Genomic DNA, 57,671 nt, shown 5'->3' with positions numbered 1-57,671 from the left:
CGTCCGCCGAAGGTCTCGATCCGTTCGCGCATGTTGCGGAATCCCAGGCCTCCAGTCCTGGGCAGCGGGCGCGGCAAGCCGACGCCGTTGTCTTCCACCGACAGGACAAGGCTGTGCAGGCCAACCTTCAGGCTGATGGTGACTTCGGACGCGCCCGCATGGCGGGCGACATTGGTCAGGCATTCCTGGACCACCCGGTAAAGCGCGGTTTTGGCCCCCTCGGACAGGCGGGTCTGACACTGGTCGGCTGTCACGTTGACGACGATGCCAGACTGGTTCTGGAATTCCTTGCCGAGACTTCCGAGCGCGGCAGAGAGCCCCATGTCGTCGAGCACGCTGGGGCGCAGATCGCGGGAGATGCGCCGGACCTCGGCGATGGTGCCGTCAAGGGTCGTCAGGCATTTGGCCGCCTGTGTCTGCAGTTCAGGGGCACCGCCGGCCTCGCTGTGGATCATCTCGACCCCATAGCGCACGGAGACAAGCAACTGGGAAATGCTGTCGTGGAGTTCGGTCGATACGCGTTTGCGCTCCTGTTCCTGGACCTGAAAGATCCGGTTGGTCAGTTCCTTCAGCCTGCTGTCGGCGAAGCGCTGCTCGGAGAAACGCACACCGGCGATCAGCAAACCGGCGATGACGATCGCCGCGAGCGTGATCATGAAGGTCACGAGCAGGGTCTGCCGGATGCTGTGGGCAATGTCGGCATGGATCGCGGCGACCTCGCGGGCAATGTCGTCTGTGTAAAGGCCGGTCCCCAGCATCCAGCCCCATTTGTCCAGCAGGATGGCGTAGCCGAGTTTTTCCTCGACGGTGCCCGTGGAGGGCTTGTGCCAGACATACTGATGGAAACCGCCCCCGGCCTGAGCCGCCAGGATCAGGTTACGGATCACGTGGTCTCCGTTGTCGTCCTGCAGGTCCCACCAGTTGCCGCCGACCAGGTGCGGCAGCTTCGGATGGACGATGTTGGTGCCGTCGAGCGTATAGACGAAGAAATAGCCGTCATAGTCGAAGGTGAGATGCTGCAGGATATCCTTGACCCGCGCCTGGGCCGCCTCGCGCCCTCCGGGCTCGTCGCGGTAGATCTGTTCGATGGAGGTCAGGGCAAGACTGACATAGTTGCGGATCTCCTGCCGCTTGGCGGACAGGATGCGCTGCTCCACCGCCTGGGTCTGGGCGTTGATGAGTTCGCGTGACTGATAGTAGGTCGTGCCGCCGATCAGAAAGGACACAGCGATCAGGGGCAGGATCGTGATGAGCAGCAATTTGGTCTTGAACGTCACTGAATTCGCCCTTTCATTGCGCGTGTCCCCAATGCCTCGTATTTCTATTGCGCGCATTCGGTAGTATTACTGAATAACTGCGCAGAACCACGAATAGCATACTGGCCATCCGGTCAACTAGACATACGGCGAGATCGGTGCAAGTGTGTGCGCCGGTCCGATATCGGGTCCGTTTAGGGAGGAAACTAATGGATCGTCGTTCATTTATCAAAAAGGCTGGCCTTGGCGCTGGCGGTGTAGCTGCCGGCTCCGTACTGGCTGCTCCGGCAATCGCCCAGGGCACCAAGGAAATGGTCATCGTGTCCACCTGGCCACGTGACTTTCCGGGTCTCGGCGTTCCGGCGCAGCGCCTGGCAGCCCGTATTGCCGAGCTGACCCAGGGTCGTCTCAACGTTCAGTATTTCGCCGCCGGCGAGCGTGTCGGCGCGTTCGACTCCTTCGACGAAGTCGCATCCGGCAATGCTCAGGCCTACATCGGCGCTGACTATTACTGGAAAGGCAAACACCCTGGCTGGGCCGCTTTCACGGCCGTTCCGTTCGGTTTGACCTACACGGAAATGGATGCCTGGATCAAATACGGTGGCGGTCAGGAACTCTGGGATGAGCTGGCCGGCGAGTTTGGTCTGAAGAACCTCGCCATGGGCAACACCGGCGTCCAGATGGGCGGCTGGTTCAACAAGGAAATCGAGACCGCTGACGACCTGAAGGGTCTGAAGATGCGTATTCCGGGCCAGGGCGGCGACGTCATGGCGAAACTGGGTGCGTCTCCGGTGTCTCTGCCGGGCGGCCAGATCTACGAAAACCTCGTTTCCGGCGCAATCGACGCAACCGAGTGGGTTGGCCCGTTCAACGACTACTTCATGAAGTTCTACGAAGCGGCCAAATACTACTACTACCCGGGCATGCACGAGCCGGGCGCAATGCTGGCACTCGGCATGAACAAGGCCTTCTGGGAAGGTCTCGACGCGGTCGATCAGCAGATCATCGTTGCGGCCTGTGCGGAGGAAAACTCCAACACCATGGCGGAAACCAACGCCAACAACGGTGCCTACCTCAAGCGTCTTATCGATGAGCATGGTGTCGAGTTGCGTCAGTTCTCCGACGAGATCTACGACAGCTTCGGTGAAGCCGCGCAGGAAGTTCTGGAAGAAGCGATGGATCACTCCCCGCTTTCCAAGAAGATCTTCGAAAGCGTGATCAATGCGCGCCAGGAAATCGGCAGCTACATGGCGATCTCCGACGTTGCCTACAGCAACAAGCGCAACCGTTATCTCGGTATTCCGGAATAAGCGGACTTGAACAAAAGGGACGGGAGAAATCCCGTCCCTCTTTACATTGGACAAAGATAAAAAGGCTCAGCCACGATGACGGCCTTGGACATGGTTCAAGACGGCTCGCCTGTTATGAAATCCGGTGAAACGCACTCGCCGGAAAGCGCCCGCATCTCTCGCCTGTTCGGCTGGATCGTATTGGCCCTCATGACGGCGTATTTGCTCAACAACTATCTGACATACTGGCAGGATCTTCCCGGTGTCGCGCCGATTTACGGCGGGGCGGCCAACGGGTCGCTGCCGATCCTCTGGTCGTGGCTGCAGCTTGCCCTCTATGCGGCGCTGGTACTCGGCGCTGTCGCCTATGTGCTGAAAAGCAGCTGGACCCTGCGCGAGGACAGTCGCAGGATCAGCAACATCAACGCCTTCCTGATACGGGCCGCGTTTTTTGCCGTGCTCATCGTCGGTTTCACCGACAGCGTGATCTCCTTTCTGCGCATCGAGGATCTGCTGTCCGGTGTTGTCGGCCAGGAGCTGGCGGACGATCTTGGCCGCGCCCGGTTCCGCGGCCCTTATCTTCACATGCCGCTTATCGCCCTTTCGGTTGTCATTGCTGCCTTCACCCGCACGCTCGGCTTCACCTGGCTGGCGCTTCTGGTGGTTGTCGCCGAACTCCTGATCGTGATCGGGCGTTTCGTGTTTTCCTACGAGCAGGCGTTCCTGGCCGATCTGGTTCGCTTCTGGTATGCGGCGCTGTTCCTGTTCGCCAGCGCCTATACGCTGCTGGAGGAAGGGCACGTGAGGGTGGATGTCTTCTACGCCGGCCTGTCCACCAGGACGAAGGGCTATGTGAACGCCATCGGATCGGTTGCCCTCGGCATGAGCCTGTGCACCGTGATCCTGGTCATCGGCATGGGCGGCAAGCAGAACATCATCAACAGTCCTATCCTGACCTACGAGACGACACAGGCGGGCTTCGGCCTGTTCGTGAAATATCTGATGGCAGGCTTCCTTGGCGTGTTTGCCGTTTCCATGATGATCCAGTTCGTGGCTTATTTCATGGATGCGGTTGCCGATATTCGCGGTGAACCGGGCGGCCGGGATCACGACAGCCATTCTGTTCAATAGCGCCGACGAGACCGCTCGATATGGAACTTTTCTTCCTTCTTCTCCTAGTTCTCCTGATGGCGTTCGCGCTCGGCTCCGGTTTTCCGGTCGCCTTCGCCCTGCCTGGGTCCGCCATCCTGACCATCGGCATCGCGGCCGGAACGGGGTACCTGTTCGCAGACGATACCGGGGCCTATTTCTCTCACGGCGGTCCGGGTCAGTGGCTAAGCGCCGGGGTGACCAACTTCCGCGGCATCTACTGGGAGGCCGAGCGGGATACGCTGATTGCCATCCCGCTCTTCGTCTTCATGGGGATCATGCTGCAGCGCTCCAAGATCGCCGAAGACCTGCTGGTGACGATGGCGCGGCTGTTCGGGCCGGTTCCGGGCGGTCTCGGCATTTCGGTGGTGTTCGTCGGCGCACTTCTGGCGGCGACCACAGGCATCGTCGGCGCGACCGTGGTGGCCATGGGTCTGATCTCCCTTCCGGCCATGCTGCGCAACAAATATTCGGTGCCGCTGGCAACGGGCACCATCGCCGCTTCAGGCACGCTCGGCCAGATCATCCCGCCTTCCATCGTGCTCATCATCCTGGCCGACCAGCTTGCCAGCGCCGTCGATCAGGCCGGCTCGCTGCGCCAGACGCTCTACAAGTCGAGCACCGGCGAACTTTCGATGCCGTCCGACTTTTCCGTCGTTTCGACGAGTGCCGGGGAAATGTTCCTTGGAGCGTTCCTGCCCGGGTTGGTTCTCGTCGGGCTTTACATGCTTTTCATCCTCGGGTTCGCACTGCTGAACCCGAAATCGGCGCCGGCCGTCCATGAAGAGGGTACCTTCACGCGCCAGTTCGCGGTCAAGGTCGTCCTCACTCTGGTGCCGCCGCTGGCGCTGATCTTCCTTGTGCTCGGCTCGATCGTCGCCGGTGTTGCTACCGTCAACCAGGCTGGCGCCATCGGTGCCGTCGGCGCCATGGTCATGGCCGGATACCGGCTCCGGGACGGCAAACGCGGGGCTTATTCTCCGGCGATCATCGCCATCCTGGCCCTGCTCGGTCTCGCCGTGATTGTCGGTTTCTTCGGCGCGGTCAACATCAAGCTGATCCAGACCAGCGACGATCTGCTGGCGTTGATTCTGGCGATCATCGCCGTCTCGCTGCTGCTGATCGCGATCTTCTGGTCCGGCTGGCGTACGCTGAAACTGGAAAACACGTTGCGCGGCGTCATGGTGGAAACCGCCAAGACCACGTCGCTGGTGTTCATCATCCTGCTTGGCGCCGCCATGCTGACGTCCGCCTTCCGGGCATTCGGGGGCGAGGACCTTGTGAAGGACTTCCTTCAGGGCCTGCCGGGCGGTTTCTGGGCGCAGTTCCTGATCGTGATGCTGGTGATCTTCGTCCTCGGCTTCTTCCTCGACTTCATCGAAATCGCCGTTGTGGTGGTGCCGATCGTAGCGCCGATCCTGCTGGCGGACCCGGAAGCCAACGTCACGGCCGTGTGGCTGGGCGTGATGATCGGCCTGAACATCCAGACGTCCTTCCTGACGCCGCCCTTCGGTTTTGCGCTGTTTTATCTGCGCGGTGTCGCGCCGGCGGTGGTCAAGACCCTGGACATGTACAAGGGCGTGATCGCTTTTATCTGCCTGCAGCTCGTTGCCCTGGGAATCGTCGGACTTTATCCGCAGCTGGTGAACTACCTGCCGAACCGGTCTACGCTCCTGTCAGAGACAGCGCCTCCGCCGAAAAATCCGCGTCTGCAATACTGCATGGAATCCCTCGTTCACGAGAAATTCCAGCAGAACGGCGCCGGCATTCTGGCGGCGATACAGTCCGCGGAAGCCATCGATATGAGCTACCTGCCGGAAGACCTGCGCGAGGATCTGCAGGAAGGCTTTGAAAAGGCCCGCGAAGCGATACCGCTGATGCAGGCGATCAAGGATGCCGAAGTAAAGGTCGCGGAAGCAGCCGTCGCCTACAAACCGGTTCACGTCGAGGTTCGCGCGCTTGAACGCGATGCCCTCAGGATCGAGGAGCGGATCGAAGAGCTTGAAGTGATCGTCACCCGGTCCGGTGGCACCGGTGTCTTCACGGAAGCGCAGGGTGAACGCGCCCGCGAACGCATCGAGGTCCTCCAGGCCGAGCATGATGCTCTGCTGGCGAGAATTCCGTCTGACTGGAAGGAAGTCTACGCGACCTTCTCGAAAATTCAGAAAGAGGAAAACACGGCACGCCTGACCTACCGGCGGACCGTGGATCAGGCCTATGAGCCCGTCCTCGAGCTGAAGGCGATCCTTGCCGATACGGATCTGGTGGCGAGTTTCCGGCCCGAGCTGGAAGCGCTGAAGGCTGAAGTGCCCGGTCTTGATCCGGAAGCTGCAGAAGAAGCGATTTCAGAGATGCGGTCCCGGATCGGCGACGCGGAAGGCACGAGTGACATCCGCAGCGGATTGAGCGAGGCCCGCAAGATCATGCGCAGCCGGCAGCCGAACGCGGAAGAAGCAGTGGCCGAAATCGACAAGTCGATCGCCGCGCTCGATGCCGATCTGGCATGGCGGCAGAAGGCCGCCACGGAGATCCTGCCGCAGCTTACCGCATACAATGCGGCGGTTGTTGACACGATCGGACTGCGCCAGCAGGACCGCCTGCCGACGGACATGGCCCTCGACGTCGCCGCCTGCCTCTCCAGTCATCGGGATGTCTCGCTGAGCTTCTAGATTGATCCCTGCAGCCCCGGCCTTGTGCCGGGGCCGTTCTCCACGCCAGAAAAGTCCCGGATCAGGTCCGGGACGACGCGGGAGAAGTTGCGTGTCCTGAAGGGATTACCCCCACTTCACATCGCAGGCGAGCATGTAGCCGGAACCGTAGATAGTGCGGATGTGGGCCGGTTCGTTGTTGCGGGTGAGCTTCTTGCGGATGCGCGAGATGCGCACGTCGATCGACCGATCGAGGCTTTCGTCGCGGCCGCCGTGTTCCAGCAGGTAGTCCCGTGTCAGAACCCGTTTCGGCGCCCGCAGCAGCGCTTCCAGCAATGTTGCTTCGCCGGTGGACAGAAATGTCTCCTCTCCCTCCGGCGAGATCAGGCTGTGCGAGGAAGGCTGGTAGATCCAGCCCTCGAAGCGTGCCTGTTCCGCACCGCGCACCGGCTGTTCGCGTCCCGAGGCGCGGCGTAGAATGGAGCGGATGCGGGCGACAACCTCGCGCGGGTCGAACGGCTTGACCACATAATCGTCCGCACCGAGTTCCAGGCCCATGACGCGGTCGCTGGAGTGACCGCGCGCGGAGAGTACGATGATCGGCACGGAGGATTGCCGGCGGATTTCGTTTATAAGGGCCATGCCTTCCATGTCGGGCAGGCCAAGATCGACGATGCAGGCATCCGGCTTGTCGTATTTCAGCGCATCGAGCATCTGTGCCGCGGTTGAAAGCACCTGACCCTGTATGTTGAACTGGGACATGGCATCCAGCAGCAGATTGCCGATTTCCGGTTCATCATCGACGATGAAGACCTTGGGTTTGGCCAACGGTTCAGTATGTGTCTGCAAGGCTCGGTCCCTGGTCATCTATGAAACCGCGACTGGTGGCGTGGCAAGGATAGTGCGGAGAGTGTCTGCAAGCTGATCTTCCGCGAAGGGTTTTGCCAGAACCGGAAATTCGCAGCGGGTGTCTTGACCCGCAAGGGCCGACCAGTCAGCGTAGCCGGACATGAGCGCTATGGCGAGGTCGTTGCGCTTCTGATGAATTTCGCGGGCCAGCGCCAGGCCGTTTATCTGCCCGGGCATGATGATGTCGGTAAGAACGGCGCGCAGTTCCGGAACGTCCAGCGCGAGACTGCGCGCATCTTCCGCGCTTTCCGCGCGCAGGACCGAATAGCCGAGATTCTGCAATTGCTCGGTCACCGTGTTGGCGACATCGGGATCGTCCTCGACCAGCAACAGAAGTTCGCCCTGGCCGCGCGGTGGCCGGGCGCCTTGGGTCTCGGACGGAGACCCGCCGTCACAGGCTTCCAGCCGTTTCAGCGGCAGGTAGAGCGTCAGATAGGTACCGATGCCGAGGGCGCTGCTGACCTGGATGGCGCCTCCGGACTGGCGGATGAAGCCATAGACCATCGACAGACCTAGGCCGCTGCCGGTGCCGAAGGTCTTGGTGGTGAAAAACGGCTCGAAGACCTGCAACTGGGTTTGCGCGTCCATGCCGCTGCCGGTGTCTTCCACGATAATCTGCGCATAAGCTCCCGGCGCGACGCCAAGCTCATCGGCTTCCCGCCGTTCAAGCTGTGTTTCGGTGAGCGCGATGCGCAGGGTTCCGCCTTCCGGCATGGCGTCGCGCGCGTTGAAGGCAAGGTTGATCAGCGCCGTTTCCATCTGGGTGGGGTCGATACGCGCGGCGATGTCCCGGTTCTCGATTTCCGTTTCAAGGACGATGGCCGAGGGCAAGGAGCCTTCCAGAAGTCGGCCGGCGCTGGCGATAACCCGGGCGAGCGAGACCGTTTGCGGGTCGATCTCCTTGCCGCGGCTGAAGAGGAGCAGGCGCTGGATCAGGTCGGATCCGCGTTTGGTGGCCTCCAGCATCGGCGACAGCTTGGTGTCGAGCGTTTCCTTCGCGATCGGAGTGTCCATCCGGCCGAGGCTGAGAAGATTGCCCATCAGGATGGCCAGAAGATTGTTGAAATCATGGGCGAGGCCGCCGGTCAGCTTGCCGACCGCGTCCATACGCTGCGATTGCACCAGCGCGGCTTCGGCCTGTTTCTGGTCGGTTGCATCCAGCGACAGTACGAAGATCCCAAGCGTCCGGCCGTCCTGGGTCATGTCGGGTATCAGGGTCGAACGCATATAGGCGCTGGAACCGTCGGGGCGTTCGCGCTGGTATTCGTAGCTGACCGCGTTGCCTTCGAAGGCCCGGTTGATATGCGGCTCCAGAATCTTGAAGAGCTCCGGGCCAACGACTTCCGGTGCGGGGCGGCCAGCGATCGAAGCGACCGACTGGCCGAACCAGTCAGCATAGCGGCGATTGGCGAAGCGGAACACCGGACCGGGGGCGAGATAGGCGATCAGGGCCGGAATGTTGTCGGTCACCAGCCGCAGCCAATCCTCCGACTGCCGCAGCGCCCGGGTGCGTTCTTCCACCGTGCGCTCCAGCTTTTCCTGGCGGCGCCGGTCCTTGGTCACGTCCCAATAGGTGGTGACGAAACCGCCTCGTGGCAGCGGCGTCCCGGAGACCGCGATGATCTGGCCGTTGGGGCGGATGCGCTCGAAATAATGCGGCTCGAACAGTTCGGCGCGTTTCAGTCTCCGCCGGATCTTGCCTTCGATGTCGCCGGGCCCGTATTCGCCGCGCTCGGCGTTCACCCGCAGGAATTCCTCAAGGTGGGTCCCGCGCCGCGCCAATCCTTGCGGAAAATCAAGCATCTCCCAAAGGCCGCGGTTCCAGGCGACCAGCCGCAGATCCGCATCGAAGACCGAAAAGCCCTGATTGATGTGATCGAGCGCGGCCTGCATCAGATCAAGCTGCGTTTTGAGCTGCTGAGTCTCATCCATGAGGGCACATTAGTGCAAAAGCCAAGCCGACTGAAAGGCCTTGGATAGGTCCCTGGCCTAGTCCGATGGGTGAATGGGGCGGCGGGCCACTATGACCGATATAGCGCGACAGTGTCTCCGCCGCCATGTCTTCTTGTTCAACGTCGCCCACCGGATGCGCTTGCGCGCGGATCACGATGGCGATGATCAAGTAGGCGGCGCCCGCCGGTGCGCCCAACCGCTTCGCTTAGCGCTGTACTGGTGATCTGAACCAGATGGTCGGGGCGATTGCGGCGTCCCTGCCGGAGGCTGGGAGTGCGCCCGTTGGCATTGTGTAAACCGATATGGTCTATGCTCGCGGCTAGGCATTTCGGACCAAATTGCGGAGCGGGGGAAGAACCGGCAGATGACGGACGGTATTGAGCAACCGAGCGAGGGCCGGGCTGGCCGGCTGACGGCAAACTGGGTCTATGGCGCGCTGCCGCTTGCCCTGTTCCTGATCGGGTTCGCTCCCTTCGTGGACGGGATCCTGCTGCCGGTTTACCTGGCCCTGCCCGTCTACATGCTGCACCAGTACGAAGAGCACGATGCCGACCGTTTCCGGAAGAGCATCAACCTCATGCTCGGACCGCAGGCTCGGGGGCTGGGCAACGGCGCCGTCTGGATCATCAACGTGGTCTTCGTGTGGTTTCTTCTGCTTGCCGTCTTCTTCGCCGCGCGCGTCGCGCCTGGCTGGGGTGTCGTTGCCGCCTATCTGATGGCCATCAATGCCCTGGTTCACATTGCTGCCGCGATCCGCACGCGGCAGGGGAATCCCGGTCTTGTTACCGCCATCGTCCTGTTCCTGCCGCTGTCCGCCTGGATCCTTGCCGCCCAGCCGGCGAGCCTTGTCCAGCACCTGACCGGCGCGGCGCTAATCCTCGCCCTGCACGGTGCCATCGCGGCCTGGGCGACCCGTCCGGTCGCCTAAGGTAGGGCGCAGCGAGGTCCGCCAGCCCTGTCAGTCCGGTTTCACTGCCGTGATTGCGTAGCGATGCTGGGCGGCCCGCTCAAGGCCCTTCAGGAACGGGAAGTCCCGGGCCTGCGCCTTTTTGACGGCGCGCAGGTTCCTGTCGATTCTGATGTTGGAAAACCCTGTTTCCTCCAGCAGTTGTGCCACCGCTTCCGCCCGCGCACCGTCGTGGAAATACACCCGCGACAGGATGCTGCGATGCATGTCCCTCATGTCTGGCGAGCTTCCGGCCGTTTGGACCGGACTTGAAGACGAAAATTTTTCCAGGACCCGGGACAGCCCGGCCATGAGCCTTGAGACCAGCCCGGCATTGACGAAGTCCCCGTCGACGACCAGCAGTCTGCCCCCCGGTTTGAGTACCCGGTGCCACTCGCGAAACGCGGCATGAGGGTCGACCAGCGTCCAGACAAGGTGCCTGCAGGCGACAACGTCATACCGGTCCGCAGGCTCCAGGGTGCGTTCGGCATCGCCCATCAGAAACCGGATCTGGCGTTGCCGTGCCTTGGCCTTGGCTCGGGCCCGCTCCAGCATCGGCTCGGCCCAGTCCATGCCTGTCACCGTGAATTCGAGATCGTCGAGGAGGTGGGAGATGACGCCAGTGCCGCAGGCAAGATCCAGAGCCGTGCGCCCGCCTCCTGATCCCAGGTGCCGTTGAAACAGACCGTGCCAGGCTTCTCTCTCCTCTTCGGAGAAGATTTCATGGCCGGGCTGCGTGTCGAAGGTTTCCGCCCGTTTGCCCCAGTATTCCTTGATTTCTTCGCGCAGATCGTAGTTCGACAGCGTTTCCGTGCCGCTCATGTTTGCCGGAGCCTCGTGTGAGTTGGAATCGTTCCAGAAGATAGAACTTGACTCATATACTCAGGAAAAATAGGAGAAAACAAGAGTATAAAACTCATGTTAAATTCCAGATTTGAGGCAGATGTGAGATACGAAAACGTTTTTGCGGCTTCCGCAATGTTTGCAGCGGTTCTTTTCCCGGCGGGCCTGATGGCCGCGGAAACCGTTACGGTGACCGACATTGCCGGGCGGACCGTCGAAGTTGAGGCTCCGGTGGAAAAGGTCATTCTCGGCGAAGGCCGCCAGATCTATTTCACCGCAGCGCTGGATGGCGACGAGCCCTTCAAACGTGTGGTTGGCTGGCGGGACGATTTCGAGAAGGCCGACAATGACGGCTATCACCAGTACCTGGAAAAGTTTCCGCAGATGGCCGACCTGCCGACTTTCGGCGGCATGAAGAACGGCACGTTCGACATCGAACAGGCGGTTGCCCTCGAGCCGGATGTCATCATCCTGAACATTGACGCCAAGGAAGCGACGGAAGACGGCGGTTATATCGAGAAGCTGGCGAAGGTCGGTATTCCGGTCGTTTATGTCGACTTCCGTGACAAGCCGATGGAAAATACCGAGCCGTCCATGCGCCTGATCGGCAAGATCTTCGGCGAGGAACAGAAGGCCGAGGATTTCATCGCGTTCCGTGCCGCCGAGATCGAAAAGGTCACCAGCAATCTGGCGCAACAAGCCGACCTGCAGCGCCCGGTCGTTTTCGTGGAACGGGCCGGCGGCTATTCCGATGACTGCTGCATGTCCTTCGGCAACGAGAACTTCGGCAAGATGGTGGAAATCGCCGGTGGCGTGAACATGGCCGGAGACATCATTCCCGGCACGTTCGGCACCGTGAACCCGGAGCAGATCATCGCGGCCAACCCGGACCACGTCATCGTCACCGGCGCCAACTGGGAACTGTACGTACCCGGCGGCAACTGGGTGGGTGTCGGCAGTGGTGCGGATCCGGAAGTCTCGTCCGAAAAGCTGGCGGGCCTGATGGAGCGTCCCGGCTTTACCGGCGTCAAGGCGGTCCAGGACAACAATGTTCACGCCATCTGGCACCAGTTCTACAACAGCCCCTACCAGTTCGTTGCGATCCAGCAGATCGCCAAGTGGTTGCATCCGGAACTGTTCGCCGATCTTGATCCGAGCGGGACCTTCGGCGAACTGCACGAGCGCTTCCTGCCGGTCGACTACCGGCCCGGCTACTTCGTGTCTCTGAAATCGGATGGCTGACATGCCAGTGGCTGAAACGGGTGCAGCCGGGACAGGGCGCGGTCTTTACCGCGCCCTTGCCTTTCGGCGCGTCCTGATGATCTGCGGATTGCTGAGCGCACTGGCTGCCACCTTCTGCGTCGACCTGGCGCTTGGTCCGGCGCGCTATCCGCTGGACGAAGTGCTGGCGGCGGTGTTCTTCCCGTCCGAGGCCGCGCTTCAGACGCGCGTGGTGATCTGGGATATCCGCATGCCGATCGCTCTGATGGCGATCTCCGTCGGTGGCTGTCTGTCGCTGGCCGGTGCACAGATGCAGACGATCCTGGCGAACCCTCTTGCGAGCCCGTTCACGCTCGGCATTTCCGCCGCAGCCGGTTTTGGCGCGGCGCTGGGACTGGTGGCGGGCGTGGCGATCTTTCCGGCCGCCGTGCAGTATATGGTGCCGCTCAACGCCTTCATCATGGCGATGGCCGCCTCGCTGTTCATCTATGCCTTTTCCACCTTCCGGGGTGTGAGCGTGCAGACCATCGTGCTCCTCGGTATTGCCCTGGTGTTCACGTTCAACGCGCTGCTTTCTCTGCTGGAATATCTGGCCTCCGAACAGGCGCTGGCGGCGGTGGTCTTCTGGACCATGGGGTCGCTTACCAAGGCGACCTGGGGCAAGGTCTACGCCACCTTCGCCGTGCTGATCGTCTGCGTACCGTTCTTTGCCCGCAATTCCTGGGCGCTGACCGCGCTCCGGCTCGGTGAGGTCAAGGCGGCGAGTTTCGGCGTCAACATCCGTTCGCTGCGGCTCAAGACGCTGCTCGGCGTCAGCCTGCTGGCGGCCATTCCGGTCTCCTTCGTCGGCACCATCGGCTTCGTCGGCCTGGTGGGGCCGCATGTCGCCCGCATGCTGGTCGGCGAGGACCAGCGCTTCTTTCTTCCTGCGGCGATCCTGTGCGGCTCCCTGATGCTGTCGGCGACCTCCGTGGTTTCCAAGATGCTCATTCCCGGCGCCGTGCTGCCCATCGGGGTCATCACCGCTCTGGTCGGTGTACCGTTCTTCTTTGCGCTGATTTTCGCCGACAGGAGGAACTCATGGTAGCGCTCCGCCTTGAAGATGTCGGCGCGCGATACGGTTCCGGCCTTGCCGTCGAAGGCGTCACGACACCGGACCTTGCCGGTGGGGAACTGACCGCGTTGATCGGTCCCAATGCCGCGGGCAAGTCGACCCTGTTCAAACGCATCGCCGGTCTCCTGAAAGGCCCCGGCACCGTGCATCTTGAAGGCGCCAGCGCGCCGGAGGCAACCGCGGTCCGCTACATGCCGCAGGACACCGGCGCCAACGCGGTGCTGACAGTCTATGAATCCATCCTGCTGGCAGCCAAGCAGGGGGAGGGATGGCGGGTGCGCGATCACGAACTGACCGCCATCGACCACCTGCTGCAGTCCCTTCAGATCACCGATATCGCTTTCCGTAATCTGGGAGAATTGTCCGGCGGACAGCGTCAGCTCGTCTCCATCGCGCAGGCGCTGGTGCGCAACCCGGAAGTCCTGCTGATGGATGAGCCGACTTCGGCGCTGGATCTCTACCGGCAGGTCGAGGTGCTGAGTTATATGCGCGGCCTGGCGCGGCAGAAGAACATGCTTGTGCTGATCGCCCTGCACGACCTCAACCACGCCCTGCGCTACTGCACCAGCACGCTGGTGATCGCCGGCGGCAAGCTGGTTGCGGCAGGCCCGAGCAGAGACGTGATCACACCTGAATTGATGCGTGACATCTACAAGGTCGAGGCGCGCATCGAGACCTGCTCGCGCGGCGAAGCGCATATCATCATCGACCGTCCGGCGGCGTGAGGCGGCAAGCGCGACCGTATCCGGTTCGGACCCGGCTCTTGCCGACAGGAAGGAAACGCACGTCAATGGTTTCATGGTTCCTACAAATATTCCATCGCGAACGTTCCGCAGCGGCCGTACCGCTGATCTGCCTGGTGCTGTTGCCGATGCCGGCGGCGGCGGAACCCGTGCAAATCCCCGGTCCGCAGGGACATTTCGAGGCGGAGATGATCGCTGTCGAGGGGGCGAACCATGCCCTTGTCATCATCCCCGGATCCGGTCCGACGGACCGGGACGGAAATTCGCCGTCGATGGGGCTGATGTCCGACAGCTACAAGATGCTTGCCGAGGACCTCGCCCGCCTGGGCGTGGCATCACTGCGTATCGACAAGCGCGGCTTCTTCGGCAGCGCTTCCGCCCTGTCCGATCCGAACGACGTGACCATCAAGGCTTATGCTGAGGATGCCCGGCGCTGGGTCGAAAAGGCGTCCGAACTTGCTCCGTGCGTATGGCTTGCCGGCCACTCTGAGGGCGGCCTCGTTGCGCTTGTGGCGGCCATGGAACCTCCGGAGGCTCTGTGCGGGCTTGTCCTCATGGCGGCACCGGGACGTCCCATTGGGCAACTGATGATCGAGCAGTTCGAAGCCAGCCCCGGGGCCGCACCGCTTCTTCCCCAGCTCCGGTCCGTCGTCGCGGATCTGGAAGCCGGCCGTCACCGGGATCCGGAACAGTTGACGCCGAACCTGCGGCCGCTTTTTTCCACCGGATTGCAACGTTACATGATCGACCTGTTTTCCCATGATCCGGCAGACATCGCCGGGAACTGGGAGGGGCCCGCGCTGATCGTTCAGGGCGATGCGGACATTCAGGTTCGCATGGTGGATGCCGACCTGCTTCAAACCGCGCTGCCACAGGCGCAGCAACTGGTCCTTTCAGGTGCAACCCATATGCTCAAGGCCGATGTGGCGGGGCAGCCTGCCGCGACCTACACAGACCCTACACTTCCCCTGCATGAAGACCTCGTTCCGGGCATCGTCCGATTTCTGGACGGCGTTGCCAAACCATAACGTCTGCGTCCTGCGCTCAAGAGCCTTGATGAAGGTGGTATCGGCACTGTCTTATGCACGTGTTGGACGATAGTGTTTCCGGTTATATCTGCAATGGAGGATCGAATGGCAGGAAACCTGTGCTTGTGTGGCTGTGGTCAACTCACAAAAGGGGGGCGTTACCGGCCCGGGCACGATCAGAAACTGCGGGCGGCCCTAGAAAAGGAAGCTGGCGGGCTTGAAAGCCTGCGGATGATTGTTGAGAAACATCTGGGCAAGACTATTGCCGCGGATACGAACCAATAGGCGGCCCGGCCGGTCTTCCTTTCCGCCGGCCCTTGTATTGGCCGCTCCGGATGAATAGCTCCGGGGCAAGGAGCTTTTCATGAAAAATTTCTCACTGCTCGATCTGTCGCCGGTGCCGGAAGGCAAGACTGCCGCCGATGCCCTCGCCAATACGGTCGATCTGGCCCGCGCGGCGGAGAAGGCCAGCTATCATCGCTACTGGCTGGCCGAACATCACAACATGCCCGGCATCGCCAGCGCGGCCACGGCCGTGGTGATTGGCCATGTCGCGGCGGCCACGAGCACCATGCGTGTCGGTGCCGGCGGGATCATGCTGCCCAACCACGCGCCGCTGGTGGTAGCCGAACAGTTCGGCACGCTGGCAACGCTCTATCCCGGCCGGATCGACCTCGGCCTGGGCCGCGCACCGGGCACCGACATGGCAACCGCCCGTGCGCTGCGCCGCCACATGGCGCAGGAGGACAGTTTCCCGCAGGACGTGGCGGAACTCATCGGTTATTTCGGCGACGCGGAGGAAGGTTCTTCCGTGCGGGCCATCCCGGGGGAGGGCACCCATGTGCCGGTCTGGATCCTCGGCTCCAGCCTTTACGGCGCGCAGCTTGCCGCCTATCTGGGTCTGCCCTATGCCTTTGCTTCGCATTTCGCACCGGACATGCTGGCGGAAGCGCTCTCGATCTACCGGTCCTCGTTCCAGCCCTCGGAAACGTTGTCGGAACCCTATGCGATGATGGCGGCGGGTGTGTGCGCGGCAGAGACCGACGAAGAGGCCACCTATCTGCGTTCCTCGCAGATCCTTGCCTTCGCCCGCCTGCGCACCGGCCGCCCCGGCAAGTTGCCCCTGCCGACGGATGATCTCTCGGCCGAGATCCCCGCGCCGGTGATGGCGCAGGTCAACCATGCCCTGTCCTGTTCCGCGACCGGCTCCCGCGCCACCATCCGGGACCGGCTGCAGAACCTGATCGAAACCCACCGGCCCGACGAGCTGATGGTAACCGGCATGATCCACGACCCCGCCGCGCGGGTGCGCTCGTTCGAGATCGCGGCCGAGGTGCTGGCGGACTTGCGGGAGGTGTCAAGGGTGGCGTGACGCTGTGTTTGAAGGGCAATTCTAAACCCATTTCAGACATGTTTCGGACCCGGCGGCTTCCGCAGGGGCTGCGTCTTTCAGCAAGCTGAAGTCCGCCTCTCCTGCGTCTACCGCGCCGATCCGGACTCTCAGGCTTCTTCCAGAACCCCCGTCGTCTCGTCATGCCTGGCCAACGGGCGGTTGCCCGCCAGACGCCGTGTGAGGACGTAGAAGACCGGCGTCATGAAGATGCCGAAGAAGGTGACGCCGATCATGCCCGAGAAGACGGCGATACCCATGGCAACGCGCATTTCCGCGCCGGCGCCGGTGGACAGGACCAGCGGCAGGACGCCGAGGATGAAGGCGATGGAAGTCATCAGGATCGGCCGCAGGCGCAACCGGCTCGCCTCCATTGCCGCCTGAAGCGGGCTGCGGCCTTCCAGTTCGAGTTCGCGGGCGAACTCGACAATCAGGATGGCGTTCTTCACCGACAGGCCGATCAGCACCACCAGGCCGATCTGGGTGAAGATGTTGTTGTCGCCGCCCGTCAACCAGATGCCCGTCAGGGCGGCGAGGACGCCCATCGGTACGATCAGGATGATCGCGACCGGCAGGGTGACGCTTTCGTACTGAGCGGCGAGCACAAGGAAGACCAGCAACAGGATGAGCGGAAAGACGAAGACTTCCGAATTGCCGGCGAGGATCTGCTGGTAGGTCAGGTCGGTCCACTCGTAACCTACACCCTTCGGCAGCGTCTCCTGCGCGAGCCGTTCCACCGCGTCCTGGGCCTGACCGGAGGAAAAGCCGGGCGCGGGGCCGCCATTGATGTCGGCGGCCAGATAGCCGTTATAGCGCGTCACCCTGTCCGGACCCGTGGCGGGGTCCACCTTGAGCAGGGCCGAGAGCGGGATCATCCGGCCGTTCGCGGAGCGCACTTCCAGCTTGCCGATGTCCTCCGCGTGGGCCCGGAACTTGGCATCGGCCTGGACGCGGACGGAATAGGTCCTGCCGAAGGCGTTGAAATCGTTCACGTAGAGCGAACCCAGATAGATCTGCAGTGTGTCGAAGACATCGGTCACCGAAACGCCAAGCTGTTCGGCCCGGGTCCGGTCGAGATCCGCGTAGAGTTGCGGAACGTTGATCTGGAAGCTGGAGAACAGGCCCGCCAGTTCAGGTGTCTGGTAGGCTTTGGCGAGAAAGGCCTTGTTGGCGGCGTCGAGAGTCTCGAAGCCCAGGCCGGCGCGGTCCTCGATCTGCAGTTTGAAACCGCCGGTGGTGCCGAGGCCCTGTACTGGCGGCGGCGAGAATATGGCGATGAAGGCGTCCTGGATCGCGCCGAATTTGCGGTTCAGCTGCATGGCGATGGCATCTCCGGAAAGTTCCGGCGACCGGCGTTCCTCGAAATCCGTCAGGGTGGCGAAGACGATGCCGGCGTTGGAAGCGTTGGTGAATCCGTTGATCGACAGGCCTGGAAAGGCAACCGCATGCTCGACGCCGGGCTGTTCCATGGCAATCTCGCTCATGCGGCGGATGACGTCCTCGGTCCGGTCGAGCGTCGCCGCGTCGGGAAGTTGCGCGAAGCCGATGAGATACTGCTTGTCCTGCGCGGGCACGAAGCCGCCGGGTATACTGGTGAAGAGGCCGTAAGTGGTCGCAGCGAGCGCGGCATAGACGACCATGACGAGGCTCTTGCGCGACAGAAGCCCTCCGACGCCCTTGCCATAGGCGCGCGAGCCCGCCCCGAACACCTTGTTGAAGCCGCGGAAGAACCAGCCGAACAGACGCTCCATGACGCGCGTCAGCAGGTCTTTGGGCGCGTCGTGTTCCTTCAGCAGGAGCGCGGCCAGCGCGGGGGAGAGGGTCAACGAGTTTATGGCCGAGATGACCGTTGAAATGGCGATGGTCAGGGCGAACTGCCGGTAGAACTGGCCCGACAGACCGGTTATGGTGGCCAACGGAACGAAGACGGCGACCAGAACCAGCGCGATTGCGATGATCGGGCCGGAGACTTCCTTCATGGCCTTGTAGGTCGCCTGGCGCGGGGCGAGACCGTTCTCGATGTTGCGCTCGACATTTTCCACCACCACGATGGCGTCGTCGACCACTATGCCGATGGCCAGCACGAGGCCGAAGAGGCTGAGCGCGTTGATGGAAAAGCCGAACACATACATCACGCCGAAGGTGCCGATGATCGACACCGGCACGGCGATCAGCGGAATGATCGAGGCGCGCCAGGTCTGCAGGAACACGATGACGACGAGAACCACCAGCAGGACTGCCTCCAGCAGCGTGTCGACGACCTTTTCGATGGAGGCGCGGACGAACTTCGTGGTGTCGTAGACGATCTCGTATTCAACACCCTCGGGCATCGCCACCTGAAGCGCGTTCATGGTTTCCACCACCGAGTCTGAAATGGCGATGGCGTTGGAGCCCGGTGACTGGAAGATCGGCATCGCCACGGCGGACTTGCCGTCAAGCAGCGAGCGCAGGGAATAGTCCGCCGCACCGAGCTCGATGCGGGCAACGTCACGCAGGCGGGTGACCTCGCCGTGCTCGCCTGTCCGGACGATGATGTTGCCAAACTCCTCGGGCGTTTCCAGACGGCCCTGGGCGTTGACACTGAGCTGCAGGTCGACGCCGTCGACATTCGGCGAAGCGCCGATGATGCCGGCCGCGGCCTGGACGTTCTGGGCGCGGATGGCTGTGGTGATGTCGCTGGCGGCGAGGTTGTTCTCGGCTGCCCGTTGCGGATCGACCCAGACTCGCATGGAATAGTCGCCGGAGCCGAAGACCTGAACCTGACCGACGCCGTCGATGCGCGCCAGCCTGTCCTTGATGTTGAGCACCGCGTAATTGCGCAGATAGGTGATGTCGTAGCGCTCGTTCGGCGAGATCAGGTGCACCACCATCATCAGGTCGGGCGAACTCTTGACCGTGGTTACGCCGAGGCTCCTGACTTCGGCCGGCAGGCGCGGCTCGGCTTGCGAAACGCGGTTCTGCACAAGCTGCTGCGCCTTGTCGGGATCGGTGCCCAGTTCGAAGGTCACCGTCAGCGTCATGACGCCGTCGGAGGTCGCCTGGCTGGACATGTATAGCATGCCCTCCACACCGTTGATCTGCTCTTCCAGGGGTGTTGCGACTGTCTCGGCTATGACCGTTGGGTTGGCGCCCGGATAGGTCGCCCGTACGACGACGGACGGCGGCACCACCTCCGGATATTCCGAAATCGGCAGGAAGGGGACACTGATCAGGCCGGCCAGCAGGATCAGGAACGATAGCACCCCGGCAAAGACCGGGCGGTCGACGAAAAATCTCGAGATATTCATTTTCCATGTCCTTCCGGGGTGGGGAGGAAACAAAGCTTCTCTGTCCGGCGGCCTGTGCCACCGGCGACAATCGGAATTCGGAGCAGGGGCCGGCGGGGCTTCAGGCGGCTCCGCCGGGAGCGGTTATTTCACCGCTGCAACGTCTTTCTGCATCTGGGGATCGACAGATACTCCGGAGCGGATGCGTTGAAGACCGTTGACAACGATCCGTTCGCCGGGCGTCAAGCCGTGCTCGACGATGCGCTTGCCCTCGGCGCTGCGGCCAAGTTCGACCGCCCGGTAGCTTGCCTTGTTGTCGTCGCCGACCACAAAGACGAACTTCTTGTCCTGATCGGTGCCGATCGCCCGTTCGCTGACGAGGATCTTTGTCTCCGGCGAAGGTTCACCGAGGCGGACACGCACGAACTGGCCCGGGAGCAGCCTTCCGTCCGGATTGTCGAAGACGGCGCGTACGGCGATGGTGCCGCTGGCGGCATCGACCTCGTTGCCGATGAGCTGCATCCTGCCCCTGATCGGAGTGCCGTCGCCGCCGATGGTTTCGATTTCGACAGGAACCAGGTCCAGCGGCGGCAGGGCCGCACCGGTCTGCGGCAACTCGGCCAGAATTCTGGCTACCACGTCTTCACCGGCGTTGAAGCTGGCGTAGATCGGATCGACCGAGACCAGGGTGGTCAGCGCCGGAGAGGCGGAGCCCGCGGCCACCAGATTGCCCACGGTTATCTCGATCCTGCCGACACGGCCGGCGACCGGTGCCAGGACGCGGGTATATCCAAGCTCCAGCCTTGCAGCCTGCAGAGCCGCCTTCGCGGTGCGCAGGTTCGCCTGCGCCTCGGCAAAGGCGTTCTGCCGCTGGTCCAGGACGCTTTGGGAGATGGTCTTGTTCGTGATCAGTTTGCGGCCGCGATCAAGTTCCAGCCGGGCCAGATTAAGCTGGGCTTCTGCAAGGGCAACCTGCCCCTGGCGCTCGGTAACCGCGGTTTCGAAAGGTTCCGGGTCGATGGTGAAGAGCGGATCGCCCGCCTTGACCAGCGATCCTTCCCGGAAGTCGACCGACTGGATGGCCCCGCTCACGCGGGAGCGGATCTGAACCCGGTCGACCGCTTCCAGGCGGCCGGAGAATTCTTCCCACATCGTGATTTGCCTGCTGGCCACTTCGGCCACCGTCACGGGAACGGCGGGAGCTTCAGTAGTGTCGCCCGCGGCTGTCGCGGGATTGGTGGCGGGCAGGTTCACAAAGAGAGCCGCGGCTGAAACGGACACGGCAACTGCCAGGCTGGCGCCCGTGAGCGTCCAGAGATTGCTTTTCGATGTCATTGGTCTCTCCTTAGGACCTTCGACCGGCCGTCTTGGGATACGGCAGGTTCGAAGGCTGTTCATTGCAACTTCACTGGATGCCGATTGCATGGACGAAATCGGCAAATTGTCTTGCGGCGCATGCCTGCCACGACGCGATGTCATTGCTTTTTGCACCATAGATCGATGGCCAGCCTGTTCCGGCAGGAAGAACATGCTGGTGAACATCGACGCCGGAAGCCTTGAGCGCTGCCGCATAACCGAAGGTCTCGTCGCGCAGCGGATCGTCTTCCGAAGTCAGGACGAGAGCGGGCGCCACACCGGAAAGCCGGGAGCAGGTGCAGGGGGCGGCATAGGGATGGCACATGCCACCGCTCAGGTAATGGCTCCAGCCTTCGCTCCAGCGCTCGCGCATGCCAAGCGCGTCCGCCTCGCGCATGGAGGCGGAGGCCATGTAGGGATCGAGGAGCGGCGACAGCAGGATCTGGCCGTCCAGCTCGTCGGCGAAATGGTCCCGCGCCTTCAGCGCAACCGCCGCCGCGACATTGGCGCCGGCCTCCACTCCGCCGACGAACAGCTTCGATTTGCGGTTGCCGAGCCCGGCCCGCTTCTGTGCCAGGCACGAAAAGATCGAAAAGCCGGTTTCCAGGGGCTTGGGAAAGATGCCGCCGAGCGGGGCGTTGTAGTCGGGCAGCACCACGGTCGCGCCGGCCTGGGCTGCGGTCTCGGCGAAGAGGCTGCGTTTCGGCAGGGTACCTGTGAACGCGCCTCCGTGGAAAAACAAAAGAACGGGCGCATCCGCCGTGTTTGCGGCCCCCTCGTAGACACGCACAGCGACAGGGCCTGTGGCCACCTTTTCCAGCGTCAATTCCTTCATCAGGATCGTCATTGCCTGGTGTCGCTTCTTCCAAAGGGGGAATGGACGCCTGTCGGGGTCCGGGTTTCTACAGAACCAAGATAGGTTTGTTCGTGGAAATGAATAAGCGTGGGTTTATTGTTTTCTCTGTTCGAAATTTCGAATAATATTGCGGCACACAAATTTCAGAGAGATCTTGCCATGGATCAGCTTTCCGCCATGCGCGCCTTCGTGAAGGTCGTGGAAACCGGCAACTTCACGCGCGCGGCGGAAACGCTGCGGATGCCGAAGGCGACCCTTACCAATCTCATCCAGCGTCTTGAAAAGCATCTGCAGACCCGGCTTCTCAACCGGACCACACGGCGTGTGGTCGTCACGACGGACGGCGCTCTTTATTATGAAAGGGCGGTGACCATCATCGCCGATATCGACGAGCTCGACGGCAGGCTGTCCCAAGCGCAGACCGAGCCGAGCGGCCGGCTGCGGGTGGAGATGTCAGGGGCGTTCGCGGACTGGTTCGTGATCCCGTTTCTGTGCGAATTCTACCAGAAATATCCCGATATCCAGCTTGATATCGGTATCGGCGACAGGACCGTCGACTACCTGAAGGAGAATGTCGATTGCGCCCTGCGGGGCGGCGAGCCGGCGGACCAGTCGCTGATCGCCCGGCGGGTTTCCGAGATAGGCCTGATCACCTGCGCGGCGCCGAAATACCTGGACAAGTTCGGCACGCCGGAAAGGCCCGAAAACCTGGAAGCCGGCCATTCCTTCGTCAATTACTTTGTCGCCCAGACGGGCCAGGTGCGGCCATTCGTTTTTCGCAAGGATGGCAGGGAAATCTCCGTTGCCGGCCGGCACTGGATCGCCGTGAACGACGCCCGCAGCTATGTTCTGTCCGCCGTCGCGGGACATGGTATCGGCCAGTTGCCGGACTTCATGGTGAGCGAGGAACTGGAAAAGGGAACCCTGGTGCAGGTGCTGGACGACTGGACCACCGATACAATCCCCCTTTACATCGTCTACCCGCCGAACCGGCATCTCAGCAACAAGGTCAGGGTCTTCGTCGACTGGCTCATCCGCCTACTGGCGGGGATCCAGCCCGCCGGTCAGAGGTAGGGAGGTGGTCCGGAGCCCGAAAAGTGGCAGCCTCGAAAGACTGGTTCACGAAACCCCATGTTGAACCGCGAAGGGGTCTGACGCTGGATCTTCGGTCCAGCTGTATTCCGCACACCTGGCGACGTGTCTGGCTGTCTCTTGATCGAGAATGTGGGATATCACCGCCAGGCTCATGTCCATGCCTGCCGACACGCCGGAGGACGTGAAGAATTTTCCGTCCTCGACCCAGCGGGCCTTGCCGACCCAGTCCACCTTCGGACCAAACTGAATTGCCCAGTTGAATCTCATCTTGTTGGTTGTCGCTTTACGGCCATCGAGAACGCCGGTGCTCGCCAGAAGGGCACTGCCCGTGCAAACGCTCATGACGATGCCGGCCTTCCCGGACACCGCCCTGATCCAGTCATTGATTGCTTCGTTGACCGGTTCCACGGGTGTCCCCGGTCCGCCTGGCACGAGCAGCAGATCATAGTCAGTGCTGTCGCCGAGCAAGCGATCGACCACGATCCGTTGACCGCTCCTGCAGGTGACGTGGCCGGATTTTTCGCCGACCGTGGTGATGCTGAATTCTTCAGGCAGCCAGCCGAAGAATTCGAGTGGCCCGAACAGATCCAGCGTCTCGAAGCCGGGAAAAACCAGCGCGCCAATGGATTTCATGCTGTGGTCCTTTTCAGGTCTGAAGATGCGCGCATTCCGGATGCGCTTTCAGGAATCGATCCGTAGACGCCGGGTTCTTGACGAGATGCTCCACGGGACGGATCGGGCGACGCAACAGCTCTCCTCCACAGTTCGGACAGAGATTGTGAAAGGCGTCTTCCGCGCAATCCTTGCAGAAGGTGCATTCGAACGAGCATGTCCTTGCATCGAGGCTGTCCGGCGGCAAATCGGCATCGCAGCATTCGCAGTTGGGTTTCAGCTTTAACATTCTCCGCTCCTTTGGCTAAGGCAACGTGAGTAGACTAGCAGCCTGCGCTCTGGCATAAATGACAAGATGCCCTCAATTGCTGCCAAATCACCATGAAGACCTCCGCGCCCCGCACAGTCCTGTTTGTGGTGTTCCCGCAGATGAAACTGCTTGATCTTGCTGGTCCGCTACAGGTTTTTGCAGATGCGGTCGACGAGAACGGAGGTGCCGTTTACAGAACCGAGGTCGTCTCGACAGACGGTCGGCATGTGAAGACCGATACTCCGGTCTCCATCGCCACGCATGCGATGGGATCTTGGGAAAACGAGCGCATCGACACTCTCATCGTGGCTGGCGGCAAGGGGTCTCGCGCTGCGGCCCTGAACCCCGTTTTTGTCGACGGGGTGATGACGCTTGCAAACAGAGCGGAGCGCGCCGCATCGGTCTGCACGGGAGCGTTCGTGCTGGCGGCCTGCGGTCTGCTCGACGGGCGCCGGGCCGTGACACACTGGCAATCATGCGCTGAGCTTTCGCGAAAGCATTCTTCCGTGAAGGTCGAAACGGACCCGATCTACATTAAAGACGGAAACATCTGGACTTCGGCGGGTGTGACCGCAGGCATCGATATGGCCCTTGCCATGGTCGCGGAAGATATCGGCCGCACAGCTTCACTCTCGTTGGCGCGCGAACTGGTGTCCTACGTGGTCCGCCCGGGAGGCCAATCGCAATTCAGCTCAACCCTCGACAGACAGATCCTGGATGAAACCGGCCGGTTCGAGAGCCTTCATGAATGGATCGCAGACAATATCGACAAGGACCTGCGCGTCGATGTTCTTGCCGAAAGAGCAAACATGAGCCCCCGGAATTTCGCGCGGTTGTACACACAGCAAATCGGGACAACGCCGGCCAAGGCTGTTGAGAGCTTGCGAATCGATGCTGCGCGCCGGTCGCTCGAAGAAAGTGAACTGCCGGTGAGTGAGGTTGCGCGCCGGTGCGGATTCGGGGATGACGAACGGATGCGCCGCAGCTTCATACGCGTGCTCCATGTGTCGCCCAGCGATTATCGCCAGCGGTTTGCTACTGGTCAGATGACAGGCTCCGACGCCCTTCCCGGAGCGGCCTGACGCGGCACGCGGACTATCTTGCCGATCCCTTCAAGGCCCGGTCCCGATCAACCGGTTCATCCGCCTGCTCGCGGGGAACAGCCCGTTTTTCAGCCTTTGCCTGGGCTCGCTTTCAGGCTAGCCATTTGTCGGTAGAAAGACAGAGGATAATCAATGGCTGAAACCCTGGGACTGAACCATCTTGGTCTGGCGGTTGCCGACCTGAACAAGACCACGGCGTTTTTCGTCGATGTGCTGGGCTGGCGCGAGACCGCAAGGGACGAGAGCTATCCGCGCACCACGATCACCGACGACCGGATGCGGCTGACCCTTTGGCAGGTCGATACGGCCGGTCCAGTCAACGGCTTCGACCGCCGCCGGAACGTCGGCCTGCATCACCTGGCGCTGGAAGTCGCCAGCGAGGCCTATCTCCTGCGGCTCGCCGACAAGCTGGCCGCCTATCCGGATGTCCAGGTCGAGTTCCTGCCGGAATTCATGGGCACGGGCCCGAGAAAACACATGATGTTCTCGGAGCCCGGCGGCATCCGGATGGAACTGGTCTGGATGGGGAATTGAGAAAAGGGGCAGGGCTATCGCATTTGCCGGTCCCCCTCCGGGTCACTCCGGGCGAGTGGAGCGAGACCCGGGGCCTACTCGCCTTGCCGCTTGCTGAAGCCGCTGGGTTGAGCACGATGCGGGCCTGCTCCGGGACGGATCATGCCGCAAGCCATCCGTCGAGCCTGGCGGCATCCGGCAGGCCGCCCGCATGGACGAGCTTGCCGTCAATAGAAATTCCCGGCGTGGACATGACGCCGGCCATGGCGATGGATTTGGTATCCGTGACCTTTTCCACCTGGATATCGACGCCGAGCTTTTCGGCGGCGGCCTTCACCATGGCTTCGGTTTGCGCGCAACGCTTGCAGCCGGGACCGTAGATCCTGACGGTTTTCATGGGGTGGGTCCTTTCACGAGATGGTTCGGGCCGGGACGGCCGTGCGAATGGGAGGAGGGCAAGAGGTCCTTGGGTGGTCACATGAGAAAATTGAAGAGATAGCCGGTGGCCAGGATGCCCGCCGACACGACGCCGGCGAAGATCGCGATCAGCCGGAGCTTCAGCACCTGCTTGAGGATGATCATTTCCGGCAGGGACAGGGCAATTACCGACATCATGAAGGCCAGCGTGGTTCCGAGCGCAGCGCCTTTGCCGAGGAAGGCCTCGACGATGGGAATGACGCCGGCGGCGTTGGTATACATGGGCACGCCGATGACCACCGCCGAGGGGACCGACCACCAGGCGTCGCCGCCCATGACCTTCAGCATGATGGCTTCGGGAACATAGCCGTGGATCGCCGCGCCGATGCCGATGCCGGCAAGCACCCAGATCCACACCTTGCCGACGATCTCGCGCACCTGCTCGACGCCGACCTTCAGCCGGTCCACCATGGTCAGGCTTTCCTCGGGCAGATCGCCCGCCGGGCCCGCTGTCAGCTCGCGCACCCAGTCCTGCAGGTAGCGTTCCAGCTTCATCCGGCCCAGCACATAGCCCGCGAGGGTGGCGATGGTGAAACCGAACACCAGATAGACCGTGGCGATCTTCCAGCCGACCAGACCGTAGAGCAACCCGAGGCCGACCGGGCCAACCATCGGCCCGGCGATCAGGAAGGAGAAGGTGACGCCCAGGGGAATGCCGGCGGAGACGAAGCCGATGAACAGCGGCACCGAGGAACAGGAACAGAAGGGCGTCAGCACGCCCAGGAGGGCGGCCAGCGGATAGCCCCAGATCTGGCGTTTTCCGGCCAGGATGGCGCGGGTCTTTTCCGGGCTGAACCAGCTGCGCAGCACGCCGGTAACAAAGACGATGCCGGTCAGCAGCAGCAGCACCTTGGGCACGTCGTAGACGAAAAAGGCGATGGCCTCGCCGGTGTGGCTGTCGCGGGCGACCGGAAACAGCGAGGTCACCCATTCGGAGACCGGGATCAACTGGCCGTATGCCAGCAACCAAAGGACGGCCGCTGCGGCCACGCCCGCGTACCAGACCCAGTCAGGCGTACCGCGCCGATGGGCGCTGTCATGAATATCCGTGGTCATGCCATTTCCTGTTCGAGCAGTTTTTCGGCTTTCAGAACGGCGGTGACCACCGCCCTGAATTCCGGTTCAAGATCCGGGTTGCGGCGGAAGCGTACCCATTGCGCATCGCGCCGGGCGATAACGAGACCGGCCTCGCGCAGCACCTTCATGTGCCTGGACACCCGGCTCTGGCTGGCCTCGAGGCGTACCATCAGCTCACAGACACAATGCTCGCCCCCGTCCCAGACGATGGCCAGAGCGGTGCGGCGGGTGGGGTCACAAAGAGCGGTCAGAATGTCCTGCATGCTGACATTTTATGCGCCCTGGCGCATATGCGGATTGATGCATGTCAATGGGGGAAGGATTGGACCCATAAACAATGCGGGTGCGTGCAACCGGGGACGCGCAGCGGCTACCGCCTTGACAGGTTGAACGCGTGACAAGTGTCGCGTTACGCTTGTTCAATCAACGAAGACGGCGCATTGATCGACATGGATCTTGAGGATTACCATGGCTCTTGGGATGCATCCCGCTCTCGCAGTTCACGCCGGGGACTGGTTGAAGACGGAGATTGTCGAGCCGGCCGGTGTCAGCGTTACCGAGCTGGCGACCCATCTCGGTGTCTCGCGGCAAGCCTTCGGCATGTTGCTCAACGGCAAGGCCGGACTGTCCGCGGACATGGCGATCCGGTTTGAAAAGGCGTTCGGGGTCAGGGCGGACACGCTGCTGCGCATGCAGACGGCCTATGGCCTGGCGCAGACCTCGGTTAAAAAACGATAGAACTTTACCGGACCGGCAGTGAACCATCTAAGGGTGGCAATCTTTGCTTTGCATCGTTCGGCAAACTGAAGACGCACGAACGTCTCAGCCTTCGCTAATGGTTCCCAACCAATCCAGGAAAACTCCCAACCGGCGTAGCCCTGAGACGCGGGTGAGGTAGAGCGCGGAGATATCCAGCGGTTCCACATCAAGCTGACCAGGGAACAATTCGACCAGGCGTCCCGTGCGCAGGTCTTTGGCGATCATGAAATCGGAGAAACGTGCAATGCCCAGACCGTTCAGCACCAATTGACGCACGGCTTCGCCATTGCCAGCGGTTAAAGCCGGGGAAACGCGCACTGGGGCTTTATGGTTGGCAAAGCGCAAAGTATTTATGTGCTCGGGTATGGCGAACCGCACTTGCTCCAGCTGCGCGAGATCGGCTGGTGTCTCCGGCCAACCGTGGCGATCAAGATACGCTGGGGCGGCCACCAATTTCCAAGCTGTGCGCCCCAACGGACGATGCAACATTTCGCTATCGGGCAACTGACCCAGCCGAATTGCAACATCCGCGTGACTGCCAATCAGATCCACCAGCGTGTCAGTCATGTCGATCGATAACTGGATGTCGGGGTATTTCGCGCGAAACTCTCGCAGACGAGGGGCGAGGACATGCAGAACATAAGGCACAGGCGCGTTTACACGCAGAGGTCCAGCGGGGGCTTGTCCACTCGTTGCTATCTCTTGAAGGCTTTCGCTGCGGTCCAGAATTTCGCGCGCCTCAGCCAGAACGGCGGCGCCTTCGGGAGTGATTTCGCTGGATCGCGTGGTGCGCCTTAGCAATGTGACTTTCAGTTGCTCTTCCAGCCGGGTGACCGAGCGGCTGAGCGTTGACGCCGAAACGCCCCTGCGCCGCGCGGATTCAGCGAAGCCGCCATCATCGACGATCCCGACAAAAGCAGCGAGGTCCCCCATGCGCAGTAATTCGTGCATTTTATGCAATGGTCCATTCCAGACGTGTCTATTCTCGCAATAGATAGCGACAGGCATATACGGCGTCGACATCAAATTTATGGAGAGAACCGATGCCACTTGCCTTATGGGCGCTGACCATCAGCGCTTTTGCCGTCGGAACGACCGAGTTCGTTATCGTCGGCTTGCTTCCCACCATTGCCGCCGATCTTGGCGTCTCAATCCCTTCCGCTGGCCTGCTCGTCAGCCTTTATGCACTGGGCGTCACCATTGGTGCACCGGTGCTGACCGCACTGGCCGATCGGGTGCCGCGCAAGACACTCTTGCTGCTCTTGCTGGCGTTGTTCACGCTCGGCAATGCTTACGCCGCTTTCGCGCCGGATTATGGCAGCCTTGTCGCTGCGCGCTTTATCACCGGTCTCGCCCACGGCGTGTTCTTTGCCATCGCCTCGACCATCGCCACTGACCTGGTGGAACCTGAAAAGGAAAGTTCTGCCATTGCGTTGGTGTTCCTCGGCCTGACAGTCGCTTTGGTGACGGGTGTGCCTTTGGGGACGTTCATTGGTCAAAACTTCGGCTGGCAGTCGACCTTCCTTGGCGTGGTCGCTCTTGGCTTGATCGGCTTTATCGCCTCTGCCGTCCTGGTGCCGGCCAATCTGGCCCGTACCGCGTCAGCCGGGATCAAGGCGCAGTTCCAGGTGCTGACGTCTCCGCGGTTGCTGCTGGTCTATCTAATCACGGCAGTCGGCTATGGAGGCAACTTCATCGCCTTTACCTTCCTTGCGCCCATGCTGAATGAAGTCACCGGTCTGTCCGCAGGAGCCATCAGTCTTGTGATGCTGCTCTACGGAGCCTCTGTCGCTGTGGGGAACATCGCAGGCGGTAAGTTGTCGGACCGCATCGGTGCCGTGCCCGCGCTGACCTTGATCTTTGCAGGTCTGGCTGTGGCGCTGATTGCGCTTGGGTCAACCCTGACCAGCCCGATTGCAGCCATCGCGGTTGCGGCCTTTTGGGGCGGCTTTGCCTTCGCCAACGTGCCGCCGCTGCAATCCTATGTCGTGCAAATCGCACGTCAGGTCTCACCCGGCGCGGTTGATGTGGCTTCCGGACTGAATATCGGTGCGTTCAACCTTGGTATTGCCGGTGGGGCATGGGCCGGCGGGCTTGTTGTTGAAGGCATTGGACTGGCCGCTACGCCTTACATCGCCGCTGGTGTTGTGGTTGTCGGGATCATGCTGGTGCGCCTCTCAGGCCGCTTGAGCGTCGCCACGCCTCAGATCGTCGCCGCTGAATAGGATCGTCTTGCCCTGCCGTAACAATCTTGCGGTGGGGCGAGACACCCAATTGGAGCCACATATCATATTGCCTTGCACATGCAACGAGCGGCTTGCCGCCGTCTTTGGATATTCACTCGAAGGGGGGTCGAACGACAGCTTTACAGATCGGATCAAATCCCACCGAACGACCGACCTGGAAGCGCGATGCGGAGGTCGCGCAAACTTATGGTTGATGTCCACCCCGGACCTGCAACAGCCGTGGACCTGATCCTCAGGAAAGACCCCCGCGTCAGGCCCATGCAAAGGGAAACGGTGTCTTTGCCGCCCCGGACTTGATCCGGGGCCGGAGGGAAGGTCCCGGGTCGAGCCCGGGACGGCGACGTTGTTGTGAGCGTCCGGCTTTATAGCCCTTCAGGACTGCGCTGCACGGCGGCGACACCGGTGCGGGTGACCTCGACAAGGCCGCAGCGCACTGACTTTAGTGCCGGCAAAAGTTGGCCGGTTCGGTTAACGGTTTCGACCGCCGCCGGAACGTCGGCCTGCATAACTTGGCGCTGGAAGTCGCTAGCGAGGCCGATCTCCTGAGGCTCGCCGACAAGGTGGCCGCCTACCCGGCCGACACGCCCCCGTCCCAGACGATGGCCGGGGCGATGCGGCGGTGCGGTCGTAAAGGGCGGTCAGAATATCCTGCATGCCGGCATCTTATGCGCCCCAAAGGGAGCGGCAGGGTAGGGGACTGGCGGGTTTAGCGTTGATGAGCTGGTAAGCGGTCATTCACCGCATCGGGTGGTGATCGGTTAAACCTATCCAAGGCGGGTAGCGTAAATTGACGGCGGATTGTTGAACGGTTCACTATTTCTTGAAGTGAAGACATGCGTTGAGTTGAAACCTTCCAAATAATGCTGACAGCGTTATCTGTTTTGGCTGGGTCCGTTGTCGAAGAAGGCTGACAAGACATTCTTCACAATACCGTCATCATAGGAGACCGACCAGCATGTTGCTAAAATTCAACCTCTCTGGTGCGCTAGTTTTCAGTGTTCTGACAGTATCTGCGGGCATGGCCCAGAACTACGAGCTTGTCATTAACAATGGACGCGTCATCGATCCGGAGACCGGTCTGGACGCGATCCGCAATATGGCGATCGAAGATGGCAAGATCGCTGCGATCAGTGAGTTCCCGCTGGACGGCGAGACCGTCATCGACGCGACTGGCAAGGTCGTGTCACCTGGCTTTATCGATCTGCACGCCCATGGCCAGAACATCGGCGATTACCGGATGCAGGTGATGCAAGGAGTCACGACATCGCTGGAGCTTGAGTCCGGCGTTCTGCCCATTGCCGACTGGTACGACGGCCAGGCCAACAAGAACCTTCCTGTCAACTACGGTGCGGCTGCTGGCTGGACCTTTGGCCGGATCGCAACCTTTACCGAGACCGATCCACAGGCCACGGCGGCTTACTTCCAGGATGCACAAGGCCACAGCCACTGGAAGATGGACATCGCGTCCCCTGAGCAGTCCGAGCACATCATGTCCCTGGTCGAGCAGGGTCTGAAGGACGGCGCACTCGGCATCGGCATCAACGCAGGTTACGCGCCGGGCTACGGTCAAAAGGAGTATTTCGCGCTTTCCGAACTGGCCAACGCGTACAACGTGCCCACCTTTACGCATGTGCGGTACGCCAGCAACATCGAGCCGCAAAGTTCGTTCGAGGCAATCAAGGAACTGATCGCAAATGCCGCCATCACCGGCGCGCACATGCACCTGTGCCACATCAACTCGACCTCCCTGTCGGACATCAAGACCACGCTGGCCCTGGTGGAAGAAGCGCAGGCGAAAGGTATCAACGTCACCACCGAGGCCTATCCCTATGGCGCTGCTAACACGGTCGTCGGTGCGGCCATGTTCAGCGGTCCGGACTGGCGCGAGCGTATGTCGTCGACAGCGGAAAACTTCCAACTCGGCAAGGACCGGATGAGCGAAGAGGAACTGGCGGACTATCAGGCCAACAAGCCCGGCACCTTCATCACCTGGCATTTCCTCGATGAGACCAGCCCGGAAGATCTCGCCCTTCTGGATCTGTCGGTCACCCACCCGGCGGCGCTGGTCGCCTCGGATTCGGTCTTCTGGTCCTACTTCGACGAAGATGGCAACGTTCAGAACTATGAGGGCGATGAATGGCCCCTGCCGGACAATGTCTTCAGCCATCCGCGTTCAGCCGGCACCTTCGCTAAAATCCTGCGGTCCTATGTGCGTGAGCGCGGGCTGATGTCGCTGAGCGAGGCCATCCGCAAGATGTCGCTGATGCCAGCGCAGACGCTTGAGAAAAGTGTGCCGCAGATGCGCACCAAAGGGCGGATCCAGATCGGTATGGATGCGGATATCGTCGTGTTCGATCCCGCTACCGTCGCCGATATGGCCACTTTTGAGGATGCCAATAAACCGGCTGTCGGCGTGCAGACCGTTCTGGTCAACGGCGGTTTCTCGGTGCGTAACGGAGACCTCGTTCTGGATGCTCCAAATGGCCGCCCGATCCGCAATGCCGTAGCGGACTGATTTCCGCACAATTGGTGGAGGAGAAAACACCATGAGACTGCCTCACATTGGAATGGCGATCGCCTTTGCCTTTGCCGGAAGTGCCGCGATGGCTCAGGAAACACCGGATCAGACCCTCTTTACCAACGTCCATGTCTTTGACGGCGTTAACGAGACGCGGATCGAGAACTTGAATGTCCTGATCGAGGGAAATCTGATCAAGACCGTGTCGAGCGACCCGATTGAAGCCGGTGAGGCAACAGTGATCGACGGCGGCGGACGGACACTTATACCGGGTTTGATCGATGCTCATTGGCATACCCTTTATTGTTGCAACCCGCAGAGTGTGGTTGTGACGGGGGATATCCTTGAAGTGGCCGTGCGGGGGGCCATAGGCTCAGAAGGGACGCTTTTGCGGGGGTTCACGACTGTCCGGGATGTGGGAGGTAATTCATTTGCTATCAAGCGGATGATTGATGCAGGCGAGATCAATGGTCCGCGCATTCTTCCGTCCGGTCCACCGGTAACCCAGACTGGCGGACATTTCGACTACCGTCCTTACCAGGCGGTGCCGACCAATCCGGCGAACTCGCAGTGGTATTGGTACAGCGTCGGGCTGATGGCCATGGCCGATGGTGTGCCCGAAGTGATCAAGACGTCGCGCGAGATCATGCGCATGGGTGCGTCCCAGCTCAAGATTTCCACCGGTGGCGGGGTTTCATCCACCTATGACCCTCTGGATGTGCGCCAATTTACCAAGGCCGAGATCGAAGCCTTCGTTGAGGTCGCAGATACCTACAACACCTATGTCGCGTCGCATGTCTTTACCGATGAGGCTGTACAGATAGCCGTTGAGGCAGGCGTGAAGTCTATCGAACATGGTTTCCTGATGAGTCGCGAGACCATGGAATTGATGCGTGACAACGATGTATGGCTTTCGGTTCAACCGCTCTTGAATGATGAGGACGGCTTTATCTTTGATGATCCTGAAAGCCAGAAAAAATGGATTGAAGTGACCAATGGGACGGACCGTACTTACAGCACGGCCAAAGAGGTCGGTGTCAAAGTCGCTTTCGGTACTGACATTCTCTTCGACCCGGCCTTGGCGGAGCGTCAAGGTGCGTTTTTGGCCAAACTTCAGCACTGGTATACGCCTTATGAAGTTCTAAAAATGGCGACTTCGACCAATGCGGAACTATTGGAGTTGGCGGGCCCCCGACATCCTTACCTGGCCGGACCACTCGGTGTGGTTCAAGAGGGTGCTTACGCCGACCTGATCTTGGTTGACGGCAATCCTCTGGAGAACATCGACCTGATCGCCGCACCTCATGAGAATTTCGATCTCATCATGAAGGACGGAAAGATCTTCAAAAACACGCTGCAGTGACGTGGGATGCAGACCGAAAGTGAATGCGGAATCCAGTCAGACACCCCAGCAACGGAGTTGAAATGATGAGAAAAAAGAACCTTGTGGCCGGAGCGCTGATCCTAGTCGCAATGACCGCCTCTGTCGGTCATGCCCAAGACTATGACCTCGTAATTCTGAATGGTCGTGTCATGGATCCGGAGACAATGCGCGATGAGGTCGCCAATGTTGCCGTCAAGGATGGCCGGATCGTCAACATCACCAAGCAGGCCATTACCGGCGACGAGACCATCGATGCGACGGGACTCGTTGTTGCTCCGGGTTTCATCGACACGCACTATCACGCCGTCGATGAATTCGCGACCAAGATGGCGCTGCGTGACGGTGTCACCACCGGCATGGACCTTGAGCTTGGCGCTTTTAACGTCGGTGGCTGGTATGACGAGAAGATTGACACCGGCTGGCAGGTCAACTTCGGCACCACTGCGGGCATGATCATGGCCCGTATGGCGGTTCACGATCCCGAAGCCGGGCTGAGCGCCCCGACCGATTACGCCAGAGCGACCCCTTACATCGCCGCCGCCGGAGCCGATGGGGTTGTTGGCTGGTCAGTGACCAGATCCTCCATCGACCAGATGAACGAGGTGATGCAGATCCTCGACGAAGACCTGAAGAACGGCGCGCTCGGCGTCGGTGTCGGGGCTGCCTATATGGCGCGTGGACTGACCAGCTACGAGCTGTTCGCCGCACAACGCGCAGCGGCAAACTATGGCCGCCTGACATCGGTGCACACGCGCTATCATTTGATTCAGGACACACCGACCGAAGCCCCCATCGCCTTTGATGAGATCTTCACCAATGCCATGCTTCTGGATGCGCCGCTGCTGATGGCACACAACAATGATTACGGCTGGTGGGAAATCGAGGAGAAACTGCAACTGGCCCGGGACAAGGGCCTCAACATGTGGTCCGAGTATTACCCCTATGCCGCCGGCTCCACGCCCGTCAGCGCTGATTTCCTGCGCCCGGCAGAGTGGAAGGACAAATACGGCTATCGCTATGAGGATACGCTCTACGATCCGGTCGATGATGCCTATCTGACAGATGAGACCTACGCAGCCCTGCTGGAAAGCAATCCCGGCCGCGCCGTTGTCGTGTTCTTCCCCTACCGCGAAGACTGGATGCCCTATTGGCTAACCATTCCGCACATGACCATTGCCAGTGATGCAATGGCTGGCGTTGGGGACGATGGCGAGCTGCTGCCCTGGGACGCGGACTGGTCAGACTATCGCGGTCACCCGAGAACCTCGGGTACACGGGGCGCCACCCTCCGCATGGGCCGCGAACAGGGCGTGCCACTGATGTTCACCATTGCGCAGGCCAGTTACTGGGTCGCCAAACACTTGGGCGATACAGGCCTTGAATCCATGCAGGATCGGGGCCGGTTGCAGGTGGGCAAAGTTGCCGACATCACCATTTTCGACCCTGAGACCGTCACCGACAACTCCGGCTACAAGGTGGGCGAACACGGCATTCCAACCACTGGAATTCCCTATGTCGTGGTCAATGGCACAATTGTGGTCAAGGACAATGAAGTGCTGCCGGTCAAGGCAGGTCAGGCCATCCGCTTCCCGGTCGAAGCCGAGGGCAAGTTCAAGCCCATCGAAGTGGGCACCTGGCTGAACGAGCACACCATTGGTCTGAACCCGGGTCTGGCTCAAATTCACGGGGAAGACGATTCAGGTGCTGGGGCGCTGCTGTCCGGGGCGGCGGAGTAACCCGGAACACAAGCTCCTTGAGCAATTGCGGTCGTGAGACCGGGTTTGGTCCGGGAGCGTGCGGCAAGCATCTCTCTTCGTTCAACTTGGTGAGATGCTTGCCTTTGGCAAAACATGACGGTGTGGCGTTGGTGCAAGCCCTGAATTGTATAGTCACTTTATCCGCGGCTCTTCCTCCCGCCTCCTTCGCACCTGCAGCGCAATTGCAACAATTCGACATGATTGAAACATACTGCTGCAAATCCGCGCCCCTAGCTTCCTGTCGTCGGCTCTGAAACGGGCTGTTGCGCAACTTCCGGCAAATTACCGGTTGAAGGTTGCGGCGGCAGGGCGTTTCATGGGTGGGCAGGAACGATCCCGGAGAAACCGGGGCGCCTTACTGGATTGGCCCGATGCACGGCATGAACGTGGACGGGTTGATCCTCCAGAACGAAGATGAAGCATCTTGTCCGCGTTCCTTCGAACGCGGGATGCTCAAGATCAACCCGCTTTCAGTTTCTGAAAGCGAAAAAGTTGATCGCATAAAATGGATGAAGCATCTTGTCCGCGTTCCTTCGAACGCGGGATGCTTCAGGGGAAGAAACGACATATGGTTGGGTCGGCCAGCGCTACACTGCGCGGGGAGGACACCTTTCCGAAGATCCTGCTGCACAATGCGCAGGTATTCGGGAACCGGACAGCGTTCCGGGAGAAGGATTTCGGGATCTGGCAGAGCTGGACCTGGTCCGGGGTGGCAGAAGAAATCCGCGCATTTTCCATCGGGTTGCAGTCGCTCGGCCTCAAGGCCGGAGACAAGATCGCAATTGTCGGCGCGAACCGGCCGCGACTCTACTGGGCCATGGTCGCCGCGCAGGCGATCGGCGCGGTGCCGGTCCCGGTCTATGCCGACAGCGTGGCGGAAGAAATGGCCTATGTGCTTGGCCATGCGGAAGTCGTCTTCGCGATCGTCGAGGATCAGGAGCAGGTCGACAAGCTGTTGTCGATGTCGGACGAAGTGCCGTCGCTCAAACATGTGATCTATGACGAGGTGCGCGGTCTGCGCGACTACGATCATTCCCAACTGCACGACTATGCAACGGTCCAGGACAAGGGCCGGGCGCTGCAGGCGCAATCGGCGTCTCTCAAGAGCGAGTGGGAACAGGGACTTGCGGCCGGCAAGGGCTCGGACATTGCAGTGATGCTCTATACATCGGGCACCACGGGGCGCCCAAAGGGTGTCATGCTGTCCTTCGACAACCTGGTGATCTCGGCGCGCAACGGCAATGAGTTCGACCATCTGGACGAGACCGAGGAAGTGCTCGCCTATCTGCCTATGGCCTGGATCGGCGATCATGTGTTTTCGCTCGCGCAGGCCTTCACGGCCGGTTACTGCGTCAACTGCCCGGAAGGCATGGACACGATCGACGTCGACAGGCGCGAGATCGCGCCGACCTACTTTTTCGCGCCGCCACGGGTCTTCGAGACCATGCTGACGATGATCATGGTCAACATGGAAGACGCCGGGAAGACCAAGCGCGCCATGTTCGATTATTTCATGGGCGTGGCGCGCAAACTCGGCGAAAAGATCCTCAACGGCGAAGAGGTTTCTCTGAAAGGCCGGCTGCTGTACCGGCTCGGCGAGTTCTTTGTCTACGGTCCGCTCAAGAACCGCATGGGCCTCACCCGCATGAAGGTTGGCTACACCGCCGGGGAGGCGATCGGGCCGGAGATCTTCCAGTTCTACCGTTCGCTCGGCCTGAACCTGAAACAGCTTTACGGCCAGACGGAAGCCAGCGTTTATATCACCCTGCAGCCTGATGGCGAGATCTTCGCCGACACGGTCGGCAAGCCGGCTCCGGATGTGGAGCTGAAGATCGCCGAAAGCGGTGAGGTCATGTATCGCTCGCCGGGGGTTTTCGTCGGCTATTTCAAGAACGATGCGGCCACTGGCGAAACCAAGACGGCGGATGGCTGGGTGCATACGGGCGATGCCGGCATTATCGCCGACAACGGCCATCTGAAGATCATCGACCGGGCCAAGGACGTCGGCAAGCTGACGGGCGGGGCCCTGTTCGCGCCCAAGTACATCGAGAACAAGCTGAAGTTCTTCCCCAACATCAAGGAAGCCGTGGCGTTCGGCCATGAGCGGGACCGGGTCGGGGTGTTCATCAACATCGACCTGACCGCCGTCGGTTCCTGGGCGGAGCGCAACAACGTTAATTACGCGTCCTATCAGGAGCTGGCCCAGCATCCGGATGTCTATGCAATGATCGAGAGCCATGTCGAGCAGGTCAACCGGGACCTGTCGCGTGAGCCGATGATGGCCGGTGCCCAGATCAGGCGCTTCCTGATCCTGCACAAGGAACTGGATGCCGATGACGGCGAACTGACACGGACCCAGAAGGTGCGCCGCAGTTTCATCGCCGAGCGCTACGGGCCCCTGATCGAGGCGCTTTATGACGGCTCGGCCACCAAATACGTCAAGACGGAAGTGACCTTCGAGGACGGCCGCAAGGGCGCGATCGAAGCGACGGTCGAGATCCGCGACATGGCTTTCCATGACGCTGGAACGGCCAGCAGGGAGGCCGCCGAATGAATGCTTTTGTTGCCGACGAGGCATTGACGCCGGCAGGCCCTCAGGCAAGCGGTGAGGCCGAGGTTTTGCTCAGGGTCGACAACGTGTCGCTGGCCTTCGGCGGGGTGAAGGCGATCACCGATATCTCCTTCGACATCCTCAAGGGAGAGATCCGGGCGATCATCGGCCCGAACGGCGCCGGCAAGACCTCCATGCTCAACGTCATCAACGGCTTTTACCATCCTCAGGAAGGCACCATCACCTGGCGCGGGAAAGTCCGGCGCAAGATGAAGCCCTACGAGGCAGCCAGCCAGGGCATCGCCCGTACCTTCCAGAATGTGGCGCTGTTCAAGGGCATGACGACGCTGGACAACATCATGTCCGGCCGATCCCTGAAAATGCATCGCAATTTCTTCTGGCAGGTCCTGTGGCGCGGTCCGGCGGAGCGCGAGGAGATCGAGCACCGCAAGAAGGTCGAGGAGATCATCGACTTCCTCGAAATTCAGGCGATCCGCAAGACGCCGGTCGGCCGACTTCCTTACGGTTTGCAGAAGCGGGTCGAGCTCGGCCGGGCGCTTGCCATGGAGCCGGAGCTGCTGCTGCTCGACGAGCCGATGGCGGGCATGAACCTGGAAGAAAAAGAAGACATGAGCCGCTTCATCATCGATGTGAACCAGGAATTCGGCACCACCATCGCCCTGATCGAACACGACATGGGCGTCGTCATGGACCTTTCCGACCGGGTGGTCGTGCTCGACTACGGCAAGAAGATCGCCGACGGGCCGCCCGAAGAGGTTCAGGCCAGCCAGGCCGTCATCGATGCCTATCTCGGCGTCAGTCACTAACGAAGGGGGTAACGTCATGCTCTACGACATATTCATCGATCCCTTCGTACAAATGTACGACATGCCGGATTTCTTTCTGCAGGTGCTGTGGGAAGGCTTCGTCGCGGGAATTCTCTATGCGCTGATCGCGCTCGGCTTCGTGCTGATCTTCAAGGCGTCCGGCGTCTTCAACTTCGCCCAGGGCATCATGGTGGTGTTCGCCGCGCTGACTCTGGTGGGCTTTCACGAAAACGGCGTGCCGGCCTATATGGCACTGGTTCTGACCGTCTTCGTGATGGGCATTCTGGCCTACGGGGTGGAGCGGATCGTCATGCGGCCGCTGGTCAACCAGCCGGAAATCATCCTGCTGATGGCCACCATAGGACTGACCTATTTCCTCGTCGGGTTCGGCGAGTTCGTTTTCGGCGGCGAGCCCAAGCAGATGATCACCGAAGAACTCGGTCTGCCGACCGGCTCGACGGCGTTCGAGATCGGCGAGCGCGGGCTGATCATCCTGCAGCATATCGACATCGCTGCGGCGGTCATCGCGGTGATCATGGTGACCGCACTCGGCATCTTCTTCAACAAGACCCGTATCGGACGCGCGCTCAGGGCCGTGGCCGACGATCACCAGGCGGCGCTGTCGGTCGGTATCTCGCTCAACCAGATCTGGGCGATCGTCTGGTTTGCTGCCGGGCTGGTGGCGCTGGCGACCGGCATCATGTGGGGCGCGCGGTCCGACGTGTCCTTCGCGCTGGAGATCGTCGCCTTCAAGGCGCTGCCGGTGCTGATCCTGGGTGGCTTCACATCGATCCCGGGCGCCATTGTCGGCGGCCTGATCATCGGCTTTGGCGAAAAGATCGGCGAGCTTTACTGGGGCGGCCTCGTCGGTGGCGGCGTCGAATCCTGGCTCGCCTACATCATCGCCCTGGTCTTCCTTCTGTTCCGGCCGCAGGGCCTGTTCGGCGAACGCATCATCGAGCGGATTTAGAGAGCCTTTCATGTTTTATCGCGAAGCCGGACAATTCAAGACGAGCTACAAGGCCGATCAGGCGCTGTTCCCGATCCTGCAGGACCGGATCGGCATGGCCGTCATCCTCATCATTGCCTTTGTGGTCATTCCCGCCTTTGCCAATGATTTCTTCCTGACCTCCATCATGATCCCCTTCCTGGTGTTCGCCCTGGCGGCGATCGGGCTGAACATCCTGACGGGGTATTGCGGGCAGTTGTCGCTGGGGACCGGGGCCTTCATGGGCGTTGGCGCCTATGCGGCCTACAAGCTGACGTCCATCTTCCCGGACGCCAATGTCATCGTCATGGTGCTGGTGTCGGGTGTGTTCTCGGCCGCCATCGGTGCGGTGTTCGGCTTGCCGAGCCTGCGCATCAAGGGGCTTTACCTGGCCGTGACGACGCTGGCGGCGCAGTTCTTCCTGGAATGGTGCTTCATCCGCATTCCGTGGCTCTACAACTACAATGCCTCCGGCGCGATCGAAGTGCCGCGCCGGGAAATGTTCGGCTTTATCGTCACCGGCGCGGAAGCGCTGCCGATTACCCGTTATTTCGTCGTGCTGTGCATCACCGCCGGCATCGCCTATCTGATGGCGAATGTCCTGCGCGGGCGGATCGGTCGCTCGTGGATGATGATCCGCGACATGGACATCGCCGCCGAACTGATGGGTGTGCGGCCCCTGCGGACCAAGCTGATGGCCTTTGCGGTGTCGTCCTATATCTGCGGTGTCGCGGGCGCGATGATGGTGTTCTTCTGGCTGAACGCGGCCGAGCCGTCCTCCTATTCGATCCGCCTGTCCTTCCAGATCCTGTTCATGGTGATCCTGGGCGGTCTCGGCAGTCTTGGCGGCGCATTCATGGGCGCGGCGTTCATCTGGATCCTGCCGGTGCTGCTGAAATTCGTTCCGGGTTTGCTGGGCATCGATATCGCGGCGGAGACCGTCGAACACGCCACCTTCATGATTGTCGGGGCGCTGATCATATTCTTTCTGATTGCCGAGCCGCACGGGTTTGCGCGGCTCTGGCAGATCGCAAAACAAAAGCTCAGGGTCTGGCCGTTCCCCTACTAGGCCAAGGCCGGGGACTGCCAGTCTTTTCGCAACGCCATCCGGACCCTGGACCAGGCCGGTGAGGAATGGCGCAACAGGTCCGGCGGCGTTTATTGACTTGCGCCGTATGGGAGGAAAAACATGAGAGACTTCAAGCAACTCGCTATCGGAGCGGCCGTTGCGGTCGGCGTCGGACTGACCGGTGTCATGGCACCGGCAGCCCAGGCGCAGGACAGCAACTACGTGCCGCTGCTGACCTATCGCACGGGACCCTATGCCGGATCCGGCATCCATATCGCCAACGGCATGCATGACTATCTGAAAATGCTGAACGAGCGCGATGGCGGCATCGGCGGCGTCAAGCTTGAGCTGGAAGAATGCGAGACCGGCTACAACGCCCAGAAAGGCGTCGAGTGCTATGAAGCCACCAAGGGCAAGGGCGCGCTGGTCTACAACCCGTATTCCACCGGCATCACGCTGCAGCTGATCCCGAAAGCCAGTGTCGACAAGATCCCGGTCCTGTCGATGGGCTACGGCCTTTCGGCTGCTGCGGACGGCAACGTCTTCCCGTGGGTCTTCAACGTTCCGGACACCTACTGGGACGGTGCGTCGGTGGTGATCAAGTACATCGGCCAGCAGGAAGGCGGACTTGAAAACCTCAAGGGCAAGAAGATCGGCTACATCTTCCTGGATGCCGGCTACGGCCGCGAGCCGATCCCGCTTCTGGAGCAGCTTGCCGAGAAATATGGTTTCGAACTGCTGCAGTATGCGGTGCCGGGTGCCGAAATGCAGAACCAGTCCTCTCAGTGGCTGAACGTGCGGCGCGACCGTCCGGACTACATGGTCATGTGGGGCTGGGGCGCGATGAACCCGACCGCCATCAAGGAAGCCGTCAAGATCCGCTTCCCGATGGACAAGTTCATCGGTGTCTGGTGGTCCGCGGGTGACGACGATGCGGCGGCCGGCGGCGATGGCGCCAAGGGCTACAAGGCGATGAACTTTTCCGGTGTCGGCAGCGACTTCCCGGCACTCGCCGATATCCAGGAGCATGTCATCGACGCTGGTCTCAGCTCCACGGACGCGGCTTCCGTTGGTGGAACGCTCTATAACCGGGGCGTCCTGAACTCCGTCATCATCGCGGAAGGCATTCGCACCGCGCAGGAGCTGACCGGCAAGAAGGTCATCACCGGCGAGGACATGCGGATGGGCCTGGAAGCCCTTGATCTCGACGAGGCCCGCCTCGAAGAGCTGGGCCTGAAAGGCTTTGCACACCCGATGAAGGTGACCTGCGAAGACCATGCCGGCAGCCATCCGGTCTTCATCCAGCAGTGGAACGGCGAGAAGTGGCAACAGGCGTCCGACTGGATCGAGCCGATGACCGACCTCGTCCGTCCGCTGCTTGAGGCTGCCGCGAAGGAGTACGCGGAGAAGAACGCTCCTTGGCCGGCACGTACCGAACCCTGCCCGAACTGATCGGCAGTCCGCTCCGCCGCGCGTGACTTGCGCGCGGCGGAGCCTCTCAGGAGAGCATGGAATGACACTAGCGGATATCGAACAGAGCGGCGCAGGACCGGCGGCGGAAGCGGCCGAAACGATCCTGACGGTCAACAATATCGAGGTCATCTACGACCACGTCATTCTGGTGCTGAAAGGCGTTTCGCTGACGGTTCCCAAGGGCGGCATCGTGGCGCTTCTCGGTGCGAACGGCGCCGGAAAGACGACGACCCTCAAGGCGGTATCCAATCTGCTCGGGGCGGAACGCGGCGAAGTGACCAAGGGAAAGATCGTGTTCGAGGGGGAGGAAGTTCAGGCTTTGTCACCCAACGATCTGGTCCGCAGGGGCTGCATCCAGGTGATGGAAGGTCGGCACTGCTTCGGGCATTTGTCCATCGAAGAGAACCTGCTCACCGGGGCCTATACCCGCAAGGACGGCTATGGCGCGGTGAAGGCAGACCTGGAGATGGTCTACAATTATTTTCCGCGCCTGCGTGAGCGCCGGCAAAGCCAGGCCGGTTACACCTCCGGCGGCGAACAGCAGATGTGCGCGATTGGCCGCGCCCTGATGAGCCGTCCGAAGATGATCCTGCTCGACGAACCCAGCATGGGTCTGGCGCCGCAGCTGGTGGAGGAAATCTTCGAGATTGTCCGCCAGCTCAACAAGAATGAAGGCGTCTCCTTTTTGCTGGCGGAGCAGAACACGAACGTCGCGCTGAAATACGCCACATACGGCTACATTCTGGAATCCGGCCGCATTGTTCTGGACGGCGACGCCAAGGCGCTGCGCGAGAACGAGGACGTGAAGGAATTCTATCTGGGCGTGGGTGGCGAAGGCCGCCGCTCGTTCAGGAACGTCAAACATTACAAGCGGCGGAAGCGCTGGCTGGCCTGATCTATCGGGTTCTTACAGGCGGAGATAACCATGAGCGACACTCAGTTCGACGCGCGCGAGCGGCAGGCGCCGGCTCAGCGCGAGCAGGATCTTTTTGCAAGATTGCCGGACCTGCTGGCCCACGCGGTCGCCAATTCTCCGGCCTGGTCGGCGCATCTGGAAGGTCACGCTGCGGGCTCCGTGAAAGACCGGGCGAGCCTTGCCGCGCTGCCGGTGCTGCGCAAATCAGCGCTTCTGGAAAAGCAGCGTGCCAACCCGCCTTTTGGTGGCTTTCTGGCGGGCGAGCTCTCGCTTGCCGCCAGGGTGTTCATGTCTCCCGGCCCAATCTGGGAACCGCAGGCTCCCGGGCTTGATCCGTGGAACGGGGCGCGCAGTCTTCATGCGGCGGGGTTCCGCAAGGGCGATGTGGTCCTGAACGCGTTTTCCTATCACCTGACGCCGGGCGGCTTCATTCTGGATCAGGGCGCGATCGCGCTTGAATGCACGGTGTTTCCGGCCGGCACGGGCAATACGGACACATTGGCGGAAGCCGTCGAGATTCTCGGTCCATCGGGCTTCGTCGGTACGCCGGATTATCTCAAGGTGCTCCTGGACCGGGGCCGCGAGCAGGGTCGGAACATGTCGTCCATCCGCAAGGCTCTCGTCTCCGGTGGGGCTCTTTTTCCCTCGCTGCGCGCGGAATACGAAGCGCAGGGTATTGCGGTCAGCCAGTGCTATGCCACGGCGGATCTCGGTGTCATCGCCTATGAGAGCGACGCCCGGGAGGGGATGGTTGTCAACGAGGACTACATCGTTGAAATCGTCCGGCCGGGAACCGGGGAGCCGGTTGCCGAAGGCGAGGTGGGCGAACTTGTCGTGACCAACTTCAACAGCCTGTACCCGCTGATCCGGTTTGCCACGGGGGACCTTTCCAAGATCATTCCGGGCCAGTCGCCCTGCGGGCGCACGAACATGCGGCTTGCCGGCTGGATGGGCCGCGCGGACCAGCGGACCAAGGTCAAGGGCATGTTCGTCGACCCGGCGCAGATTGCGCAGATCGTGTCGGCGCATCCGGAAATCCACAAGGCGCGCCTTGCAGTGAGCCGTCTGGGAGAAATGGATGCCATGACGCTTGCTGTGGAAACGGAAGAGACAGGCAACGGCCTTTCCGAACGGGTCGCGGCGACCCTGCAGGAGGTGACGCGGTTGAAGGGCGAGGTGCAGCTTGTGTCTCCCGGAGGCCTGCCCAACGACGGCAAGGTGATCGCCGACGAACGGGAGTACGGCTGACAAGCGCATCTCGAAAGATAGGCGTGGGCCAGTTGCTTGCGGGGGGCTGTCGAGTGCCAGGCGATTGGAAAAGGTTTATCCTTTGTGATCCAGGTGAATTTCCGGGCGTATGCTCTTTGCCGCATTGGCCTTCCTGCCGGCCTGAACTATGTAAAGCGGCACAGCATCAAAAATTTCAGGATAAGTCCCGCCCATGACCGTTCAACCACCTCGTCCCCCTGCAGAAGAACCGGTAACCGGTCTGGCCGGAGAGTATCGGAATGTCCGTCTGCCGCAGGGCCATCCTGTCGTCAAAAGCGGTAAGGTCGGTGTTCTGCTGGTCAATCTGGGCACGCCGGACGGCACCGACTACTGGTCCATGCGCCGTTACCTGCGTGAATTCCTGTCCGACAAGCGCGTTATCGAGTGGCCGCGGGCGATCTGGTATCCGATCCTTTACGGCATCGTCCTGATGACCCGTCCCGGGAAATCCGGCAAGGCCTACGAAGAAATCTGGAACAAAGAGAAGAACGAGTCGCCGCTGCGCACGATCACCCGCAACCAGTCGGACCGGCTGAGCGAAATGCTGGGCGACGATGGCGGCCGTTTGAAGGTGGACTGGGCGATGCGTTACGGACAGCCCTCCATTCCCGACCGGCTGAAGGCGCTCAAGGACGAGGGCTGCGACCGCATCCTGGTGTTTCCGCTCTATCCGCAGTATGCGGCAGCCACCACCGCGACCGTCAACGATGTGGTGTGCCGGACGCTGCTGGACATGCGCTGGCAGCCCGCCATCCGCACCGTGCCGCCCTATCACGACGATCCCGTGTATGTGAAAGCGCTGGCGAAGTCCGTCGAGCAGCATGTGGAGAGCCTGGACTTCACGCCGGACGTGGTCCTGACGTCCTATCACGGCATTCCGCAGTCGTATTTCAAACGCGGCGATCCCTACCATTGCCACTGCATGAAAACCACGCGGCTGATGCGCAACGTTCTCGGTTGGGACGAAGACAAGCTTCGCGTCACGTTCCAGTCGCGTTTCGGCCCGGAGGAATGGCTGCAGCCCTATACGGACAAGACCGTGGAACAGCTGGCAAAAGACGGCGTGAAGAATATCGCTGTGATGAATCCCGGTTTTGTCGCCGATTGTCTTGAAACGCTTGAGGAAATCGCCGGAGAAGCGGCAGAGATCTTTGAAGAAAACGGCGGCGAGAATTTCAGCCATATCCCGTGCCTCAATGAGAGCGACCTGGGTATGGAAGTGATCGAGCATGTCGTGCGCCGGGAACTTGGCGGCTGGATCTGATCCGAAGGTGCGCGCCTTTGGAATGCCTTGAGTGAAACTTCGAAAGAATCATGATCGTCACATGTTTGTGGCGATCGATCTTCAGACTCCTGCGGCAATCGCGGGCGTTGCCGGGCGATGTTGCCGGTCTCGGCGAATGCGCTGGCACAGAGCCTTGAAAATGCGCATAATGCCCGTTCTATTTTAAGAGCTTATGGGAGTTGTTAATGCCACTCGCAGGATTTGATATTTTCCTGATTGCCCTCCTGGTGCTGGTCGTTCTGGTGTTTTTCGCCGGGGTCAAGACAGTTCCACAAGGCTACAACTACACGATCGAGCGCTTCGGGAAATACCGGAAGACCCTGATGCCAGGTCTGAATTTCATCATTCCGTTCATCGACAAGGTCGGCCACAAGCTGAACATGATGGAACAGGTGCTGGATGTTCCCTCGCAGGAAGTCATCACCCGCGACAACGCGAGCGTCACGGCCGACGGCGTCACGTTCTATCAGGTGCTCGATGCGGCGCGGGCTTCCTACGAGGTTCTGGGACTGCAGAACGCAATCCTCAACCTGACCATGACCAACATTCGTTCCGTCATGGGATCGATGGACCTGGACAGTCTTCTGTCGAACAGGGACGAGATCAACGCTCAGATCCTGCGTGTCGTCGATGCGGCCGCGGAGCCCTGGGGCATCAAGATCACCCGTATCGAGATCAAGGATATCAACCCCCCGCGCGACCTGGTCGATGCGATGGGGCGGCAGATGAAGGCGGAGCGCGAAAAGCGTGCCTCCATCCTCGAGGCCGAAGGAAAACGTCAGTCGGAAATTCTCAAGGCGGAAGGTCAGAAGCAGTCGCTGATCCTGGAGGCCGAAGGCCGGCGCGAATCCGCGTTTCGCGACGCGGAAGCCCGCGAACGTGAGGCCGAGGCGGAAGCCAAGGCCACCCAGATGGTCAGCGCGGCAATCTCGGCCGGGGATATTCAGGCGATCAACTACTTCGTCGCCAACAAATATGTCGAGGCCTTCAAGGAACTGGCCACATCGCCAAACCAGAAAACGCTGATCCTGCCGATGGAAGCAACGTCGCTGCTTGGGGCTCTCTCCGGGATAGGGGAAATCGCCAAGGAAGCCTTCAGCGATGACAGGCGCAAGGGCAGGACTGCGTCGGGTATTCCCGATACAGGCGGTTCCGACGGAGAGAACGCGTGAGCCTGACGGAAAGCATCATCGCCTATCTGGGACCCTGGAGCTGGTTCGTTCTGGGGCTCATCCTGCTGGGACTGGAGATTCTCGCTCCGGGCACGATCTTCCTGTGGTTCGGGGTTTCGGCGCTGGTGGTCGGTGTCGTGGCGCTGGCCTTCGGCTTCGGCTGGCAGGTCCATGTCGGGTTGTTTCTGGTGCTGTCGCTGGTGAGCCTGCTGATCGGCCGCCGTCTGATGACCCGGCTGTCATCGGAAAAAGGCGATCCGGGCCTCAATCAGCGGGGCAGCCGCTATATCGGCAGGGAGTTCACGCTCACAAAGCCGTTGAACGAAGGGGCAGGGAACCTCTCCATCGACGATACGATCTGGCGGATCACCGGTCCGGATCTTCCAGCGGGCACAAAGGTGCGTGTCGATGCCATCGACGGCGCGCGGCTGGTCGTCTCGCAGGCCAAGTGACGGTCGCTACCGTATTTGGTTCGCAAACCTAGGGGTTGTGACCTGCCGGCAAGGGCGGTTCTTCGGCTTTCAGGAGAATGCCGATCCGCCGGTTGGCTGCAAGATAGGGATCGTTTGGAAAAAGCGGTTCCGTATCCGACTTTCCGATAACCGCGTAGAACTGGTCTTCCTGAACGCCGTATTCGGACAGGATCTGCCGGGCGATATTCGCGCGCTCGCTTGAAAGGTCCCAGCCTGTATAGCCCGGGTCTGCGGTCATCTGGCCGGAGGTCGTGTGGCCGGAGATTTCGATACGGTTCGGCATCTGCGACAGAACCGGCGCCATCTTGGCAATCAGGCGGCGGGTGGTTTCGTACGGATATTTCGAGCCTTCACGGAACATCGAGCGGCCGTCCTGGTCGACCAGCATGATGTTCAGCCCCTCCTCGGATTCCTCCAGGATAATATTGCTGGAGATCTCCGTGATTTCGGGCATTTCCTGCCAGGCCTGCCGCAAGGATGCTGCCGCCGTGGCAAACTGGCGGGGCTTTTCGATCTCGGCTTCCAGCGTGTCGTGGGTGTTGGCTTCCGGGCCCTGCGCCTCCCGCTTTTCGTGGCGCTCCTGGGCGAAATCCGAATCCAGCTCCTGATCGACCTGGCTGACATCCTTCATGTAGTCGCGGATCGGTATGCCCTCGACCTCGATGATGCCGGTTTTCCGGGCGGTATCCTTTACGCCGAAAGCCTCGCGCATGGACCCTGCGACGACCTGCAGTTTTTCCTTGTCCTGAATGGAAAAGGAAATGATCAGAACAAAGAAGCACACGAGCAGCGACATCAGGTCGGCGAATGTCACCAGCCAGTCAGGCGCGCCGCCTCCACCTTGCGGTTTTTTCCTCGCCATTGCCTAACGCCCTTGCTGTCTCATGCCAGCCGTATTGACCAAGTCTCTGTCAATTGCCGTTGGCATCACGCCGCTTCCACCATTTCCGCGCGAATTTTTTCCGGAAGATAGGCCACAAGCATTTCCTTGATGAGCGCCGGGCTCTTGGATTCGCGGATCTGGCAGACGCCGTCGATGATCAGGGTCTGATTGAGTTCATCGACATCGAATTTTGCGTCGAGCTTGTCCACCAGCGGTAGACAGATGATGTTCGAGATGAGCGCTCCATAGAGCGTGGTGAGAAGCGCAATGGCCATGGACGGGCCGATGGCAGCCGGATCGTCCATGTTCGCCAGCATCTGCACCAGACCGACCAGCGTACCGATCATGCCGAATGCGGGAGCCGAGTCTCCCAGCGCCTTGAACACGCGCTTGCCTTCGGAGAGCCGCGAGAGCTGAAGGTCGCGTTCGCGCTCCATGGATTCCTTGATGAACTCAAGCTCGTAGCCGTCGGCGATATACTGAACGCCCTTGGCAAGGACCGGGTCGGATACATCGACATTTTCCAGTCCGAGAGGGCCGGACTTGCGAACGATCTCGCCAAGATTGGTGATTTCTGAAATCAGGTCGCGTGGTTTCACGCCGCCACCGGCGAGGGCAACCTTGAATCCGGTCACGAAAGCGGTGGCAATGTCGGAGAGCTGAAATCTGATGAGCGTTGCCGCGAGACCGCCGCCGATCACGATCAATATCGAAGGAACATCGACGAATTGTCCGAAACTTCCGCCAATAAAAATTGCGGTTATGACAATGCCGAAGGCACCAACAATTCCAATTAGGGTCGCCAGATCCATTCTGTACACACACCAAGGTCTGTGGCTCTAAAGCCATTGAAACTTGGACGCAGTGTAAGAGCGCTATGGCTAATCAAATCCTAATGCCACGCGCATTGTCGCGCTGGAAGGTAACTTTTTCCAGGCGTCACCGTATTTTTACGGAGAAAAGAGTTGCCGGCGCGCGATATCAGGCGGCGCCGATCCGCAGCAGGTCGTGCAAATGGACGATACCGACCGGGCGTCCGTCCGAAACAACGAACACGGAGGTGATCGCCAGGCTGTTCACCAGCTCCAGTATGGAGGCGGACAGGGTGGTCGGTGACACGGACTTCGGTGCCCGGGTCATGATTTCGCCGGCCGTCTTTTCCAGAAGGTTGGAAGAGACGTGGCGGCGCAAGTCACCGTCGGTGATGACGCCGATGAGCTGTTTCAACTCGTCCGTGACGCCGAGGACACCAAATCCCTTCTGCGTCATGAGAACGATGCCTTCGCTCATCGGGGCAGAAGCGGATACCAGCGGCATCCGGTCGCCGGAATGCATGATGTCCCTTGCGGTTTTCAGGCTCGCACCGAGTTTGCCGCCCGGATGGAAGACACGGAAATCCTGTGCCGTGAAGCCACGGCCTTCCAGAAGCGCCACCGCGAGGGCATCGCCGATCGCCAGCTGTATGAGCGCCGAGGTCGTCGGGGCAAGCCCGTGCGGGCAGGCTTCGGCCACGCTCGGCAGCTTCAGGACGATATCAGCCGAACGACCCAGGGTGCTGTCCTGGCGCGAGGTGATGGCAACCAGCGGAACCTTGAAGCGCCTTGTATAGCTGACGATGCTTGCAAGCTCCTGGGTTTCCCCGGACCAGGAAAGCGCAAGGACAACATCACTTTCCGTGATCATGCCCAGATCGCCGTGGCTCGCCTCGCTCGCATGCACGAAAAACGCCGGCGTTCCGGTGGACGCAAGGCTGGCGGCAAGCTTGACGCCGATATGCCCGCTCTTGCCAACGCCTGTCAGGATGACACGGCCCTTGCTGTTGCGAATGAGATCGAATGTCTGCTGGAACGGTCCGGCAAGACCGTTTTTCAAGGCGGCCCGAACCGCGCTCAATCCGGCTATTTCCGTTTCGAGCGTGCGCTCGGCGGAAACCAGACAGAGCGAGGTCATGTCCACGTCATCGTCAGCGATAGGGTCGAGCAAGGGGTTGGTCATGATACGCGATCTTATTATTTCTGTTACCTTAGCTCTAGGCTACTCCCTGTTCGGGATCAAGAAGCTGTCAGTTCCTAAATGGATTTAAACGATATAGTTCTTTCAGCATGCCACTTTGCGAAAAAGAAACGAAGCATTAACCATCCTTCTTCAGTTTGAACCGGATCCTGAAACCGACCGGTTCTGACTGTTCATGCGCGGCATCCTGCTCCTTATAATCTGCTCCGCCTTCCTGCAGGCCGTGCCGGCGGCTGCGCAGACGGCTGCGTCGGATCTGAGGGGCGCGGGCGATCCGGATGACCCGCTGGCTGCAGACAACGCGGAAGCTGCGGTGGCGCAAGGCCAGACGCGCAATCCCACCCAAGCCGACATCTATCCGCTCAGGGGAACGATCAACAGCGCCGAGGCGGAAACAGGCTCGAGCGGACTTGGAACCAACGGCCGGGCGCAAGCCATCAGACCGTTTTCCGACCGTCTGGCCGCAGTCGACCGCGCCGTTCCCCTGTCGGAAGCGCTGGTCGATGCGACCGTCTTCGACGGCGATACGTCCTTCGACGCGGCGGACGGTATTCGTCTTGGCTCCTTCACCCTGACACCGCAGCTGACGGTGTCCTCGGGCTGGACGGACAATACCTCCGGGTCGGCGAACGGCACTTCGGGCGGATTGTACAATCTGTCGCCGGATGTGTCGTTGACGTCCGGCTGGTCCCGGCATCAGCTCGACATGTCCTTTCGCGGTTCCTATACCGGCTACCCGGAATCGCCTGACGACAATGATACCTCGGTCTCGGCAGCGGCCAATCTGCGCCTCGATATCAGCGAGGCGACGCAAATGAACGGCGGATTGGGCTACACCTATTCGAGGGAAGAGGACGGCAGCGCGGAATCCTCCTCCGGCACGGATCATGTCCAGACGATCTCGGCCAGCCTTGGGGCCACCAGAGCGATCGGCCTGGTCGCGGCAACCGCCTCTTTCGACGCTGATCGCAATACCTACACAACCGATGGCGGCAGCTCGGAAAGCGGACGGGACAACACGCTCTATTCGGCAAATCTGCGGCTGGACGGTAATACCGGGAGTGTTCTGTCGCCCTTCGTCGAAGGCTCGCTGCTGTTGCGGCGCTACGATCAGAGCTGCAGCGACAGCCTTTGCGAAAAGCGTGACGCCAACGGCTATCAGCTACGGGGCGGCCTGACCGTGGCCTCCGGCCCGAAGATCTCCGGGGAAGTGGGCGCCGGCTGGCGGATTGAGGATATCGAGGACAGCAGGCTGGAAAACCTTTCGGGGCTTGTGGTGGACGCGTCTCTGGTCTGGTCGCCGAGCCGCCTGACGACTGTCACGGCGGGGGCGGGAACCAGTTTCGAGGCAACCGATATCGACGGGGCAAGCGGTTCGATCATCTATTCCGGCGATGTTCGCCTCGCTCATGCCTTCAGCGACCGTTTCGTCGCGGAGACAGGCTTCGGTTACAGCTACCGCACCTACCAGGGTGTTTCGATCGAGGAAAACACCCTGAGCGGCTTCGGCGGACTAACATTTGCCCTGACACGCAACGTGGCGTTGACCGCCGATTACACCCACAGCCGATTTGACAGTTCCCAGGCAGACAGCGACTATTCGGAAAATGCGGTTGAAGCCGGCTTGAGATTCCGGCATTAACTCTACGGTAACCTAAACAAGACCATTGATGGTGCGGGGGCAGAAGCAAATACGGAACGGGCTGAAGGAGGCCCTGATGCGGATCTTTGTGCGCGATACAGAAAACGTGAATTTCTCTGCCCACTTCGTCAAAACCTTGAAAACCGTCCTGTCGCGTTTTCTTTGCATGACGGCTGTCGCAGCCGGTCTGATCGTCTGGGCTCTGCCCGCGCAGGCCGACGCGGGCTTTCAGCGGTTTATTTCCGGGTTCTGGCCAACGGCCAAGGCGGCCGGGATTTCTTCCCAGACATACAACGCGGTCTTTACCGGCATGCAGCCGGACGACGACACGTTGCGCCTGATGAGCAAGCAATCGGAATTCGTCAAACCGATCTGGGACTATCTCGACAGCGCCGTGTCGCAAGACCGGGTCGAGAAGGGCCGCAAGCTTCTGAACGAATACGGGCCTGTCCTGAAGCAGATCGAGGCCCGTTACGGGGTCGACCGCGAGGCGGTGCTGGCGATCTGGGGCATGGAAACCAACTACGGCGGCTTCATGGGTCGCCACAACGTGGTGCAGGCGCTGGCGACGCTGGCCTATGCCGCGCCGCGCCGCAAGAGCTTCTGGGAAAAGGAACTGGTCACCGCTCTTGGTATCGTCCAGGCCGGGCATGTCCGCTTTCAGGACATGGAAGGTTCCTGGGCGGGCGCCATGGGACATACGCAGTTCATGCCGTCCAGCTGGAAGGCCTATGCGGCCGATTATGACGGTGATGGCCGCCGGGATATCTGGACTTCCATCCCCGACGCCCTTGCCTCCACGGCAGCTTATCTGCGCAAGCACGGCTGGCAGACAGGCAAGACCTGGGGCTACGAAGTCAAGCTGCCGGCGGGTTTCGACTATCACATGGCCGATGGCGACAAGACGCTGACCCTGGGTGAATGGAGCCGCTACGGCATCCGTCGTTCGAACGGCAAGGGTTTTCCGCGGCCTTCCGACAACGCCATCCTGGTGCTGCCCGCCGGAGCCAGCGGACCGGCGTTTCTGATGCTGCGCAATTTCTATGTGATCAAGCGCTACAACAACGCGACCGCCTATGCTCTCGGGGTCGGCCTTCTGGCGGATCGCATCATTGGCGGCGGCACGCTGGAAGGCGACTGGTCGCGGGAGCATATGCCGCTCAACCGCTCCGAGACGGCGGAATTGCAGGCGCTTCTCAACCGCCGCGGGTTTTCCGTGGGGACCGCCGACGGCAAGATCGGACCGGCGACCCGGAGGGGCATCCGCGCCTATCAGAGTTCCAGGGGGCTTGTGCCGGACGGCTATGCCTCCGTGGTTCTGCTGGCGCATCTGAAGATGGACGGGTAAAGTCGGCCCGAGACCCCTTTCCATCAGGAGCCCGGTGTGACCATCCGACCCTGGAAAAACAGAGCCAGCCATGCATCGAGATTGATAGCAGGGCTGGCTGTTGCTTTTTCACTCGTTGTCTTCAGCGGTGGTCCTCCCTCGGCCCTGGCGCAGGATGCGCCGGGCAAGGAGATTGTCGTCGCACAGAACGGTGTGTTCGGGTTCAATCCCTTCGCGCCTCTGCAACGGCTCTTCGGCGGCGGACGGGAGCGCAAGCCCGCACAGAAACAGCCTCCCAGCACACGCAAGCGGCAGGTGGCCCGGCCCGCCGGGACACCGCCCAAATTCCAGGTCATGCCGAAGGACCCGGATGCGGGGCTGATCCTGGTGGTCGGCGACCGGATGGCGCGCGGCGTAGCGGACGGCCTCAAGTTTACGCTGGCGGACAAACAGCAGATACGCGTTGAAGCGGTGACGGAAGACACGGCCGGTTTTGCCGGCGACACCGCGCCGGACTGGTCGGCCCAGGTACTGTCGAAGATCCGCGGCGCGGACGTCAAGGCCGTCGTCGTGATGATCGGACAGCAGGATATCGGCAAGTCCTTTCCCGGCGAGCCGCCGGTGGAGTTCATGACCGCCGAGTGGCTTGACATCTACCGCAAAAAGATCGACGCGCTTATCCGTGTGGTCCGGCAGGAGAGAAAGCCGATTGTCTGGGCGGGGTTGCCGCCCACCAATCAGGAACTCCTCAATGGCGATTTCACCCAGCTCAATTCGATTTTCCAGAGCGCTGCCGAAGACAGGCGGGTTCGATACGTCGATATCTGGGATATTTTCCTGGCCGATGACGGCAGCTATTCCTCCTATGGACCGGATGTCGACGGCAAGAACGCCAGGCTGCGGGCGAACAACAGGATCGATTTCACCTGGGCCGGTTACCGCAAGGTGGCGTTTTTCGTCGAACGGGAGCTGTCACGGCTTCTGGGCGGCTATGGCGGACTGGCCTTTGAAGGGGTGGAGGACGATCCGAACTTCATCGTCCTGACCGGCCGCACGACCTCGCCGGAAACCCTGCTTCTCGGCGGCGACGAAGATGCGCAGATGGACCGTAACAGCGCGGCCTACGGCCTCTTCGTCACCGGAAAACCGCTGCCCCCGGTCCCCGGCCGCGTCGACGATCCGCGCATGCCGGTGGAAGGGGCTTCGGCGCTCGGGGATGCTGCGGCGAGCGGGTCGTAGAGACGCAGTCTCAGCCACAGCCGCAATATGCCTCAACGGTTACCATGCATCATTTCGTGCAGAGTTTATTGAGCCGAATGCTGTGTCGGCCTACCATCATGCTGCAAATTCGTTGCCTTCACGATGCCTCCGGAGAGGAACACGCTGGATGATTGCCTACGTTACCGTCGGCGCTGATGATATTGCGCGTGCGAAACGATTTTACTCCGCGTTCCTGCCAGCCCTTGGTTACGAACTGGAGGAAGGGCCCGAGGGCCTGAGCTACGCGCTGCCCGAACAGCCGGGTCAGTCTGCCGCTCTGCCGGATTTCTACGTTAAACCACCCTTTGATGGGCATCCGGCCACAGCTGGAAACGGTACAATGATCGCGTTCGAGGCCAGGAATCAGAAGCAGGTTCGTGATCTTCACTCCGCCGCGCTTGCGGCAGGCGGCTTTGACGAGGGCCAGCCCGGCTTCCGTGACGCGTATGGGCCTCATTTTTATGTTGGCTACCTCAGGGACCCTCAAGGCAACAAGATCGCACTGTTTTCCAGCGATCCGGACGAACCCGGCCGGGATGGATAACACGGGTTACACGGGCTTAGATATCGCATTGACATGGCTGTCTCGAGCGTCTTCCTGAATCCATGAATCTGCTTGAACGCGACAGGCTCTAGAACCTTGCGGCCAGTCTGGCGTTGAAGGCGTGATTTTGGGCGTTGATGCCGAGACCGCCGTTGTAGCTGGCGGTGAGGTTGACGTTTTTGCCGAAGTCCAGGTTGAGGCCGGTCTGGATCAGGGCGGTGTCCCTGTCCAGGGGCATGCCCGAAATCTCGAATGCATCGCCGCCGGAGTCGAACCGCATCAGTGAAGTGGCATCGAGATCGCCGAAGGCATGCTGCCAGGCGAGAGAGCCGTTGAGCGAGACGGTGAAAGCGTCGCCTGCAGCCACTTGCTGCTCGGCGCGGAGGCCGAGGCTGGTGACGCCGAGTGTCTGCGAAGCGGCGGCAACGGAGAGCGCTGCGGCGCCGCCCGTCTCGGTGAAGCTGTCATTGCGCTGATGGATCAGGGCCGCGCCGGCGAAAGGCTCGAACCGGGCAACGTGTGTATCGACGGTAAACCCGGCTTCGCCGAAGAGCTGCGCGGTGGCGGCGGAATAGTCCGCGCTTAACGTGTTTTGCAGCGTTCCGGCGGTCGCGCTCCGGCTGGTGGAGACATCGTGCCAGGCATAGCTGGCCCCCACGCGGACCCCCAGAGCCTCGAACTGATTGCCGGCATAGGCGCCGAGTGTGTAGCTGTCCACACTGCCTGACGATGCACGGGCGTCCACATCGAAGCTGGTGTTGCCGTAGCCCGCCATCACGCCGCCGCGCCAGCCGTTGAAGAGGCTGGTGTCCACGCCCATGAAGAAGCCGCCGCTGACATGGTCCATGGTGCCTGCATTGCCGTCGCCCTTGCTCCGGCCCCAGTTGCCATAGGCCTGCCCCCAGGCGATGGGACCGTCGCCGGAGACGGTCGGCGCTTCGCCTTCTCCGTTGAAAGCCATCAGCTCCATCTCGCCGGATGCGATGCTGTCGAAGGCCGTACGGATGCGATCGCTGACGGCATCGCGCGCGAGACCGCTCTGCCGGATCAACAGGGTGTTCACGGAGGCATGGACTTCGCCGGACAGACTGTCGAAGGCGGCGCGGGCATCGGCTTCGCTGAGCACACTCGCGGCGTCGAAAACAGTATTGCCGAATCCGAGCGTATCGAGAGCACCGGCTGTCGCACGCTGGTTCGGCGTTCTGGCCGAGGAGGCGAATGAGAAATCGTTGCGGAACAGCTTCAAATAAACGTTGTTCGCATCATAGCTGAGGGACGAGTCGAGGAAGGCGAAGGTATCGGTGACCGAGCCGAAGGTGCCGGTGACACCCGTGTTTGCGGTGAGCACCGTGTAGGTGGTCGTGACAGAATAAGTGAAGCCATCGTCCGTGCCGTTTTCCGGCGAGACGCTGACGGTCGCGCCGCTGTCGATGGCAACTGTGCCCGTGGCAACGATCTTGTCGGAGTTGCCGTCCTTGTCAACTTCGACGGAGTAGATGGAGCCGGAGGCGAAACTTGTGTCGCCGCTGACATTCAAGGTGCCGATGGAATTGCCCGGTGCAACCGTGCTGCCGGAATTGGTGGCCAAATTGCCGACCGTGCCGGAGCCGCCGAGTGTGCCGCCGTTCAAGGTCATCGCGCCGGTGCTGCCGTTGATCACAAGCTTGCCGCTGGAAACCGTCGTGCCGCCGGTGTAGCTGTTGCTACCGGTAAGGATCAGTGTCCCGCTACCGGATTTGGTCAGACTGCCGGTGCCGGAGATCACGCCGTCATAGCTCAGTGTATCGGAGCGACTGAAGGTCAGGGCGCTGTTGTTGGTGACATCGCCGGAGAGGCTGCCGCTTGTGCCACCGTCACCGACCTGCAGCGTGCCGGCCGAGATCGTCGTGCCGCCGGTATGGGTGTTTGTGCCGGTAAGGGTCAGTGTCCCGTTACCGGATTTGGTGAGACTGCCGGTGCCGGAGATTTCGCCGTCATAGCTCAGTGCATCGGAGCGATTGAAGATCAGGGCACCGTTGTTGGTGACATCGCCGGAGAGGCTGCCGCTCGTACCACCGTCACCGACCTTCAGCGTGCCGGCCGAGATCGTCGTGCCGCCGGTATGGGTGTTTGTGCCGGTAAGGGTCAGAGTCTCGGCACCGGATTTGGTGAGACTGCCGGT

At 61.1% G+C, this 57,671-nt stretch carries 49 protein-coding genes (1 of these 49 running past the window's edge); 32 read left to right on the top strand and 17 right to left on the bottom strand.

The window, feature by feature from the left end; genetic code table 11:
• On the bottom strand, positions 1-1,277 hold the 5' portion of the coding sequence (locus Q1B40_RS23320) for a cache domain-containing protein (RefSeq protein ID WP_299820448.1). Its footprint begins 85 nt before the window's first position; only the first 1,277 of its 1,362 coding nucleotides appear in the window; its start codon is at positions 1,275-1,277; the stop codon falls past the left edge of the window.
• A gap of 188 nt (positions 1,278-1,465) precedes the next feature.
• Between Q1B40_RS23320 and Q1B40_RS23315 the strand changes: the two genes are divergently transcribed.
• The 3 genes from Q1B40_RS23315 to Q1B40_RS23305 all read left to right on the top strand — a co-directional run bounded on the left by Q1B40_RS23315 (position 1,466) and on the right by Q1B40_RS23305 (position 6,363).
• Entirely contained in the window at positions 1,466-2,566 is a 1,101-nt protein-coding gene (locus Q1B40_RS23315; RefSeq protein ID WP_299820445.1) for a TRAP transporter substrate-binding protein, read from the top strand.
• Positions 2,567-2,641: 75 nt separating this feature from the next.
• Positions 2,642-3,676, top strand: a complete 1,035-nt coding sequence (locus Q1B40_RS23310; RefSeq protein ID WP_299820442.1) for a TRAP transporter small permease subunit — start codon at positions 2,642-2,644, stop codon at positions 3,674-3,676.
• 20 nt (positions 3,677-3,696) lie between these two features.
• A complete protein-coding gene (locus tag Q1B40_RS23305) occupies positions 3,697-6,363 on the top strand; it encodes a TRAP transporter large permease subunit (protein WP_299820439.1) in 2,667 nt (888 codons plus the stop codon).
• A 105-nt stretch (positions 6,364-6,468) separates the two neighbouring features.
• On the opposite strand, the gene Q1B40_RS23300 is transcribed toward Q1B40_RS23305, so the two are convergent.
• Together Q1B40_RS23300 and Q1B40_RS23295 are read right to left on the bottom strand one after the other, a co-directional pair.
• Positions 6,469-7,191, bottom strand: a complete 723-nt coding sequence (locus Q1B40_RS23300) for a response regulator transcription factor (protein WP_299820436.1) — start codon at positions 7,189-7,191, stop codon at positions 6,469-6,471.
• An 18-nt stretch (positions 7,192-7,209) separates the two neighbouring features.
• Positions 7,210-9,183, bottom strand: a complete 1,974-nt coding sequence (locus Q1B40_RS23295) for a PAS-domain containing protein (RefSeq protein ID WP_299820433.1) — start codon at positions 9,181-9,183, stop codon at positions 7,210-7,212.
• Positions 9,184-9,568: 385 nt separating this feature from the next.
• On the opposite strand from Q1B40_RS23295, the gene Q1B40_RS23290 reads away from it, so the two are divergent.
• The gene (locus Q1B40_RS23290) at positions 9,569-10,132 is read left to right on the top strand and encodes an HXXEE domain-containing protein (RefSeq protein WP_299820430.1); all 564 of its coding nucleotides are present in this window, start codon (positions 9,569-9,571) and stop codon (positions 10,130-10,132) included.
• Positions 10,133-10,162: 30 nt separating this feature from the next.
• On the opposite strand, the gene Q1B40_RS23285 is transcribed toward Q1B40_RS23290, so the two are convergent.
• On the bottom strand, positions 10,163-10,972 hold the full coding sequence (locus Q1B40_RS23285; protein WP_299820428.1) for a class I SAM-dependent methyltransferase: 810 nt from the start codon (positions 10,970-10,972) through the stop codon (positions 10,163-10,165).
• A gap of 156 nt (positions 10,973-11,128) precedes the next feature.
• Here Q1B40_RS23285 and Q1B40_RS23280 point away from each other — a divergent pair, with 156 nt between their 5' ends.
• From Q1B40_RS23280 to Q1B40_RS23255, 6 genes are all read left to right on the top strand, one after another.
• Positions 11,129-12,235 (top strand): ABC transporter substrate-binding protein, encoded by a 1,107-nt coding sequence (locus tag Q1B40_RS23280; protein ID WP_299820425.1) that lies wholly within the window; start codon positions 11,129-11,131, stop codon positions 12,233-12,235.
• Positions 12,228-13,301, top strand: coding sequence for an iron ABC transporter permease (locus Q1B40_RS23275; RefSeq protein ID WP_299820422.1), 1,074 nt, complete (start codon positions 12,228-12,230; stop codon positions 13,299-13,301). The genes Q1B40_RS23280 and Q1B40_RS23275 overlap by 8 nt, the downstream gene beginning before the upstream one ends.
• A complete protein-coding gene (locus Q1B40_RS23270) occupies positions 13,295-14,053 on the top strand; it encodes an ABC transporter ATP-binding protein (RefSeq protein WP_299820419.1) in 759 nt (252 codons plus the stop codon). The genes Q1B40_RS23275 and Q1B40_RS23270 overlap by 7 nt, the downstream gene beginning before the upstream one ends.
• Before the next feature lie 65 nt (positions 14,054-14,118).
• A complete protein-coding gene (locus Q1B40_RS23265; RefSeq protein ID WP_299820416.1) occupies positions 14,119-15,099 on the top strand; it encodes an alpha/beta fold hydrolase in 981 nt (326 codons plus the stop codon).
• 105 nt (positions 15,100-15,204) lie between these two features.
• Positions 15,205-15,384 (top strand): hypothetical protein, encoded by a 180-nt coding sequence (locus tag Q1B40_RS23260; RefSeq protein WP_299820413.1) that lies wholly within the window; start codon positions 15,205-15,207, stop codon positions 15,382-15,384.
• 79 nt (positions 15,385-15,463) lie between these two features.
• A complete protein-coding gene (locus Q1B40_RS23255) occupies positions 15,464-16,471 on the top strand; it encodes an LLM class flavin-dependent oxidoreductase (protein WP_299820410.1) in 1,008 nt (335 codons plus the stop codon).
• Between the two features lie 128 nt (positions 16,472-16,599).
• Here Q1B40_RS23255 and Q1B40_RS23250 read toward each other — a convergent pair whose 3' ends face one another.
• The 3 genes from Q1B40_RS23250 to Q1B40_RS23240 all read right to left on the bottom strand — a co-directional run bounded on the left by Q1B40_RS23250 (position 16,600) and on the right by Q1B40_RS23240 (position 21,958).
• Entirely contained in the window at positions 16,600-19,776 is a 3,177-nt protein-coding gene (locus tag Q1B40_RS23250) for an efflux RND transporter permease subunit (RefSeq protein ID WP_299820407.1), read from the bottom strand.
• A 123-nt stretch (positions 19,777-19,899) separates the two neighbouring features.
• Positions 19,900-21,090, bottom strand: coding sequence for an efflux RND transporter periplasmic adaptor subunit (locus Q1B40_RS23245; protein ID WP_299820404.1), 1,191 nt, complete (start codon positions 21,088-21,090; stop codon positions 19,900-19,902).
• A gap of 70 nt (positions 21,091-21,160) precedes the next feature.
• Complete coding sequence (locus Q1B40_RS23240; protein WP_299820401.1) at positions 21,161-21,958, bottom strand: alpha/beta hydrolase; 798 nt, start codon at positions 21,956-21,958, stop codon at positions 21,161-21,163.
• A gap of 168 nt (positions 21,959-22,126) precedes the next feature.
• Between Q1B40_RS23240 and Q1B40_RS23235 the strand changes: the two genes are divergently transcribed.
• Positions 22,127-23,041, top strand: coding sequence for a LysR family transcriptional regulator (locus Q1B40_RS23235; protein ID WP_299820398.1), 915 nt, complete (start codon positions 22,127-22,129; stop codon positions 23,039-23,041).
• A 45-nt stretch (positions 23,042-23,086) separates the two neighbouring features.
• On the opposite strand, the gene Q1B40_RS23230 is transcribed toward Q1B40_RS23235, so the two are convergent.
• A complete protein-coding gene (locus tag Q1B40_RS23230; protein ID WP_299820395.1) occupies positions 23,087-23,695 on the bottom strand; it encodes a DJ-1/PfpI family protein in 609 nt (202 codons plus the stop codon).
• Positions 23,696-23,708: 13 nt separating this feature from the next.
• Complete coding sequence (locus Q1B40_RS23225; RefSeq protein WP_299820392.1) at positions 23,709-23,963, bottom strand: DUF1272 domain-containing protein; 255 nt, start codon at positions 23,961-23,963, stop codon at positions 23,709-23,711.
• A 92-nt stretch (positions 23,964-24,055) separates the two neighbouring features.
• On the opposite strand from Q1B40_RS23225, the gene Q1B40_RS23220 reads away from it, so the two are divergent.
• Both Q1B40_RS23220 and Q1B40_RS23215 read left to right on the top strand, forming a co-directional pair.
• A complete protein-coding gene (locus tag Q1B40_RS23220) occupies positions 24,056-25,066 on the top strand; it encodes a DJ-1/PfpI family protein (protein ID WP_299820389.1) in 1,011 nt (336 codons plus the stop codon).
• A 153-nt stretch (positions 25,067-25,219) separates the two neighbouring features.
• A complete protein-coding gene (locus Q1B40_RS23215) occupies positions 25,220-25,621 on the top strand; it encodes a VOC family protein (protein WP_299820386.1) in 402 nt (133 codons plus the stop codon).
• Positions 25,622-25,760: 139 nt separating this feature from the next.
• Here Q1B40_RS23215 and Q1B40_RS23210 read toward each other — a convergent pair whose 3' ends face one another.
• The 3 genes from Q1B40_RS23210 to Q1B40_RS23200 form a co-directional block, all read right to left on the bottom strand.
• Positions 25,761-25,997, bottom strand: coding sequence for a thioredoxin family protein (locus Q1B40_RS23210; RefSeq protein WP_299820382.1), 237 nt, complete (start codon positions 25,995-25,997; stop codon positions 25,761-25,763).
• Between the two features lie 77 nt (positions 25,998-26,074).
• Positions 26,075-27,133 (bottom strand): permease, encoded by a 1,059-nt coding sequence (locus tag Q1B40_RS23205; protein WP_299820379.1) that lies wholly within the window; start codon positions 27,131-27,133, stop codon positions 26,075-26,077.
• A complete protein-coding gene (locus Q1B40_RS23200) occupies positions 27,130-27,417 on the bottom strand; it encodes a helix-turn-helix transcriptional regulator (RefSeq protein WP_299820376.1) in 288 nt (95 codons plus the stop codon). Before Q1B40_RS23200 ends, Q1B40_RS23205 begins: the two co-directional genes overlap by 4 nt.
• Positions 27,418-27,622: 205 nt before the next feature.
• Here Q1B40_RS23200 and Q1B40_RS23195 point away from each other — a divergent pair, with 205 nt between their 5' ends.
• Positions 27,623-27,892: a HigA family addiction module antitoxin gene (locus Q1B40_RS23195; protein WP_299820373.1), complete on the top strand. Its 270-nt coding sequence runs from the start codon at positions 27,623-27,625 to the stop codon at positions 27,890-27,892.
• Positions 27,893-27,976: 84 nt separating this feature from the next.
• Here the strand turns inward: Q1B40_RS23195 and Q1B40_RS23190 are convergent, their stop codons facing one another.
• On the bottom strand, positions 27,977-28,864 hold the full coding sequence (locus Q1B40_RS23190) for a LysR family transcriptional regulator (protein ID WP_299820371.1): 888 nt from the start codon (positions 28,862-28,864) through the stop codon (positions 27,977-27,979).
• A 92-nt stretch (positions 28,865-28,956) separates the two neighbouring features.
• On the opposite strand from Q1B40_RS23190, the gene Q1B40_RS23185 reads away from it, so the two are divergent.
• The 14 genes from Q1B40_RS23185 to Q1B40_RS23120 all read left to right on the top strand — a co-directional run bounded on the left by Q1B40_RS23185 (position 28,957) and on the right by Q1B40_RS23120 (position 47,820).
• Positions 28,957-30,138 (top strand): MFS transporter, encoded by a 1,182-nt coding sequence (locus tag Q1B40_RS23185; protein WP_299820368.1) that lies wholly within the window; start codon positions 28,957-28,959, stop codon positions 30,136-30,138.
• Positions 30,139-31,114: 976 nt separating this feature from the next.
• Positions 31,115-32,674: an amidohydrolase family protein gene (locus tag Q1B40_RS23180; RefSeq protein ID WP_299820365.1), complete on the top strand. Its 1,560-nt coding sequence runs from the start codon at positions 31,115-31,117 to the stop codon at positions 32,672-32,674.
• A gap of 31 nt (positions 32,675-32,705) precedes the next feature.
• Positions 32,706-34,040 (top strand): amidohydrolase family protein, encoded by a 1,335-nt coding sequence (locus Q1B40_RS23175; protein WP_299820362.1) that lies wholly within the window; start codon positions 32,706-32,708, stop codon positions 34,038-34,040.
• Between the two features lie 62 nt (positions 34,041-34,102).
• The gene (locus tag Q1B40_RS23170) at positions 34,103-35,797 is read left to right on the top strand and encodes an amidohydrolase family protein (protein ID WP_299820359.1); all 1,695 of its coding nucleotides are present in this window, start codon (positions 34,103-34,105) and stop codon (positions 35,795-35,797) included.
• A gap of 589 nt (positions 35,798-36,386) precedes the next feature.
• Entirely contained in the window at positions 36,387-38,372 is a 1,986-nt protein-coding gene (locus Q1B40_RS23165) for an AMP-binding protein (protein ID WP_299820356.1), read from the top strand.
• Entirely contained in the window at positions 38,369-39,196 is an 828-nt protein-coding gene (locus Q1B40_RS23160; protein ID WP_299820353.1) for an ABC transporter ATP-binding protein, read from the top strand. The genes Q1B40_RS23165 and Q1B40_RS23160 overlap by 4 nt, the downstream gene beginning before the upstream one ends.
• A gap of 16 nt (positions 39,197-39,212) precedes the next feature.
• On the top strand, positions 39,213-40,166 hold the full coding sequence (locus tag Q1B40_RS23155) for a branched-chain amino acid ABC transporter permease (protein ID WP_299820350.1): 954 nt from the start codon (positions 39,213-39,215) through the stop codon (positions 40,164-40,166).
• A 10-nt stretch (positions 40,167-40,176) separates the two neighbouring features.
• A complete protein-coding gene (locus Q1B40_RS23150; RefSeq protein ID WP_299820347.1) occupies positions 40,177-41,253 on the top strand; it encodes a branched-chain amino acid ABC transporter permease in 1,077 nt (358 codons plus the stop codon).
• A 120-nt stretch (positions 41,254-41,373) separates the two neighbouring features.
• A complete protein-coding gene (locus Q1B40_RS23145; RefSeq protein ID WP_299820344.1) occupies positions 41,374-42,705 on the top strand; it encodes an ABC transporter substrate-binding protein in 1,332 nt (443 codons plus the stop codon).
• Positions 42,706-42,766: 61 nt separating this feature from the next.
• Complete coding sequence (locus tag Q1B40_RS23140; RefSeq protein ID WP_299820341.1) at positions 42,767-43,621, top strand: ABC transporter ATP-binding protein; 855 nt, start codon at positions 42,767-42,769, stop codon at positions 43,619-43,621.
• A gap of 30 nt (positions 43,622-43,651) precedes the next feature.
• The gene (locus Q1B40_RS23135) at positions 43,652-44,890 is read left to right on the top strand and encodes a phenylacetate--CoA ligase family protein (RefSeq protein WP_299820338.1); all 1,239 of its coding nucleotides are present in this window, start codon (positions 43,652-43,654) and stop codon (positions 44,888-44,890) included.
• Positions 44,891-45,083: 193 nt separating this feature from the next.
• Complete coding sequence (gene hemH, locus Q1B40_RS23130; RefSeq protein WP_299820335.1) at positions 45,084-46,175, top strand: ferrochelatase; 1,092 nt, start codon at positions 45,084-45,086, stop codon at positions 46,173-46,175.
• A gap of 206 nt (positions 46,176-46,381) precedes the next feature.
• The gene (locus Q1B40_RS23125) at positions 46,382-47,368 is read left to right on the top strand and encodes an SPFH domain-containing protein (RefSeq protein WP_299820332.1); all 987 of its coding nucleotides are present in this window, start codon (positions 46,382-46,384) and stop codon (positions 47,366-47,368) included.
• On the top strand, positions 47,365-47,820 hold the full coding sequence (locus Q1B40_RS23120) for an NfeD family protein (protein ID WP_299820329.1): 456 nt from the start codon (positions 47,365-47,367) through the stop codon (positions 47,818-47,820). The genes Q1B40_RS23125 and Q1B40_RS23120 overlap by 4 nt, the downstream gene beginning before the upstream one ends.
• Before the next feature lie 28 nt (positions 47,821-47,848).
• Here the strand turns inward: Q1B40_RS23120 and Q1B40_RS23115 are convergent, their stop codons facing one another.
• From Q1B40_RS23115 to Q1B40_RS23105, 3 genes are all read right to left on the bottom strand, one after another.
• Positions 47,849-48,703, bottom strand: a complete 855-nt coding sequence (locus Q1B40_RS23115; protein WP_299820326.1) for a flagellar motor protein MotB — start codon at positions 48,701-48,703, stop codon at positions 47,849-47,851.
• Positions 48,704-48,768: 65 nt separating this feature from the next.
• Positions 48,769-49,536 carry a MotA/TolQ/ExbB proton channel family protein gene (locus tag Q1B40_RS23110; RefSeq protein ID WP_299820323.1) on the bottom strand — a complete coding sequence of 256 codons (768 nt, stop codon included), beginning with the start codon at positions 49,534-49,536 and terminating at the stop codon, positions 48,769-48,771.
• Between the two features lie 169 nt (positions 49,537-49,705).
• Positions 49,706-50,719, bottom strand: a complete 1,014-nt coding sequence (locus tag Q1B40_RS23105) for an SIS domain-containing protein (RefSeq protein WP_299820320.1) — start codon at positions 50,717-50,719, stop codon at positions 49,706-49,708.
• Positions 50,720-50,912: 193 nt separating this feature from the next.
• Here Q1B40_RS23105 and Q1B40_RS23100 point away from each other — a divergent pair, with 193 nt between their 5' ends.
• From Q1B40_RS23100 to Q1B40_RS23085, 4 genes are all read left to right on the top strand, one after another.
• A complete protein-coding gene (locus tag Q1B40_RS23100; RefSeq protein WP_299820317.1) occupies positions 50,913-52,379 on the top strand; it encodes an outer membrane beta-barrel protein in 1,467 nt (488 codons plus the stop codon).
• A gap of 76 nt (positions 52,380-52,455) precedes the next feature.
• Positions 52,456-53,727: a lytic murein transglycosylase gene (locus Q1B40_RS23095; protein WP_299820314.1), complete on the top strand. Its 1,272-nt coding sequence runs from the start codon at positions 52,456-52,458 to the stop codon at positions 53,725-53,727.
• Positions 53,728-53,763: 36 nt separating this feature from the next.
• Positions 53,764-54,945, top strand: a complete 1,182-nt coding sequence (locus Q1B40_RS23090; RefSeq protein WP_299820311.1) for a DUF459 domain-containing protein — start codon at positions 53,764-53,766, stop codon at positions 54,943-54,945.
• Between the two features lie 148 nt (positions 54,946-55,093).
• Entirely contained in the window at positions 55,094-55,510 is a 417-nt protein-coding gene (locus Q1B40_RS23085; RefSeq protein WP_299820308.1) for a VOC family protein, read from the top strand.
• Between the two features lie 88 nt (positions 55,511-55,598).
• On the opposite strand, the gene Q1B40_RS23080 is transcribed toward Q1B40_RS23085, so the two are convergent.
• The coding region (locus tag Q1B40_RS23080; protein ID WP_299820305.1) for an autotransporter domain-containing protein at positions 55,599-57,671 on the bottom strand (2,073 nt) is incomplete at its 5' end.

This window comes from uncultured Roseibium sp., from assembly GCF_947496995.1.
Lineage (GTDB): Bacteria > Pseudomonadota > Alphaproteobacteria > Rhizobiales > Stappiaceae > Roseibium.
The sequence above is the reverse complement of the archived record's forward strand: the minus strand, read 5'-3'. Positions and strand labels throughout refer to the sequence as shown.

Excerpts from the sequence above, each read along its gene's own strand:
- Q1B40_RS23135 (WP_299820338.1), top strand. The coding sequence starts at position 43,652 with ATGAGCGACACTCAGTTCGACGCGCGCGAGCGGCAGGCGCCGGCTCAG.
- Q1B40_RS23250 (WP_299820407.1), bottom strand. The coding sequence starts at position 19,776 with ATGAATATCTCGAGATTTTTCGTCGACCGCCCGGTCTTTGCCGGGGTG.
- Q1B40_RS23240 (WP_299820401.1), bottom strand. The coding sequence starts at position 21,958 with ATGACGATCCTGATGAAGGAATTGACGCTGGAAAAGGTGGCCACAGGC.
- Q1B40_RS23285 (WP_299820428.1), bottom strand. The coding sequence starts at position 10,972 with ATGAGCGGCACGGAAACGCTGTCGAACTACGATCTGCGCGAAGAAATC.
- Q1B40_RS23145 (WP_299820344.1), top strand. The coding sequence starts at position 41,374 with ATGAGAGACTTCAAGCAACTCGCTATCGGAGCGGCCGTTGCGGTCGGC.
- Q1B40_RS23310 (WP_299820442.1), top strand. The coding sequence starts at position 2,642 with ATGACGGCCTTGGACATGGTTCAAGACGGCTCGCCTGTTATGAAATCC.
- Q1B40_RS23235 (WP_299820398.1), top strand. The coding sequence starts at position 22,127 with ATGGATCAGCTTTCCGCCATGCGCGCCTTCGTGAAGGTCGTGGAAACC.
- Q1B40_RS23305 (WP_299820439.1), top strand. The coding sequence starts at position 3,697 with ATGGAACTTTTCTTCCTTCTTCTCCTAGTTCTCCTGATGGCGTTCGCG.
- Q1B40_RS23140 (WP_299820341.1), top strand. The coding sequence starts at position 42,767 with ATGACACTAGCGGATATCGAACAGAGCGGCGCAGGACCGGCGGCGGAA.
- Q1B40_RS23215 (WP_299820386.1), top strand. The coding sequence starts at position 25,220 with ATGGCTGAAACCCTGGGACTGAACCATCTTGGTCTGGCGGTTGCCGAC.
- Q1B40_RS23170 (WP_299820359.1), top strand. The coding sequence starts at position 34,103 with ATGATGAGAAAAAAGAACCTTGTGGCCGGAGCGCTGATCCTAGTCGCA.
- hemH (WP_299820335.1), top strand. The coding sequence starts at position 45,084 with ATGACCGTTCAACCACCTCGTCCCCCTGCAGAAGAACCGGTAACCGGT.
- Q1B40_RS23245 (WP_299820404.1), bottom strand. The coding sequence starts at position 21,090 with ATGACATCGAAAAGCAATCTCTGGACGCTCACGGGCGCCAGCCTGGCA.
- Q1B40_RS23195 (WP_299820373.1), top strand. The coding sequence starts at position 27,623 with ATGGCTCTTGGGATGCATCCCGCTCTCGCAGTTCACGCCGGGGACTGG.
- Q1B40_RS23270 (WP_299820419.1), top strand. The coding sequence starts at position 13,295 with ATGGTAGCGCTCCGCCTTGAAGATGTCGGCGCGCGATACGGTTCCGGC.
- Q1B40_RS23105 (WP_299820320.1), bottom strand. The coding sequence starts at position 50,719 with ATGACCAACCCCTTGCTCGACCCTATCGCTGACGATGACGTGGACATG.
- Q1B40_RS23230 (WP_299820395.1), bottom strand. The coding sequence starts at position 23,695 with ATGAAATCCATTGGCGCGCTGGTTTTTCCCGGCTTCGAGACGCTGGAT.
- Q1B40_RS23175 (WP_299820362.1), top strand. The coding sequence starts at position 32,706 with ATGAGACTGCCTCACATTGGAATGGCGATCGCCTTTGCCTTTGCCGGA.
- Q1B40_RS23110 (WP_299820323.1), bottom strand. The coding sequence starts at position 49,536 with ATGGATCTGGCGACCCTAATTGGAATTGTTGGTGCCTTCGGCATTGTC.
- Q1B40_RS23180 (WP_299820365.1), top strand. The coding sequence starts at position 31,115 with ATGTTGCTAAAATTCAACCTCTCTGGTGCGCTAGTTTTCAGTGTTCTG.
- Q1B40_RS23160 (WP_299820353.1), top strand. The coding sequence starts at position 38,369 with ATGAATGCTTTTGTTGCCGACGAGGCATTGACGCCGGCAGGCCCTCAG.
- Q1B40_RS23125 (WP_299820332.1), top strand. The coding sequence starts at position 46,382 with ATGCCACTCGCAGGATTTGATATTTTCCTGATTGCCCTCCTGGTGCTG.
- Q1B40_RS23200 (WP_299820376.1), bottom strand. The coding sequence starts at position 27,417 with ATGCAGGACATTCTGACCGCTCTTTGTGACCCCACCCGCCGCACCGCT.
- Q1B40_RS23255 (WP_299820410.1), top strand. The coding sequence starts at position 15,464 with ATGAAAAATTTCTCACTGCTCGATCTGTCGCCGGTGCCGGAAGGCAAG.
- Q1B40_RS23210 (WP_299820382.1), bottom strand. The coding sequence starts at position 25,997 with ATGAAAACCGTCAGGATCTACGGTCCCGGCTGCAAGCGTTGCGCGCAA.
- Q1B40_RS23280 (WP_299820425.1), top strand. The coding sequence starts at position 11,129 with ATGTTTGCAGCGGTTCTTTTCCCGGCGGGCCTGATGGCCGCGGAAACC.
- Q1B40_RS23190 (WP_299820371.1), bottom strand. The coding sequence starts at position 28,864 with ATGCACGAATTACTGCGCATGGGGGACCTCGCTGCTTTTGTCGGGATC.
- Q1B40_RS23205 (WP_299820379.1), bottom strand. The coding sequence starts at position 27,133 with ATGACCACGGATATTCATGACAGCGCCCATCGGCGCGGTACGCCTGAC.
- Q1B40_RS23085 (WP_299820308.1), top strand. The coding sequence starts at position 55,094 with ATGATTGCCTACGTTACCGTCGGCGCTGATGATATTGCGCGTGCGAAA.
- Q1B40_RS23165 (WP_299820356.1), top strand. The coding sequence starts at position 36,387 with ATGGTTGGGTCGGCCAGCGCTACACTGCGCGGGGAGGACACCTTTCCG.
- Q1B40_RS23185 (WP_299820368.1), top strand. The coding sequence starts at position 28,957 with ATGCCACTTGCCTTATGGGCGCTGACCATCAGCGCTTTTGCCGTCGGA.
- Q1B40_RS23275 (WP_299820422.1), top strand. The coding sequence starts at position 12,228 with ATGGCTGACATGCCAGTGGCTGAAACGGGTGCAGCCGGGACAGGGCGC.
- Q1B40_RS23265 (WP_299820416.1), top strand. The coding sequence starts at position 14,119 with ATGGTTTCATGGTTCCTACAAATATTCCATCGCGAACGTTCCGCAGCG.
- Q1B40_RS23295 (WP_299820433.1), bottom strand. The coding sequence starts at position 9,183 with ATGGATGAGACTCAGCAGCTCAAAACGCAGCTTGATCTGATGCAGGCC.
- Q1B40_RS23150 (WP_299820347.1), top strand. The coding sequence starts at position 40,177 with ATGTTTTATCGCGAAGCCGGACAATTCAAGACGAGCTACAAGGCCGAT.
- Q1B40_RS23290 (WP_299820430.1), top strand. The coding sequence starts at position 9,569 with ATGACGGACGGTATTGAGCAACCGAGCGAGGGCCGGGCTGGCCGGCTG.
- Q1B40_RS23315 (WP_299820445.1), top strand. The coding sequence starts at position 1,466 with ATGGATCGTCGTTCATTTATCAAAAAGGCTGGCCTTGGCGCTGGCGGT.
- Q1B40_RS23260 (WP_299820413.1), top strand. The coding sequence starts at position 15,205 with ATGGCAGGAAACCTGTGCTTGTGTGGCTGTGGTCAACTCACAAAAGGG.
- Q1B40_RS23095 (WP_299820314.1), top strand. The coding sequence starts at position 52,456 with ATGCGGATCTTTGTGCGCGATACAGAAAACGTGAATTTCTCTGCCCAC.
- Q1B40_RS23220 (WP_299820389.1), top strand. The coding sequence starts at position 24,056 with ATGAAGACCTCCGCGCCCCGCACAGTCCTGTTTGTGGTGTTCCCGCAG.
- Q1B40_RS23115 (WP_299820326.1), bottom strand. The coding sequence starts at position 48,703 with ATGGCGAGGAAAAAACCGCAAGGTGGAGGCGGCGCGCCTGACTGGCTG.
- Q1B40_RS23155 (WP_299820350.1), top strand. The coding sequence starts at position 39,213 with ATGCTCTACGACATATTCATCGATCCCTTCGTACAAATGTACGACATG.
- Q1B40_RS23225 (WP_299820392.1), bottom strand. The coding sequence starts at position 23,963 with ATGTTAAAGCTGAAACCCAACTGCGAATGCTGCGATGCCGATTTGCCG.
- Q1B40_RS23100 (WP_299820317.1), top strand. The coding sequence starts at position 50,913 with ATGCGCGGCATCCTGCTCCTTATAATCTGCTCCGCCTTCCTGCAGGCC.